47 protein-coding genes and 1 pseudogene (2 of these 48 cut by a window edge) are annotated in these 57671 nt (G+C 62.1%); 31 read left to right on the top strand and 17 right to left on the bottom strand.

The genetic code is table 11. The features are described from left to right. From ACWRN3_RS11940 to ACWRN3_RS11930, 3 genes are all read left to right on the top strand, one after another. Positions 1 to 204 carry the 3' portion of a MetQ/NlpA family ABC transporter substrate-binding protein gene (locus ACWRN3_RS11940; RefSeq protein WP_324644997.1) on the top strand. It extends 681 nt beyond the left edge of the window, so 204 of the gene's 885 nt are visible here — the last part of the coding sequence; the start codon falls outside the window, past its left edge; its stop codon occupies positions 202 to 204. Positions 205 to 277: 73 nt separating this feature from the next. Then, positions 278 to 1639 (top strand): LLM class flavin-dependent oxidoreductase, encoded by a 1362-nt coding sequence (locus ACWRN3_RS11935; protein WP_324644995.1) that lies wholly within the window; start codon positions 278 to 280, stop codon positions 1637 to 1639. Between the two features lie 26 nt (positions 1640 to 1665). Further along, a complete protein-coding gene (locus ACWRN3_RS11930; protein WP_324644993.1) occupies positions 1666 to 2244 on the top strand; it encodes a GNAT family N-acetyltransferase in 579 nt (192 codons plus the stop codon). A gap of 1744 nt (positions 2245 to 3988) precedes the next feature. Here ACWRN3_RS11930 and ACWRN3_RS11925 read toward each other — a convergent pair. The 6 genes from ACWRN3_RS11925 to ACWRN3_RS11900 form a co-directional block, all read right to left on the bottom strand. After that, positions 3989 to 5332, bottom strand: coding sequence for an LLM class flavin-dependent oxidoreductase (locus ACWRN3_RS11925; protein ID WP_324644992.1), 1344 nt, complete (start codon positions 5330 to 5332; stop codon positions 3989 to 3991). Further along, positions 5329 to 6279 carry a TauD/TfdA dioxygenase family protein gene (locus tag ACWRN3_RS11920; RefSeq protein ID WP_324644991.1) on the bottom strand — a complete coding sequence of 317 codons (951 nt, stop codon included), beginning with the start codon at positions 6277 to 6279 and terminating at the stop codon, positions 5329 to 5331. Before ACWRN3_RS11920 ends, ACWRN3_RS11925 begins: the two co-directional genes overlap by 4 nt. Before the next feature lie 89 nt (positions 6280 to 6368). Beyond that, complete coding sequence (locus tag ACWRN3_RS11915; protein ID WP_255175331.1) at positions 6369 to 7277, bottom strand: ABC transporter permease; 909 nt, start codon at positions 7275 to 7277, stop codon at positions 6369 to 6371. Further along, positions 7277 to 8179, bottom strand: a complete 903-nt coding sequence (locus tag ACWRN3_RS11910; RefSeq protein ID WP_476740751.1) for an ABC transporter ATP-binding protein — start codon at positions 8177 to 8179, stop codon at positions 7277 to 7279. Before ACWRN3_RS11910 ends, ACWRN3_RS11915 begins: the two co-directional genes overlap by 1 nt. Further along, positions 8176 to 9216 (bottom strand): ABC transporter substrate-binding protein, encoded by a 1041-nt coding sequence (locus ACWRN3_RS11905; RefSeq protein WP_476740750.1) that lies wholly within the window; start codon positions 9214 to 9216, stop codon positions 8176 to 8178. The genes ACWRN3_RS11910 and ACWRN3_RS11905 overlap by 4 nt, the downstream gene beginning before the upstream one ends. A 1072-nt stretch (positions 9217 to 10288) precedes the next feature. After that, a complete protein-coding gene (locus ACWRN3_RS11900; RefSeq protein WP_255175328.1) occupies positions 10289 to 11230 on the bottom strand; it encodes a LysR family transcriptional regulator in 942 nt (313 codons plus the stop codon). Positions 11231 to 11353: 123 nt separating this feature from the next. Here ACWRN3_RS11900 and ACWRN3_RS11895 point away from each other — a divergent pair, with 123 nt between their 5' ends. The 6 genes and pseudogenes from ACWRN3_RS11895 to ACWRN3_RS11870 all read left to right on the top strand — a co-directional run bounded on the left by ACWRN3_RS11895 (position 11354) and on the right by ACWRN3_RS11870 (position 18079). Continuing rightward, entirely contained in the window at positions 11354 to 12346 is a 993-nt protein-coding gene (locus ACWRN3_RS11895) for a DUF1852 domain-containing protein (protein WP_255175327.1), read from the top strand. Positions 12347 to 12366: 20 nt separating this feature from the next. Further along, positions 12367 to 13413 carry a methionine synthase gene (locus ACWRN3_RS11890; RefSeq protein WP_255175326.1) on the top strand — a complete coding sequence of 349 codons (1047 nt, stop codon included), beginning with the start codon at positions 12367 to 12369 and terminating at the stop codon, positions 13411 to 13413. Between the two features lie 2 nt (positions 13414 to 13415). After that, positions 13416 to 13988, top strand: coding sequence for a flavin reductase family protein (locus ACWRN3_RS11885; protein ID WP_255175325.1), 573 nt, complete (start codon positions 13416 to 13418; stop codon positions 13986 to 13988). A gap of 175 nt (positions 13989 to 14163) precedes the next feature. Continuing rightward, positions 14164 to 14877: a YoaK family protein gene (locus ACWRN3_RS11880; RefSeq protein WP_476740749.1), complete on the top strand. Its 714-nt coding sequence runs from the start codon at positions 14164 to 14166 to the stop codon at positions 14875 to 14877. A gap of 1077 nt (positions 14878 to 15954) precedes the next feature. Continuing rightward, positions 15955 to 16734: an alpha/beta fold hydrolase gene (locus ACWRN3_RS11875; RefSeq protein ID WP_476740748.1), complete on the top strand. Its 780-nt coding sequence runs from the start codon at positions 15955 to 15957 to the stop codon at positions 16732 to 16734. Positions 16735 to 16828: 94 nt separating this feature from the next. Next, positions 16829 to 18079 (top strand): annotated as a pseudogene (locus tag ACWRN3_RS11870) (IS256 family transposase). Between the two features lie 183 nt (positions 18080 to 18262). Here ACWRN3_RS11870 and ACWRN3_RS11865 read toward each other — a convergent pair. Beyond that, positions 18263 to 19996: a DUF4236 domain-containing protein gene (locus ACWRN3_RS11865; protein ID WP_255175322.1), complete on the bottom strand. Its 1734-nt coding sequence runs from the start codon at positions 19994 to 19996 to the stop codon at positions 18263 to 18265. Positions 19997 to 20341: 345 nt separating this feature from the next. Here ACWRN3_RS11865 and ACWRN3_RS11860 point away from each other — a divergent pair, with 345 nt between their 5' ends. Further along, positions 20342 to 21370: a DUF4192 domain-containing protein gene (locus tag ACWRN3_RS11860; protein WP_324644983.1), complete on the top strand. Its 1029-nt coding sequence runs from the start codon at positions 20342 to 20344 to the stop codon at positions 21368 to 21370. A gap of 111 nt (positions 21371 to 21481) precedes the next feature. On the opposite strand, the gene ACWRN3_RS11855 is transcribed toward ACWRN3_RS11860, so the two are convergent. From ACWRN3_RS11855 to ACWRN3_RS11840, 4 genes are all read right to left on the bottom strand, one after another. After that, a complete protein-coding gene (locus ACWRN3_RS11855) occupies positions 21482 to 22114 on the bottom strand; it encodes a TetR/AcrR family transcriptional regulator (protein ID WP_324644982.1) in 633 nt (210 codons plus the stop codon). Positions 22115 to 22364: 250 nt separating this feature from the next. Next, entirely contained in the window at positions 22365 to 23027 is a 663-nt protein-coding gene (locus ACWRN3_RS11850; protein WP_255175319.1) for a 3-keto-alpha-glucoside-1,2-lyase-like domain-containing protein, read from the bottom strand. After that, positions 23020 to 24018, bottom strand: a complete 999-nt coding sequence (locus ACWRN3_RS11845; RefSeq protein ID WP_324644963.1) for a zinc-binding alcohol dehydrogenase family protein — start codon at positions 24016 to 24018, stop codon at positions 23020 to 23022. Before ACWRN3_RS11845 ends, ACWRN3_RS11850 begins: the two co-directional genes overlap by 8 nt. Next, a complete protein-coding gene (locus tag ACWRN3_RS11840; protein ID WP_324644962.1) occupies positions 24011 to 25366 on the bottom strand; it encodes an MFS transporter in 1356 nt (451 codons plus the stop codon). Before ACWRN3_RS11840 ends, ACWRN3_RS11845 begins: the two co-directional genes overlap by 8 nt. A 105-nt stretch (positions 25367 to 25471) precedes the next feature. Here ACWRN3_RS11840 and ACWRN3_RS11835 point away from each other — a divergent pair, with 105 nt between their 5' ends. The 8 genes from ACWRN3_RS11835 (at position 25472) to ACWRN3_RS11800 (ending at position 33736) form a co-directional block, all read left to right on the top strand. Continuing rightward, complete coding sequence (locus tag ACWRN3_RS11835; protein WP_255175315.1) at positions 25472 to 25993, top strand: PadR family transcriptional regulator; 522 nt, start codon at positions 25472 to 25474, stop codon at positions 25991 to 25993. Between the two features lie 289 nt (positions 25994 to 26282). Further along, entirely contained in the window at positions 26283 to 27071 is a 789-nt protein-coding gene (locus tag ACWRN3_RS11830; protein WP_476740747.1) for an SDR family oxidoreductase, read from the top strand. A gap of 188 nt (positions 27072 to 27259) precedes the next feature. Continuing rightward, positions 27260 to 28555 (top strand): CaiB/BaiF CoA transferase family protein, encoded by a 1296-nt coding sequence (locus ACWRN3_RS11825; RefSeq protein WP_255175313.1) that lies wholly within the window; start codon positions 27260 to 27262, stop codon positions 28553 to 28555. Further along, complete coding sequence (locus tag ACWRN3_RS11820) at positions 28552 to 29754, top strand: acyl-CoA dehydrogenase family protein (RefSeq protein ID WP_255175312.1); 1203 nt, start codon at positions 28552 to 28554, stop codon at positions 29752 to 29754. The genes ACWRN3_RS11825 and ACWRN3_RS11820 overlap by 4 nt, the downstream gene beginning before the upstream one ends. Positions 29755 to 29803: 49 nt before the next feature. Beyond that, positions 29804 to 31027, top strand: a complete 1224-nt coding sequence (locus ACWRN3_RS11815; protein ID WP_255175311.1) for a thiolase family protein — start codon at positions 29804 to 29806, stop codon at positions 31025 to 31027. Further along, entirely contained in the window at positions 31027 to 31833 is an 807-nt protein-coding gene (locus tag ACWRN3_RS11810) for an enoyl-CoA hydratase/isomerase family protein (protein ID WP_255175310.1), read from the top strand. Before ACWRN3_RS11815 ends, ACWRN3_RS11810 begins: the two co-directional genes overlap by 1 nt. Positions 31834 to 31835: 2 nt before the next feature. Then, a complete protein-coding gene (locus ACWRN3_RS11805; RefSeq protein WP_324644957.1) occupies positions 31836 to 32702 on the top strand; it encodes a 3-hydroxyacyl-CoA dehydrogenase family protein in 867 nt (288 codons plus the stop codon). Between the two features lie 89 nt (positions 32703 to 32791). Beyond that, the gene (locus tag ACWRN3_RS11800) at positions 32792 to 33736 is read left to right on the top strand and encodes a LysR family transcriptional regulator (protein ID WP_255175308.1); all 945 of its coding nucleotides are present in this window, start codon (positions 32792 to 32794) and stop codon (positions 33734 to 33736) included. Here ACWRN3_RS11800 and ACWRN3_RS11795 read toward each other — a convergent pair. Continuing rightward, on the bottom strand, positions 33716 to 35455 hold the full coding sequence (locus ACWRN3_RS11795; RefSeq protein ID WP_255175307.1) for a helix-turn-helix domain-containing protein: 1740 nt from the start codon (positions 35453 to 35455) through the stop codon (positions 33716 to 33718). The two genes, ACWRN3_RS11800 and ACWRN3_RS11795, sit on opposite strands and share 21 nt — an antisense overlap. Before the next feature lie 197 nt (positions 35456 to 35652). Here ACWRN3_RS11795 and ACWRN3_RS11790 point away from each other — a divergent pair, with 197 nt between their 5' ends. The 6 genes from ACWRN3_RS11790 to ACWRN3_RS11765 all read left to right on the top strand — a co-directional run bounded on the left by ACWRN3_RS11790 (position 35653) and on the right by ACWRN3_RS11765 (position 43096). Next, entirely contained in the window at positions 35653 to 37284 is a 1632-nt protein-coding gene (locus ACWRN3_RS11790) for a flavin-containing monooxygenase (RefSeq protein WP_255175306.1), read from the top strand. Between the two features lie 77 nt (positions 37285 to 37361). Continuing rightward, on the top strand, positions 37362 to 38732 hold the full coding sequence (locus tag ACWRN3_RS11785) for an NAD-dependent succinate-semialdehyde dehydrogenase (protein WP_324644953.1): 1371 nt from the start codon (positions 37362 to 37364) through the stop codon (positions 38730 to 38732). Positions 38733 to 38760: 28 nt separating this feature from the next. Then, positions 38761 to 39810 carry a 2,3-butanediol dehydrogenase gene (locus tag ACWRN3_RS11780; protein WP_255175304.1) on the top strand — a complete coding sequence of 350 codons (1050 nt, stop codon included), beginning with the start codon at positions 38761 to 38763 and terminating at the stop codon, positions 39808 to 39810. A 155-nt stretch (positions 39811 to 39965) separates the two neighbouring features. After that, a complete protein-coding gene (locus tag ACWRN3_RS11775; protein ID WP_255175303.1) occupies positions 39966 to 40574 on the top strand; it encodes a cysteine hydrolase family protein in 609 nt (202 codons plus the stop codon). A gap of 371 nt (positions 40575 to 40945) precedes the next feature. After that, the gene (locus ACWRN3_RS11770; RefSeq protein WP_324644950.1) at positions 40946 to 42256 is read left to right on the top strand and encodes an MFS transporter; all 1311 of its coding nucleotides are present in this window, start codon (positions 40946 to 40948) and stop codon (positions 42254 to 42256) included. Positions 42257 to 42436: 180 nt separating this feature from the next. After that, the gene (locus tag ACWRN3_RS11765) at positions 42437 to 43096 is read left to right on the top strand and encodes a TetR/AcrR family transcriptional regulator (RefSeq protein WP_324644949.1); all 660 of its coding nucleotides are present in this window, start codon (positions 42437 to 42439) and stop codon (positions 43094 to 43096) included. A 69-nt stretch (positions 43097 to 43165) separates the two neighbouring features. Here ACWRN3_RS11765 and ACWRN3_RS11760 read toward each other — a convergent pair whose 3' ends face one another. After that, entirely contained in the window at positions 43166 to 44266 is a 1101-nt protein-coding gene (locus ACWRN3_RS11760) for an NAD(P)-dependent alcohol dehydrogenase (RefSeq protein WP_255175300.1), read from the bottom strand. A 55-nt stretch (positions 44267 to 44321) separates the two neighbouring features. Further along, positions 44322 to 44630 carry a putative antibiotic biosynthesis monooxygenase gene (locus ACWRN3_RS11755; RefSeq protein ID WP_324644946.1) on the bottom strand — a complete coding sequence of 103 codons (309 nt, stop codon included), beginning with the start codon at positions 44628 to 44630 and terminating at the stop codon, positions 44322 to 44324. Positions 44631 to 44713: 83 nt separating this feature from the next. Between ACWRN3_RS11755 and ACWRN3_RS11750 the strand changes: the two genes are divergently transcribed. Continuing rightward, entirely contained in the window at positions 44714 to 45292 is a 579-nt protein-coding gene (locus ACWRN3_RS11750) for a TetR/AcrR family transcriptional regulator (RefSeq protein ID WP_324644945.1), read from the top strand. 117 nt (positions 45293 to 45409) lie between these two features. On the opposite strand, the gene ACWRN3_RS11745 is transcribed toward ACWRN3_RS11750, so the two are convergent. The 3 genes from ACWRN3_RS11745 to ACWRN3_RS11735 are packed head-to-tail and all read right to left on the bottom strand — an operon-like array spanning position 45410 to position 49514. Beyond that, on the bottom strand, positions 45410 to 46516 hold the full coding sequence (locus ACWRN3_RS11745; protein WP_255175298.1) for an NAD(P)-dependent alcohol dehydrogenase: 1107 nt from the start codon (positions 46514 to 46516) through the stop codon (positions 45410 to 45412). A gap of 32 nt (positions 46517 to 46548) precedes the next feature. Beyond that, complete coding sequence (locus ACWRN3_RS11740; RefSeq protein ID WP_255175297.1) at positions 46549 to 48000, bottom strand: aldehyde dehydrogenase; 1452 nt, start codon at positions 47998 to 48000, stop codon at positions 46549 to 46551. 59 nt (positions 48001 to 48059) lie between these two features. Continuing rightward, positions 48060 to 49514 (bottom strand): MFS transporter, encoded by a 1455-nt coding sequence (locus tag ACWRN3_RS11735; protein WP_476740746.1) that lies wholly within the window; start codon positions 49512 to 49514, stop codon positions 48060 to 48062. 144 nt (positions 49515 to 49658) lie between these two features. Between ACWRN3_RS11735 and ACWRN3_RS11730 the strand changes: the two genes are divergently transcribed. The 6 genes from ACWRN3_RS11730 to ACWRN3_RS11705 all read left to right on the top strand — a co-directional run. Next, on the top strand, positions 49659 to 50510 hold the full coding sequence (locus ACWRN3_RS11730) for a PaaX family transcriptional regulator (protein WP_255175295.1): 852 nt from the start codon (positions 49659 to 49661) through the stop codon (positions 50508 to 50510). A gap of 88 nt (positions 50511 to 50598) precedes the next feature. Further along, on the top strand, positions 50599 to 52173 hold the full coding sequence (locus ACWRN3_RS11725; RefSeq protein WP_255175294.1) for an FAD-dependent monooxygenase: 1575 nt from the start codon (positions 50599 to 50601) through the stop codon (positions 52171 to 52173). Beyond that, entirely contained in the window at positions 52166 to 54202 is a 2037-nt protein-coding gene (locus tag ACWRN3_RS11720) for an acetate--CoA ligase family protein (RefSeq protein ID WP_324644936.1), read from the top strand. Before ACWRN3_RS11725 ends, ACWRN3_RS11720 begins: the two co-directional genes overlap by 8 nt. After that, complete coding sequence (locus tag ACWRN3_RS11715; RefSeq protein ID WP_476740745.1) at positions 54199 to 55872, top strand: (2,3-dihydroxybenzoyl)adenylate synthase; 1674 nt, start codon at positions 54199 to 54201, stop codon at positions 55870 to 55872. The genes ACWRN3_RS11720 and ACWRN3_RS11715 overlap by 4 nt, the downstream gene beginning before the upstream one ends. Before the next feature lie 9 nt (positions 55873 to 55881). After that, entirely contained in the window at positions 55882 to 57003 is a 1122-nt protein-coding gene (locus tag ACWRN3_RS11710; RefSeq protein WP_476740744.1) for a cupin domain-containing protein, read from the top strand. Then, positions 57003 to 57671 carry the 5' portion of a fumarylacetoacetate hydrolase family protein gene (locus ACWRN3_RS11705; RefSeq protein ID WP_476740743.1) on the top strand. The gene runs 156 nt beyond the window's last position, so 669 of the gene's 825 nt are visible here — the first part of the coding sequence; the start codon lies at positions 57003 to 57005; its stop codon lies beyond the right edge, outside the window. The genes ACWRN3_RS11710 and ACWRN3_RS11705 overlap by 1 nt, the downstream gene beginning before the upstream one ends.

Here is a 57671-nt window from a genome sequence, read left to right as displayed (position 1 = left end):
TACATCAACGGGTTCGTGGTGAAGGCGGACCGCAAGGATGATCCCCTGTGGAAGAAAATTGTCGACGCCTACCACACCCCCGAAGTTGAAGCCTCCGTCACCAAGCTCAACGACGGAAACCTGCAGTTCAAGGCCGACTGGACCGCTGCAAAGCTGCAGGAAGTCCTGGCCGCCGAAGAAGCAGCCATCAAGAAGACCAAGTAATCGTCTGAGGGGCGGCCCGCTGCGCCACACAGTGGACCGCCCCTCAGCCATTGTCAGGACCCGGGAAAGCAGCATGAACCAGCACCTCGCAAATGAACGCCAGCAGATCCACTTCTTCGCCTACCTCGTAGGGACGGGCATCCACCTGGCTTCGTGGCGTCACGAAACGGCGTGGCCGCAGGCCAGCATCGATTTTGCCCATCAGGTACAACTGGCCAAAACAGCCGAGGATGCGAAGTTCGATGCAATCTTTCTGGGTGACTCCCTGGCCATCGACGAGACTTCCAACCCGGGCATCCTCAACCGCTTCGATCCTGTCGGCCTGGTCACGGCCCTCGGTGCGGTGACGGACAGGATTGGCCTGATCGCTACCTCCTCAACGTCCTACGACCAGCCCTATAACTTTGCCCGCGCGGCCCTCACCGCAGACCACATCAGCGGCGGCAGGGTTGGCTGGAACATTGTCACCACGAGGGACCTGACCAACAGCACGGCGGGAAACTTCGGCGCGGACCAACACTTCGAACACAGTCTGCGCTACCAGCGCGCCGAGGAATTCGTGGAAGTCACGCAGGGCCTGTGGAGCTCCTGGGACGAGGACGCGTTCGTCCATGACCAGGCAAGCGGGCAATTCTTCGACCGCCGCAAGCTCAACCGCCTCCACCACGAGGGCGAATTTTTCAAAGTGGCCGGCCCACTCAATATCGGCCCGTCCCCGCAGCACTCCCCGCTCTTGGCGCAGGCCGGTACGTCCGGCCCCGGCCAGCGCCTGGGGGCCCGTTTCGCCAACGCCTTGTTCGCCAGCCACCCGGATATCCCGCAGGCACGCCGTTATCGGGAGTCGGTCCGGGCCCAGGCAGCGGCATTCGGCCGGAACCCCGACGAGCTATACGTCTACGAGGCCATCTCACCAGTCGTCGCGGACAGCCGCAAGGAAGCGCTGGAACGCATCCGCGAACTGGACAACCTCATCACAGACCGGCAAGTGCTGGACTTCCTGCAGGAGTACTTCGCGGGGCACATCGACTTCACGGGCTTGGGCCCGGACACCACCGTTGAACAGTCCGGCATTCCCGGCATCGCCAACCCGCGCACGGACTTCCGTTCCGCCGGCGAACAGATCCGGGGACGGGAACACGAGGTGAGCCTCAAGGATCTTTACTCCATCCTCACCGGAGACAAGAGGAACTACGACTTCATCGGCAGCCCGGAACACGTCGCTGATTCCCTGGAGCGTTGGCATGCCGAAGGAGCCGCCGACGGCTTCAACCTGATGTTTTCCCTCCTCCCCCAAGACCTGGAAGGCTTCGCCAGCAGGGTCATCCCGATCCTCCAGGAACGCGGCCTGGCCCGTACCGAATACACCGGCACCACCCTGAAATCGCACCTTGGCCTGGCTACCCGGCCGGAACCCGCCGCGGACCGCGCCAGCTGACCGCCGTCGTCGTCGAAAGGACAAAGATGACCACCCAAGCAACCGCCGCAACCGGGACCTATGTGATCCGTGAGGCCCGCAACGAAGAGCACGACGCCGTGGGGCGGCTCACGTACGAAGGCTTCGGCCATCACCTGCCCGGCGCCCATCAGCCTGACGGCGAGCGCCTGCAGTTGCTGCTTGACGCGGCAGCCCGTGCGCGTGAAGGTGTCCTGCTGGTTGCCGAAGACACGGAGACAGGTCGACTGGTGGGTACTGCAAGCCTGTTGCCGTTTGGATCGCATCTAAGCCGGCAGGCGGAGGAAGGCGAAGCCGAGCTCAGGTTGCTCGCCGTGCTGCCCGAAACCCGCCGGACCGGGCTCGGGCAGCGACTTATGGACGAGGCTGCTCGACTCGCCACTACCCAGGGTGCCAAGCGCCTGGTCCTGGACACCGCCGTGGACAATGAACCGTCCCAGAGCCTGTACCGACGGCTCGGCTACATCAGGCGGCCTGAGCGTGAGAAACCACGCCCCGCACCGAAGGTCCAACTCGTGGTTTACACACTTGACCTGACCGGGGACCACCTCGAAGCAACCAACACCAACCCATCCGCCAACCGATAGGCGCCACTGAGACTTTTTAGTCGCTGCCAGGACCAGCAGGCCCCATCTTCCTGAGGTTTCGGGCAAACGCTGTCGGGAGAGGTAAGAGGACCCGCACGTCATGGAGCCCGGGCCACGCCTTCCAAACGCCGAGATCGTTACAGATGGAGACCAGGAACTCTCTCCGCTCCTGGTCACGGTCAGCTGAAGGATAAAGTTTCCAGCTCAGTTCGTACAGTTCGGCCAGCTGACTAATGTGAGCACGCATTCCGGGATGGTCCCAAGCCTCCTGGACCTTTCTGTACATTGACGAGCTGGCAAGATCCCACCACTCCCTCACCGACGCATCGGTCCAAGCCGGGGAGTCAGGGGGCCATCCCCGTGCCAAGGAAAAGTATTGGATCAACGTCCATGCCGCAGACTGTTGAATCTGGGACAGCTCTCCGCGCTGCTGTCTCGCGGCCACAATCACATGCTGCGTGAACTTATGCATGGATACTCCTGGCGGGCTCGCCGCGTGAACTCGCTGACGTAATCTGCAACTATGGATAGCGTGTCCGTGCAGTAGCTGCAACTATGGATGACGTCCCGTGACGTTCACAAGGAAACAGGGAGATCAGTGTGCGCGGATCCTGCCGGTTCGCCCTGTTGCCGCTCCGGTCAACCAACCATGCGTCCAGCGCTGCCGGTTCCTCTCTTCCAGCTGCTTTGAGAAGGTTGCGGGTCATGGCGGGCTTTCATACCCCAGGGCTGAGGTCGCTAAAGCCCTGGAGTGCGGCCGACGGCGCTCCGGCAAAGATTGTTGAGGTAGTCAGCCAAAGTGACAATCCGCGAACTGCCGTCGCAAATCAATAGCTTGCCCTGTCGTGCCATTGGCCATGGCCATGGCCTGATCGTATGGTTCTTCTGAAACCCTTGTTGCAAGAATGAACTGCTCGTAACGGTAGGCAAGGCTTGTGCAACTGGCGGGCACGAGACTTTGCTCGCCACGCATTACGTGGACGGGATGGTTTCGGACAAGGCGCCCGCACGTGTCTAGGACCACTTCGGCGATGGCAATTCCGGACGCGGGAGAACCAAGGCTCACCTGCGGACGAAGGGCGCCCAAGATACACGCACTTGGCCATTGCCTTCCTTGGGGATCTCACCGGCGCCGCGGGGAATCCAGAGGTCCGGAGTAATGCCACCGCGGTGCAGACAAGTTCGGCGAGGCTTGGTTCAACGCGCTCCCTTAAACGGCTGCCCCACAGCGGGGGGTTCTCCCGGCCGTTTGCGGTGTCGATTGGTTCCTGCAGTGACGCACGCGCCAAAAAGCCTGCAATATCGTTCATGCCGTTTCCCCTGTTCCGGGACCCCTCTGCTAGAGCCCCTCGCGTCACCATGCTAGGGGTTGGGTAGCCTCCCCAGCAGGCGCTCGGCTGCGGTGGATTGCTAGAGTTCTCCGTGGCTGGTGCACCTGCGTGGTTTACTGTGCACCCTGGAATTGCAACCATGGACGAGTTCCGCACGGCGTGGAGGGCATCTTGGAGGGCATCTCCTTTCACAGCTGTGACCGCTTCTGCTGTAAGGCCGCTGCCTTGCTTCTGACATGAAACTCCACAGCGGACCGCGCCTCCGGAAACTTAACTCGCATTGTCGAGTCCAGCGTCCGGAGGTGCAGGTCGTCAGTGTCTCCCCTTCCATTTCTTCGGCCTCTCGGGCTGTCAGGAAGGATCTAGCGAGAGGGGTGCTGTTTGGGAAGCGAAGGGTTGTTCTCTTCCTGCTTCTAAACCAGTAGCGGCAGTTTGGTGGACGTACTGGCGGGTTTGGCTAGTCCAAAGTGCTCCCGGAGGGTTCGTCCCGTGTACTCGCGCCGGAAGAGCCCGCGATCCTGCAGGATGGGTACAACTTGGTCCACGAAGATGTCCAGTCCGGAGGGCAGCACGGGCGGCATGATGTTGAACCCGTCCGCGGCGTCGGCCTCGAACCATTCCTGGATCGCGTCAGCCACCTGCTCTGGGGTGCCGGCGAAGGTCCTGTGCCCCCGGCCGCCGCCGAGCCGTCCAATGAGCTGCCGTACCGTGAGGTGTTCGCGACGGGCGAGGTTCACGATCAGGGTATACCGGCTTTTGGCGCCTTCGATCTGGTCTTCGGAGGGCAGCTCGGCCGGCAATTGTTCGTCGAGCTTCAGGGATTCTGCCGGAACGCGCAGTACCCCGGCGAGCTGGCCACGGGCGTATTCGGGCAGGATGAGGTCGTCAAGTTCCTGCTCGAGCCGCCGCGCTTCCTGTTCCGTTGACGCGATGACGGGGACTATACCTGGCAGGATCTTGATCCCTTCCGGATCCCGGCCGACGGCTGCTGTGCGCTGCTTCAGATCTGAATAGAAGGCCTGCGCGTCGCCCAGGGTCTGGTGGGCGGTGAAGACCGCTTCGGCGTAGCGGGCGGCGAAGTCTTTGCCGTTCTCCGAAGAGCCTGCCTGCACGATCACAGGGTGTCCCTGGGCGGACCTTGGAACATCCAGGGCGCCCTCGACCTGGAAGTGCGGCCCGTCGTGGTTGGCCTGGTGCACGCGGGTGTTGTCCGCCCAGACGCCTGCAGCCTTGTCGGCCACGATGGCGTCATCCTCCCAGCTGTTCCAGAGCTTTTTGGCGACGTCGAGGAACTCCGCCGCCCGTTCGTAGCGTTCCGCATGGGCTGGCTGACCGGCCAGGGAGAAGTTCTTCGCCGCTGCGTCCCCGGCGGTGGTGACGACGTTCCATCCCGCCCTGCCGCCGCTGATCTGGTCTACCGAGGCGAAGCGGCGGGCGAGGTTGTAGGGCTCGTTGTAGGTGGTTGATGCGGTGGCAATCAGCCCGATCCGTTCTGTGACGGCTGCAATCGCCGCCAGCAGGACGGTGGGTTCGAGACTTCCGTAGGGCCGCTGGGTGACGTCACCGTGCAGGACCGGGGAATCCGCGAAGAAGATGGAGTCCAGTTTCCCGCGTTCGGCTGTCTGCGCCAGCTTCTGGAAATGGGCCACGTCAGTCCCTGCCCGGGTGTCGCTTTCCGGTAGCCGCCATGATGCCTCATGGTGGCCGGTGCTCATCAGGAAGGCGTTGAGGTGCAACTGCCTCTGCCCGGTCGTCATCGCCGCGCCCCGGCGAACGCGGACTCGTCGAGGACGACGGTTTCGGAGTAGGAGGACGAGTCACCCTTGATCGCGGTGCTGTGGCGGCCGTCCACTCCGACCGGGATGTCACCGGCGACGGTGACCCGGTTCAGTTTGCGAGGCTGTCCGTCGTAGTTGTCGGGGGCGTAGTGCTGGGTGATGCGGTTGTCGAAGAGGACCAGCTGGTTCGGTTCCCAGTTCACCCGGACCACATTTTCAGGGCGGGTGATGTATGCCTGGAGGAGCCGGAGAATGTCCTTGGATTCAGTGTTGGACAGCCCGACGATCCGCAGCCGCTGGGCGAACCCGCCGATGAACAGGCCCCGCTCCCCCGTCAGCGGGTGGACCCGGACCACGGGGTGGGCGGTTTCGAAGTGGATGCGGGTGAATTCCTTGCGTCGTTCCTCGGCGTTGGCGTGTTCGAGGTTCTTGGGTACGGAGTAGTCGTAGTCGTTGGTGTGAATGGCCCAGAGCGTGTCCGCGAAGTTGCGCAGCTCTTCCGGAAGGTCCTGATAGGCGCCGGCGGAGGACGCGATGAGGGTTTCCCCGCCGTAGGCCGGCAGGGTGATGCTGCGCAGGGTGGAGGCCTGGGGCGGGTTGACCACGAACGTGACGTCGGTGTGCCAGTTGTTGGCGCTGCCGTTTTCGCTGTCTACCGGCAGTACCGACGGTTTGCCGTCGACGGACGCGACGGTGGGGTGGGCGTTGGTGAGTGGGCCGAAACGGCTGGCGAAACGGACCTGGGCCTCGTCGTCGAGCACGTTTGCTTCCCGGAAGACGAGGGCTTTGTGTTCGTTCAACGCTTCGCGGATCTGGGCGGTGGTGCCCTCGCTGAGTTCCGCGCTGAGGTCCAGCCCGCGGATTTCGGCGCCGATGCGGGAGCCTAGCTTGGTGAATTCGAGCTTGGTTTCAGTGATGACGGACATGATGGTTTCCTTTGCAGTTCGATTTGTGCAGCTCAGTGCGTTACGGTGCAGTTCTTTTGCGGTGGAGGGCGATGGTGCTTGCGGTTTTGCTAGCCGTTCCCTGAGCCGACGGCGGTGCGCCAGCGGGAAAAGTGGCGTTCGACGCCGACCAACAGGTAGTTCACGGCCAGACCCAGCAGCGACACGGTCAGGATGCCGGCGTACATGTCCGGGATGAGGAAGCTGCTTTGAGAGTTGACGATGAGGTAGCCCAGGCCGGCCTTGGCCCCGACCATTTCGGCGGCGATGAGGACAAGGATGGATGAGGTCCCTGCCATGCGGATGCCGGTGAAAATGGTCGGTACCGCTGACGGAAGGATGACTTTCTGAAACAGCGTGAAGTTCGACAGCCCCAGAGAGCGGGCCGCCCTGATCAACAAGGGGTCCACGGTCCGGACCCCGGCGATCGTGTTCAGGAGCACCGGAAAGAAAGCGGCGTACGCCACGATGCTGATCTTCGAGGTTTCACCGATCCCGAGCAGCAGCGTAAACACGGGAAGCAGGGCCAGCGCGGCGGTATTCCGGAAGACCTCCAGCAGGGGGTTCAGAAACCGGTCAAGAGCTCCGTACCAGGCAACGAGCAGTCCCAGTACGACGGCGGAAACCACGGCGATGCCGAATCCGGACGCGGAGCGGGTGAGGCTGGCGCCGAGGTGGTTTTGCAGTTGGCCTTTGGCGATCAGTGCGCCAAGGGCGGAGAGGACTTCGTGCAAGGGCGGCAGGAACACCCGGGTGGAGTCGGGGGCGAGATAGAGGGGCCCGAGTTCCCATAAAAGCAGGAACAGCAGGACCGCGCCGGCCCTCCAGAGGGCACGGCCGCCGTTCACTGCACCGCGTTTGACCAGGGAAAGACCCGTTGCAGGGACAGCGTGTCTGCGCGGTGCCGCGTCACCGGCCTGGGGAGTTGTTGAGGCCTGGGTGGTGGAGTGTGCGTCTGAGGTCAGAGTTGGTGCGCTCATCAGGCTGCCTTTCCACTGATAGGTTGCGGGGCTTCATCGGGTGCGGTGCCATCGGGGAGAATCTTGGCGTGGCCGGCCTGCTGGGCCTTGAGGACTTCGTCGTGAAGGAGCGCCCAGACTTTGTGCCGGTGCTCGACGAAGACCGCGTCGGATCGGACGTCTCGGTCGCCGGTCCGGTCGCCGAGGTTGATGGGGACGATTTCCTTGAGCCGGCCCGGGCGTGAGCTGAGCACGGCGACGCGCTGGCCCAGGTAGACCGCCTCATCGATGCCGTGGGTGATGAAGATGATGGTCTTGCCGGTGGTCCGCCAGATCCGCAGCAGCTCTTCCTGCAACTGTTCGCGGGTCTGGGCGTCCAGGGCAGCGAAAGGCTCGTCCATCAGCAGGACATCCGGCTCATAGGCGAGGCTTCTGGCGATTGCCACGCGCTGCTTCATTCCTCCGGATAGTTCGTGGGGGTAGCGGTCTTCGAAGCCGGCAAGGCCCACAAGGTCGAGGTAGGTTCGGGCTTTCTTTGCGCGTTCCCTGCGGCTGAGGCGTTTGCCGTCCTGTCCCGGGCCTTCCAGCCCGAAGGAGACGTTGGCTGCTGCCGTGCGCCAGGGAAACAGTGCGTATTGCTGGAAGACGACAGCCCGGTCCTTGCCCGGCCCCGTGACCTTTTTGCCATCCAGCAGGACCTTTCCAGTATCCGGCCGGGTAAGCCCGGCCAGGAGGTCCAGGAGAGTGGTCTTCCCGGACCCGCTGGGACCCACCAAGGTGAGGAACTCACCGGCGGCGACGTCGAGGGTGATCCCGTCCAGGGCCGTCAGTGTGGAACCGAGCGGGGCGTCCTTGGTGGGCCTGACGGTGAAGGACTTTCCGACGTTCTGCAGGCTGATCTTGGGTGCGGCGGTCTGTGTCATGATGAGGCCTTCAGCAATCCGTTGTATTCGTTGGTGTAGTACTTGGACGGTGTGATGTCCCCGGTGACGATGCCGGTGTCCTTCAGCCAGTCTGACCAGCGGCTGAAGTCCTGATCGGTGATAGCTCCCTTGGCCGGCACTCCGACGCTCTTCCAGTACTTCAACGTCGCGGTGCTTTCATTACGCTGGCGCTTTTCGATGATGCTGGTAAAGCGGGCGATGACATCCTCGCGGGGTGTGGTGCGTTCCCATTCGATGGCCTTGGCCACGCCGGTGGTGAAGATCTTCGCGGTCTCGGGGTTCTGCTGGATGAAGTCTTTCCGCAGGACGTACTGGCCGCCGGCGAACGTTCCAAACAGTTCGAAGTCGCTGAAGAGGGAACGGAGGCCGCCCTTGGCGACGGCGTTGTCCTGGAGCACGCCTCCCAGGACTCCGACGTCGACCTGGCCGCGGCGGATTGCTTCCTCGGTGTCGTTTGGCGGAACGACCACGAGCTGGACCTGTTTGATCTCTTCCTGGCTGAGGCCGTTCCTTTTCAGGTAGCTGTTCAAGACTGCATCGGAGTGCGCGCCCAGGGTGTTGACGCCCACCTTTTTGCCGATCAGATCGCGCGGGGACCGGATCGGGCTGTCGTCCTTGACGTAGAAGCCATTGAACGTCTTCTCGTCCTCCCCGTAGTAGTTAATAACCGCCGTGACCGGGGCACCTGCCTCAATGAGCTTGACCACCGCACCAGAGAACGCACCGCCAAAGTCGGTGGCACCCGTGGCAGCCGATTGAATGCTGGCCGGCCCGCTGATGGTGTTTCCCACCCAGTTCAGCTTCACGTTCCCCAGGTAGCCGAGGTCCTCGGCGAGCTCGGGAAGGCTGACGCTGTTGGCCGAGCCCTCATAACGCAATTCCGTGACCTCGGGCGCTCCGGAACCGCCCTGCGCGGTCGCCGGACCCCCACAGCCGGACACCACCAAGGAGACGGACATGGCCGCGGCCAGGCCAAGGACGGAGAAGGTTCTTCGGGATATCTGCGGGTTTCTCATAGACGGACTTTCTGAGCTTCGGGGATGGGTTGGGGGCCTGGCGCTTAGCCCGGCTGGCTTGTGTCCACCATGAGAGCAGAGAAGAAACCGCCGCAGAAGAGCGACGTTCATCCGGGGAAACCGGGAGTAACCGGCAGATCACACGGCGTCGCGCGGAGCAAACCCGACGCACAAGGACATGCTGCGGAAAGTAGCGAAATTCAAGGCAAGCCAGCGAAACCGCGCGACATCTACCCACCGGTACACCGTTGCGCGGCGTCATCATTGGTCCCTCGATAAGCCCGGGTACAAGCCGACGACCCACATTTTCAAGTGAATTATGAAGAGGACACCGGGGAAGGCGAGTTTGATGATGCTTTGGGCGGGACTGCCAACACCAATGGCAGGAAGAAAGTTTCTTTAAAAGTCGAGACGTTGTTACAAACATCTCGCACGGAATCATCATCATCAGCGGGCGCTGGGCGGGCGCGTGTGGTCCCCCATCCGCGGTCATCCAACCGCATCCACGACTCGAATGTGAAACCTGTCAGGATCCGGACCACGATGAGCCAAACGGTGGCTCGAAGCATTCCCCGCCTCCGAACTCGGCCCCGACTGGATGAAGGCGATGCTCGTCCCCTTGCCCGCATCAACTTCGCAGTCATTGGCGGCACGTCACTGGGTAACGCTGAGTAGCTGCTCTCACTGCCGAGGGCCTGCTGGGGCCTCAACCTTTGCATCGTCCAAAAGTTCCCCACGAGTAGCCAGCTACGTAGAATCGCGTGCTTCGACTCGTGACAGCTACTAAGAATTCCTGTGTCGGCAGCTTGTCGTGAAGGAACAGCGCTGGGGATTCTTACTGCAGATTGACCTACACCCCAACCTGACGTCCGGCGGTCTGACAACGGAGAATACGGCCCATGGATGCAGTTTTGGACAGCCGCCACACGCCTAGACTGACCCAGGGGGACTTCAACGTCCCCCTGCCCCAACGAAGCACCGCAAGGTGCGGTTTCTTGGGCGATCTTTCCCTCAGTTGACGGGTGCCTCCACCCCGGTTTCCGCCGTGGGGATGTCAGGGTGTGATCTGCGGTCAGTCGAGTAGCGCTACGCCGAACTCGGCGACGACGGCCCGCAATTCCCTGAGGTAGCCCTGCGCTTGGTCGGTAAGCGGAATCGCGGCGTGACCGATCCAGCCGATCTCGATGCGTTCGTCAACGTCGAGCGGGATGGCCACGATCTCCGGGTCGAGCTGCCCGCTGATGATGCCCGTCGAGATCGTGTAGCCGTGGAGCCCGATCATGAGGTTGAAGATCGTCGCCCGGTCAGAGACCCGGATCTCCTGCTTGCTGGACAAGGTGGAGAGAATCTCCTCGGCGAAGTAGAAAGAGTTGTTCGCACCTTGATCGAAAGTTAGGCGCGGCAAGCCGGCGAGATCGGCGAGAGTCGCACGCTCTTTTGAGGCGAGCGGGTTATTCCGTGCAATGAAAATGTGCGGATCGGCGAGGAAAAGCGGAGTGAACGCGAGCCCGGATTCCCGGAGCAGCTTGTCGATGACCTTCCGGTTGAAATCGTTCCGGTAGAGGATGCCTATCTCGCTGCGGAGCGTCCGGACATCCTCGATGATGTCCCAGGTGCGGGACTCACGGAGCGAGAACTCGTATTCGGCCACCTCAGTGGCCTTGACCATCCGGACGAAGGCGTCCACCGCGAACGAGTAGTGCTGCGTTGACACCCCGAGCAGACGTCGCATCGGTGGCCTGCCGAGGTAGCGCTGCTCGAGGAGAGCGAACTGCTCGACGACCTGCCTCGCATAGCCGAGGAACTCTGCCCCGTCTGCGGTGAGGGTGACCCCGCGGGCGGAGCGAACCAGGAGCGCACGGCCCACCCGGGCCTCAAGGTCCTTCATCGCTGCGGACATCGTTGGCTGCGCTACGTAGAGAAGATCGGCAGCCGCGGAGATCGATCCCTCGGCTGCAACTTCTATGAAGTAGCGGAGCTGCTGCAGGGTCAGTCCGCTCGAAATTTGGGCCATAGGAAGAGTCTATATGAATGCATAGCAGCGCCTAGTTACCCGATACCAGCGGAAAGGTTGCACCATGGACTCAACCCCTTCTGGAAGGCCGTCTCCGGCCCATCGACAACGGATTGGCAGCACATGGCAGACGACTTTACGTTCAGTATCACCACGACCCGCTTCGACGAGGACTACTCCCCGTCCGAAGGCTCCCGGATCACGACGAACTTCGCCAACCTCGCACGGGGCGAGCACCGCCAGGAGAACCTCCGCAACGCCTTGACCATGATCCGGCGCCGTTTCAACGATCTCGCAGACTGGGACAACCCGGACCGGGACCGCTACACGCTCGAGCTTAATATCGTCTCCGTGCAGATACAGCTCACCTCGGACGGCACGGATCAGCAGTTCCCCCTGTTCGAGGTTCTCGACATCCAGATCGTCGACCTGCTGAACGGGGTCCGCCACCAAGGAATCGTCGGGAACAACTTCTCGTCCTACGTCCGCGACTTCGACTTCAGCGTCGTACTGCCGGCGGCAGCAGGGGACTCAGGCAAGCCCACCGTCCCCGAGGACTTCGGCGACCTTCACGGCAAGCTGTTCCAGCACTTCCTCGATTCCCCGGAATGCCAGGAACGCTTCCCGCAGCCGCCAGTGGTCTGCATCAGCGTCTCCACGAGCAAGACATACCGGCAAACCGGGAACCGTCACCCGGTCCTGGGCGTCGAGTACCAGCAGGACGATTACTCCCTGACGGACGCGTACTTCGCGAAAATGGGGCTGCGGGTCCGCTACTTCATGCCGCGCGGCAGCGTGGCTCCGCTCGCCTTCTATTTCCGCGGCGACCTGCTCAACGACTACACCAACCTGCAGCTCATCGGCACGATCAGCACCATGGAGACCTTCCAGAAGATCTACCGCCCGGAGGTCTACAACGCGAACTCGGCCGCCGCCGCCGTCTACCAGCCGAGCCTGGGAGAGCAGGATTACTCGCGGACCCAGATCGCGTACGACCGCGTCGAGCGCAGCCAGCTCGCGGTCACGCAGGCGAAGTACACGGAGGAGCACTTCATCACGCCCCACAAGGACCTGTTGGACCAGTGGACCGCCAACTACCCCGCTCTCGTCAACTGACCAACGGAGAATTCCCAATCATGAACACACTCTTGCCCACCACCCTTGTCGGAAGCCTGCCGAAACCATCGTGGCTCGCACAGCCGGAAACTCTCTGGTCCCCATGGAAGCTGGAGGGAGATGCGCTGCTCGAGGGCAAGCAGGATGCGCTGCGCATCGCCATCCACGAGCAGAGCCGGCGCGGCATCGACATCGTCAGCGACGGCGAGCAAACCCGCCAGCACTTCGTCACGACCTTCATCGAGCATCTCAGCGGCGTCGACTTTGAACAGCGCAAGACCGTGCGCATCCGTGACCGGTACGACGCGAGCGTGCCGACCGTCGTCGGACCGGTGCACCGCGAAAAGCCGGTATTCGTCGACGACGCAAAATTCCTCCGCGCTACCACCGACAAGCCGATCAAATGGACTCTTCCCGGCCCGATGACGATGGTGGACACACTCTACGATGACCACTACAAGAGCCGCGAGAAGCTGGCCTGGGAGTTCGCCACGATCCTGAACCAGGAGGCGAAGGAACTGGAGGCCGCGGGCGTGGACATCATCCAGTTCGATGAGCCCGCGTTCAATGTCTTCCTTGATGAGGTCAAGGACTGGGGCGTGGCTGCACTTGAGAGGGCGGCGGAAGGACTGCGTGCGGAGACCGCCGTGCATATCTGCTACGGCTACGGGATCAAGGCGAATAATGACTGGAAGGCGACGCTCGGCTCACAGTGGCGTCAGTACGAGGAAACGTTCCCGCTGCTGCAGAGCTCCAGCATCGATATCATCTCGCTGGAATCCCAGAACTCCCACGTGCCCATGGACCTCATCGAGCTCCTCCGCGGCAAGAAAGTCATGCTGGGCGCGATCGACGTCGCCAGCGAGGCCATCGAGACGCCGGAGGAGGTCGCCGACACCCTCCGCAAGGCACTGCAGTTCGTTGATGCGGACAAGCTCATCCCCAGCTCCAACTGCGGCATGGCCCCGTTCCCCCGGGATGTCGCCCTCGCCAAGCTGAGTGCCCTCAGTGCAGGGACGGACATCGTCCGCCGGGAACTCCGCCGCTCCGCCCCCACGGCGTCATAGGGATGTTTCACGCCTACCCTACGGACACGTGGCTTGGGGGCCCGGAGCAAAGCTTCCCGTCCTCCCTGTCGGCCGACGACTTCAAAGCACTGTTCCGTGGCCACCCGGGAGGTGTCGCCGTCGTGACGGCGGATGCAGGCGACGGACCGGTGGCGCTGACGGTCTCGTCGGTCGTGTCAGTGAGCGCAGAACCTCCGCTGCTCATTTTCTCGGTCTCGGCACTGTCCTCTGCGTCCGCGGTGCTGTCGCGCGCCGAAACCGTCGTCGTGCACCTCCTGGACGCGCACGACGTCGACCTGGCCAAGTTTGGCGCGACCCCCGGCGCCGACCGCTTTGACCAGACGCACCGCTGGTCGGCCCTGGCGACCGGCGAAGCGGTCTATGAGGATGTGCGCGCCTGGGTGCGCTGCGCCGTCATCAACCGGATGGAGGTGGGAACCTCCACCATCGTCGCCGTTCACGCCCTGGAGTCACACGTGATGCGTGACGTCCAAGCGGGCGAACCCGGCGACGCCCTGGTCTACCACAACCGTTCATGGCACCGCCTGGGCGAGCATTCCAAGCTTGAAGCCTGAGCGCCGCGCCAACAATGATTGCGCGTCGCCGCTACGATGGCGCCCTAGTCGCCGGCGCAGATCCCCGGAGGACTGGCAGCGCCTTAGTTGCCTGCCAGTCCATCAAAACCACCAACAAGCATGTCCGAGGGGTGGTCATAGAGACCACCCCTCATGATGAAGGATCCCTTAAACCATGACATCAGCTGTAGCCGGCTCAGGTATCAAAACCGCCTCTACCCCACAAGAAAATGCGTCGTCTCCGGAAAAGTTCCGACTGATGCTCATGATGGCCCTCACGCTCGTTACAGGTGTGGTTGACGCGGTCGGCTACCTTGGACTCGATCACGTCTTCACCGGAAACATGACCGGCAACGTGGTGATTCTTGCGATGGCGCTGGCCGGGGCCGCGAACCTGCCAACGTTGGGCCCACTGGTAGCACTCGGCGCTTTTCTCCTCGGCGCGGCGGTTGCCGGATTTACGCTCCAGTCAAGCCCGAAAGGCTGGAACCGCAGGGTCACGCTCCTTCTCACAGCGGGTTGTATCGCGTTGACGGGAACCGCCGCCATCTCGCTCATCGTGGAAGACGTCGGCCACCAGTCCATTCGTGTCATTGTTGCCGCCCTTATCGCCATGCACATGGGCTCCCAGGCCCTGATTGCGCGGCATTTGGGCGTACGGGACATGACCACAGTGGTCATTACTTCCACCATGACCTCCCTCGCCGGAGAGTCACTTGTGGGCAAGCAACGGCCCCGGTTACTCAACCGACGGCTGGGCGCTGTCCTCGCTATGTTCGCCGGGGCCGCCATCGGAGTACTCCTGCTCCAGATCCATCTCAGCGTCCCGATCGCCCTCGGCATCGCGATCACCGCCGCTGTGACGTTCCTGGGGAGACGCTGGCATTGATGCGGTACATTCCACCGGCCGTGCCTGCGCAGCGGACAAGCATCCGGGAGGCCAACCTCGGCTCAACCAGAAGCAAATCCGATAAGGGCGCGAATCCGAGTGCACTTCACCCCAACCTGACGTCAGTCTGACCGTCCGACGGCGTCAGGTTAGAGCCGGGTTACGGCCCTTGGACACCGACTCCCAGCAGCGATATATCTCAAGCTGACCCTCCCACCTGCCTCGGGGAAAAGGGGCACACCGCCGAGTCCAACAGTCTTTCATCTGGCGGCCCTGTGCTGAGTCACGGCAAGCGGGAATGCGAGGACTCGAACTCCCGGCCGGCGCCGGGCAGAGCATCAAATTAGACGTAAGTGTAGACAGTGTCCACACCTACTCTGGCTGCGATGAACGCAAGGTGCTTTTGGGTCGTCGAAACCTCGCATCGGAGGCCGCGAATCAACCGCGCTGCGGTCATGTCGTCGTCTCTCCCCCGGCCCATGAATAGGTGTAGGCCACCACGGGGCCTACCCGACAAGACCGGAAGCGAGGAACCGTATAACCCCAGCAAACAGCACGCGGAGCGCCCACCAGCCACGGCACTGACCCCGCCACCCCACACACCTGCATACCCCCCGCGGCGGCCAGGCTACAGCCCGCGACCCAACCCGTCAGGCGACGCGACCGCAAGGTTGTCAACACGTTAAAGCAAAATCGCCCCTGACGAGGCGACCTGTTGTGCCCGAGGTGGGACTCGAACCGCGTTCCGGCCCTTGAGTTTCCGCCACTCCCCCGAAAGCCTCAACAATCCGGCCCGGTCCGGCACCAGTAAGACTCAATCCGAACGCGAGGGTGTGCACATTGTGCACACCCTCGCTTTTGCCCAGTTCGGCGTCCCAAACCAGGCTGCCTCGGCGCCGGTTACGTCCCGGAATTGAGGGCCCTCGACAACGTGGCGGTTGGACTCTTCGCCCTGCCTGAGATGTGTTCGACCTGAGGCGTTTGGATGCGCTGCCTGACCGCGTATCGCTGCACCGTCGGGCCTTTCGACAGGTGACCCCTGGCCAGAGATGTTGAACCGCCCACTACAGTGAAGTCATGTTGCACTCAACCCGGCAAGGCTCCGGTAAGCCACTCCTCCTGATCCATGGGCTCGGTTCCAGTATTGGTAACTGGAACCCGGTAATCCCGGCGCTGGCCGCTGAACGCGATGTCATCGCCGTCGACCTCCCCGGATGCGGCGAATCCGCGCCGCTAACCGGAGAAACCACAATTGCCACGCTGACCGATGCCGTCGAAGCCTTTATCCGCGACGCGGAACTGGGTGACGTTGACCTGGTCGGCAGCTCCATGGGCGCACGGATGGCGATGGAAATGGCACGGCGAGGGCACGCTGGCACCACGATCGCACTGGACCCTGGTGGATTCTGGAATGACCGCCAGGCAGCAATCTTTGGTGCAAGCATCAAGGCCTCCGTCGCACTGGTGCGCCGCATCCAGCCGGCGCTCCCCTTCCTCACGGGCAACCCCGTGGGCCGCACGGCCCTGTTGGCTCAGTTCTCCGCCCACCCCTGGAAGCTGCCGCAGGACCTGGTCCTGCATGAACTTCGCGGGTTCAAGACATCGAGCAGTCTGGACCCGGCCCTCAACGCACTGATTCACGGACCCCGCCAGGAAGGCGCACCGGCCGGTTCACTCAAGGCAAAAGTGGTCATCGGATGGGGGCGAAAGGACAAGGTCACCGCTCCCAGTGAGGCGGCGCGGGCCATGGAGCTGTTCCCGGATGCAACGCTCCACTGGTTCGACAACTGCGGTCATTTCCCGCACTGGGACCAACCCGCGGAAACGCTGCGCCTGATCCTCGACAGCACCGCCTGAACTGCGGGACTGTAAGAAAAACGGTGTGAGAGGGTCCGGCCTGATCCGAAAGGAGACGGCCGTGTCAGAGTCCACGACCGAGATGACAGGGGTGATGATCGATCCTGTGACGGGAGAGATCATCGATCAGAAGGAACTTGCGGAGCGGTTGCTCGCGCAGGCCAAGGAACAGGGCGTAAGCCTGGTCGGTCCCGGCGGGCTGCTCAACCAACTCACCAGGAACGTGCTCGGGACCGCGCTGGAAGCCGAGCTGACCGAACACCACGGGCACGAGCACGGCCAGACACCGGTCGCGGCCAACATGCCCAACGGCACCAGATCAAAAACCGTGCTAACCGAAATCGGTCCGGTCGAGATTGAAGTCCCCCGGGACCGGGACGGCTCGTTCGAACCGGTCATCGTGCCCAAGCGCAAACGACGCCTGGACGGGATCGACCAGATCGTGGTCTCGCTCTCCGCGCGCGGGCTGACGACCGGGGAAATTGCCGCGCACTTCGAGGAGGTCTACAGGGCCAAGGTCTCCAAGGACACCATCAGCCGCATCACGGAGAAGGTCGCTGGGGAGCTGGCCGAATGGTCTGCCCGGTCCTTGGACCCGATCTATCCGGTGCTTTTCGTTGACGCGGTCGTGGTCAAGGTCCGTGACGGGCAGGTGCGCAACACCCCGTTCTACGTCGTCATTGGAGTCACCACTGGTGGGGAGCGGGAGATTCTGGGCAACTGGGCCGGCGACGGCGGCGAGGGTGCACGGTTCTGGCTGCAGGTCTTCTCCGAGCTGAAGAACAGGGGCGTCGACGATATGTTGATCGCCGTCTGCGACGGGCTCAAGGGCCTGCCCGAGGCGATCACGACCACGTGGGAGCGAACGGTCGTGCAACAGTGCGTCGTTCACCTGATCCGTAACAGCTTCCGCTACGCCGGACGCCGGCACCGCGAAGGTATCGTCAAGGCGCTCAAGCCCGTCTAAACTGCCCCGTCCGAGCAAGAGGCAAAGGACCGGTTTGCCGAGTGCACGGCCGAATGGGGCCAGCGCTATCCGGCCATTGTGCGGCTCTCGGAGTCATCGTGGGCTGAGTTCGTGCCGTTCCTGGAGTACGACGCGGAGATCCGGCCGGTTATCTGCACGACGAACGCGATCGAGTCGATCAACGCCCGCTACCGAAGGGCAGTACGGGCCCGCGGGCACTTCCCCAACAAGACCGCTGCCCTGAAATGCCTATATCTCGTCACCAGGGCTCGTGATCCGACCGGCGGCGGTAGGGCACGCTGGGTGATGAGATGGAAGCCTGCTCTAAACGCGTTCGCGATTACCTTCGCCGGCCGGTTCGAAAGAACCACTCAATAATGAAACCGGCCGGACTACACACACCGTTTATCGGACAGTCCCCATTCCAGCCCTTGCAAACACTCGGTACGCGCGAAAACATGCGGAATCCGTGGCCCATTCAGAGACAGTACGGGCTAGTCCGAGGCCAGGAGTGTGGACATTGTCCACACTCCTCTTTCGGGATTTCTTTGCTTGGTTTCCCTACTTCGCGTAGGCGGCCGGGACTTTGTAGTTCGCAGCCAGCGGGAGGAGCTTCGGGGCAGGGTGCGGGCCCTCGGAAAGCCAATCGTTGCTGATCTCGGTGGCTTTAGCGGCGTGGAGGACGAGCTGTGCAGCGAGGGCAGAACCCGTGATCTTGGCGTAGGCTACGGCGGTCTCACCGACTGCCTCGGTGTGTTCGAGGAGCGGGAGCAGGTGTGCTGAGGTGACGTTGCTGAGTTCCCCGACCCGTGTGCCGTCGAGACGTACCTCGACAAACGGGCGCTGCGTGCCGTTCTTCAACGTGTTGATCTCTTTGTGCAGGCTGACCAGCAGGAGGCCTCGACCGTCAGTTGGGACGTGGCTGGACAGTATGTCGAAGTGGTTCTCTTCCTTCAGGACCTGAATTCCTGATCCCCACGGTAAGAGAGTGGTCACGCCCGTGGGGGCCTCGTTGAGCGGAGTGATCAGCTCCGGTTCTGGCAGCGCAACGGTGACGCGTGCACGAAACTTGGCGCCGTCGTAGCCCCACATGCGAGCCGTGGTTGCGGCGACGAGTCCGCTGGCGATGATTCTCCTGATTGGTTGTTTATAGCGAGGAGCGTCCTCACGACTGAGATAACCAAGCACCCGGCCTCTCCACCGAACACTTATGGCATTGGAGTCGTGCGGGTTGTCCGGCTCGGCAACCAACTCCACCTGAACGCCTTCAGCTTCACCGTCGGTCCTTCGAGCGGAGAAGGCCCCATTGGCGCGGAGCGCCGCCTTGATTGCCTTGCCATAGGCGTGCTCACCAACGACTTCCACGTTCGGCCATTCCGCACGACCAAGGGAAACAGGATACGAGCGCTTATGGGAGGAGGCAGCCAGATTTACCGCTGCACTTGGTTCCAGCGGCACCGCGTATGACGGATCCTGATGGGGCGGAGCGTCAGCAGCCAATCTTTCGATACCGTCGGTAGAGGACCTGACAGGTTCTCTGAGGCTGGCTGACCAGGTGGCGTCCTCCCACGCCTGGCGGTCACGACGGCGCTTTCGCAGCACTAAAGTTAGCCCGACAATGCCCGCTGCCAGCACAAACCCTGCAGGCGAAGAGACTGTGACAATAAGCAGCAGCAAGCCGAGCATCGTCCACTGGGCAACTGTCCCGGCCTTCTCAAGCTGTGCCACGCCGCGGCCGCCCGCGTTCAACCTCGCCGGGCTTTCACCGACGAAGGTAAGGACGTTTGCTGCCTGTCCCTGGGTCAGGTGCATGAGGCTGGGGCGCGTTCCGGTTGCGCGGGCGACGACTGCACGCACGAAGTTCCGTTGGAACTTCGTGGCCGCCGGCGTTCCATCCGGCACCAGGAGCTGCCGCCACGCTTCGTCGCTGATGATTCGATGGTCGATGCGGCCACGCGAAGGATTAGATCGCCCAACGCCAGCGTTCTGGGTGGAACGGCGGGTGGAGCTGCTGGTCGAATAGGAGATCCCAGTCTTGGGGACCCTCACCGTAGTTGTTGTGCGACCCGTTGCCGACTTCGTGACCCGCAAGGGGCCCGCTCCAACGCTTGCGCCCAATCCGCGCTTCGATGCGGTGATCCGCACCGGCCCAAAACTCATTGACTTGCGGTAACGAAACCCCAAACCCGTACCCCCAATATATTTGGCATACGAGAAGCCATTTCTCCTCGTAAGAGAGATTGTATGCATCAGTAATTGGTGCAGGAACAAACGGCCACCGAGTGCAATTTTCACGCCGCTGCAAAGCCGCCTCAGCGCCCCTAATAACCGCCGAAGTCATGCGGTCACATTCTTGTAAACCCATGGAAAAGCAAAACTCATCGCTGCTTGTCATTCTGATATGTCCCATGATCGCTGGGCGGGCCCTCCACGCAACCAGGGCGCTACGCGCCGACCCGGGACCAAAAACTTCCCAAGCCAGAGTCGTTTGGTTCTCGACGAAGTTTTCGGCCCCGGCGCCGGTCCCCCAAGTTGCACTCCGGCCCCTCAACCCAGCAGATGGTCCCCTATCAGAACGACGCCCACCACCAACAACCGCAGAAACACGGCACCACAACCGGTCAGGGGAATCACGGGATCATGGAAAAGCTCACCATCAAAACACCATCAGATGTCCTCAGCTTCATCGGACACACCCTCGGCTTCTGGCCCCAGGAAAGCCTGGTCTGCATCACGATGAACGACAACAGCATCGGCGCCACCCTACGTATCGACCTTCCTCACCAACCAGGCCAGGAACTCCCCTACGCCCGCACCGTCGCCCACTACCTCACCAGCGACACCACCGCCACGTCCATCCTCTTCGCCGTCTACACCAGCGAAACCACCCAACCCGGACAGCCCAAACCCCAAGCCGGGGCCATCGCCGCACTCACCGGGGTCCTCGCCGAGCAGGGCATCACCATTCGCGACGGTCTCTTCGTCGGGAACGAAACCTTCTCCCCATACGACGGCGAACCAGGCACCAACCTCGCCATGCCCGTCAGCTCCACCGAAACCAGCGCGATCAACGCCGAATTCATCTACCGCGGCAGCTTCGTCGAACCCACAGACCACATCACCCTTCCACCTAGCGGCCACGATGCAGCGAAAGCGGCCGCCGTCAAAGACCACATACACTCCATCGGGTCTCAAACCTCCGAGACGGCCCTCCTGCACGGGCGGGAACTCTGGGGCAACATGCTCGGCGCCACAGACTTCCCGAGCGACGACGACTGTCACGCCCTCGTCGCAAACCTGCAATTCCCCGCCATCCGCGACCGGCTCATCGCAGACATCCCCGGGGTCGACGAACCCATGCAGCACATCCTGTTCGCCCAAACCACACAGCCCCCAAAATGGTCACGAATCGAGTGGGCACAACAACTCCTCCTCCACGCCTATACCCGCACCTCCCCCGAACACGCGGCACCTGTCCTCACCGCCATCGGCTACATCAACTGGTGGGAAGGCAGAGGCAGCAAAGCACACCAGTTCCTCCAACTCGCCCTCGATACAGACCCGGCCTACCGCCTCGCCCGCCTCAGCGACCAAATGATCGGCGCCGGCGTGGTCGCAGGCTGGAACATGAACAAAGACACCGCCTACAAAAGCCTGCCCTTCGACTAACAGTTCTCCAAAGCGCAGGAGCACCCGCTCCCACGCGCACGCAGGTTCTGGCCAACGAGCAAGACTTCCCCCTGGAGCGCCCTCCTGAAATCGGAGCGGCAGTTCGACTTTTTACGGTATATCCGCTGTAGTCAGCTCTCGGAGTCTCGCCCTGAGACGGCCGGCCATGTCCAGATGGACCGGCATCAACAGCCACTGGACCTGCAGGCCATCGACTAGCGCGATGATGTCCGTTTCCAAGCCTTCCAATTCAATGTGCGGCCTTATAAGCGAGCGGCTTGCCAGGTTTCCGAGGGCAGCTTTGGTGCGTCTTAGAGCTCTCTCATATCGCGCCACGAAATAGTCATGAGCAGGGTGCCCTGCATCGGAAGCCTCAGTGGACAAGACGGCGAACAGACTCACGATGCCAGGGTTTCTTGCGTTGTGCTCTATGACTCTGATGAGTCGGCTGAAGTATTCGATTCCATCAGAGCTCTCCTCCGGCGCGCCTGCGAAGAAGAGTTCGTTATCCTTGCGGTCTCGTTCCTCGAGTACGGCCTCCAGCAAGGCCTCCTTCGTGGGGAAGTAGTGCAGGAGAGCTGTGCGACTCACTCCGCAATCAGCAGCCATCTGCAGCATGCTTGCATTTCGGTAGCCCACGGTCGCGAAGGCATCGAAAGCGGCCTGCAGGATCTGGGCACGCCGCCATTCACTTTTCGCGTAGGGCCCACGGGCTCCGCCCTTCTTGGCAGCTGTCTCCAACATTGCACCAACATCCCATCATTCGGACGGCCCCACAACTTGAGGCCGTTGCCACAGCCACAGTTGCCGTTCCATCCGGCGCCGCGAGCATCAAGCGTACGACTCCCAAGCAACGAAGCGTTTCCAGAAATCTTACTTGAAAATATATACAGCTGTAAGTTTTCGTGTGTATCATCAATCCACGCGGTGATCCACAGGGGTTTCACCCACTAATGAAGGACCATTGATGTGGCCCCAGGATGCGTCCCGAATCTCAGCCGCGCGTGATGCTCAGGTTGGAAAAGAACGCCTCAGTTCCGATGTCAACCCACAAGCCAACCATGCCGGGAAACGGCACGCCCTTGGATTCGGACACAGTCAGGACCTCTCCACCATTAATAATGACGCGTAGCCGCCGGCCAAGCACTTCGATGATCATATGGATCCACTCGTCCGGGCCGATGTCGGCCCGGGCCTCGAAGCGGCCGTCGGGATATTCAACGCGAAGACGTTCAAAGTCCCACTCGGGATAGGCGAAATACTGCAGCCCCCGATTCACCCGCGGCCCTGGTGGATTGAGTTTCACCCCGTTGAGCGGCCGAACATAAACAGACTCAAAGCGGTCAGTGTCTTCGGAAATTCGGTAGGCAATGCCAGCGAATGCACGCGCGTAGTCCGGCGCGTCCGCAGTCAGGCGGCTCAGTATGTCAACCTCGATGACGCCGTTCTGGAACTCAACGGGAAGTAGGACAAAGGTGGGCTGGTCGATGTAATCGACTCCTGGAACCCCAGCTGCGGCCTCGCCGGTCAAAGCCACCCTAAGGGCCTTCCGGCCAGCAACTTCGCTGGGCTGTGCCGTGACGGATCTCAAGGACGCACCAACCGGCAGTTCGTTCAACCGCAGGAGAACTCTCCCCGCAGTGTTAAGGTCAGGCATCAATGCTTCCTTCCACAGTTACCACGAGCTTCCCGGAAATGGATCCGTCCTCCATGTCCTGGTGGGCCTGGACAATCTCGTCGAACGGGTACACTTTGCCGATCGGGACGCTCACCCGCCCAGCTTCAACAGCGTCGACGAATTCCTGCAGAACAGGCGCTGGAAGGTCACTCGCCCCGCCGGAGTAGGCAGTCAGCCGGACACCGTTGGGAATAAAGTCGATCGGATAGAAGTCCTTGACGGTCCACTCGTCGGAGAGCATTCCGGTGAAGCAGACCGTCCCATGGACAGCCGTGGCCCGCAGTGTGTCTTGAAGTGTCGGCGTGCCGACCAGCTCCACTGCGCCGCCGACCCCCTCCGGGAAAATTCCGCGTACCTGTTCGGCAATGGAACCGGAATCAATCACCACATGATCCACGCCAGCGTCCAGGAGTGCCTGCCTTTTGGCTGGATTCCTGGTGGTGGAGACCACCGTGATGCCCTGGCGTTTTGCGAGGACAGCCAGGGCCATCCCAATGGATGAAGTGCCGCCCCGGATCAACAGGGTGCTGCCAGGCGCGGCGTTTACTCCGATTGTCAGGGAGCCGTTTGCGGTTTGCAGCATTTCCGGCACGGCACCCAAAGTAGACCAAGCGAGGCTGCTTCTAAACGGGACCACGCTGGAGGCCGGCACGCTCACGTACTCGGCATAGCCGCCGTCGAAAGTTCTGCCCATGCCGCCCATCAGCGCGGCGACCTGAGTGCCTTCGGCCACCTCACCGCCCGGAGCCTCTACTACAACACCGGTTGCTTCAATCCCGGGGATGCGCGGGAAGGATCCGAATGAGCCCAGTCCCCTGCGGAAATGAAGCTCCGAGCGGTTAAGGCCAAAAGCGTGGACTTTGATCAGCACCCAACCAGGCCTGGCAACAGGCCGGGGCACTACCCGGATCTTGAGAGCTTCGGGCGCTCCCGGGCCGTCAAGGACGATTGCGTGCATGTGCTCAGGCATGGTTGTGTGCTCCCTTTGATTCGGTTTGCAGGTCACCCAGCTCAGGTGAACTGTCCGCCGCCGAAATGTCGGAATGCCCTCCCGCGGTTTCAGGCCCGCGGCGAATTGCGGGTATCGCGGCAACGCCGACGGCTGCAATCAGTACTCCGGGTACCAGTGGCCACGCGGTGGTTTCAGTCAGCGACTGAACCACATAGGGCGCGATGCCGCCGAATATGGTGGTGGCAATCGTCCCGCCGATTGCCAGCGCGGTGAGGCGGCCCCTGACGACAAACTGCTCCGGAATTGCTGATGCGCCCACTGCGCTCAGGCTGCCGGCCAGGCACGAAAGAACCACGACGGCGGCAATGGCCAAGGGTGCGGTGGAGTAACCGGCGGCAGCGAACATGGGAACGGGCAGAAGAACGGCCGCCACCGCCAAAACGAGCAGGGTCCGGCGACGCCCGTATCGGTCGGACAACCAGCCGGCGGCCGGCGAGGCAACAACCACGACGGCGGCGGAAAGCGTTGCCAGGGCAAGCGCGGAAGATTCGGCCCAGCCCTGAACGGAAACCAGGTATGTGGGCAGGTAGACAATGCCTACGTAGTACGTTGCGGAAACAAGCCCGGAGATGACGAATGTGCGGATAATGGCCCGCCATTGCCGCCCCACAACCAGTGGAATCGATTCCCGGGTTTCCTCTGCGCGGCTCTGCGCAAAGAGCGGGGTTTCGTGGAGGCCGGTGCGCAGCAAGAGGATCAAGGCAGCGAGTAGACCGCCGACAATGAATGGTATTCGCCAACCCCACGCATCCATCTGTGCCGCAGGAAGGGCAGCGATGGTGGCCGCTGCGACACCGGCAGCGAGCAGCGCTCCGATTTCGCTCGCCGCGGCGGCCAGTGAGGTGACGAGCCCACGCTTTCCCGGGCTGCTGCTTTCCAGGAGATAGGTCATGACGCCCGTGTATTCACCACCCACCGAAAATGACATCAGGCATCTCAGTGCGAGAAGCCAGGCCGCGGCGGATTCACCAATCTGCGCGTAGGTCGGCAGGACAGCACTGCCCAGTGTGGCCAGCAGCATCAACGCCATGGATGCCAGCAGAACGGGCCGGCGGCCCCAACGGTCCCCCACGTATCCAAAGACGAGGCCGCCTATCGGCCGGAGGAGGTAGGAAACGGCAAACGTTGCAAGTGTCATAAGGACCCCCGTGGGGCTGTCACCGAAGAACACCCGTGAAAGGACGGCGCTGAGGTAAAGGAACAACGTGAAGTCGTACCATTCCACCACGGTGGAGACAACGGCGATAGCGAGCCGGCCCCGGGGAACGGTGGCTTGAGCCGCAAGGGGCATGGGCGAAGACAGCATGGGAGGATCCTTCGACGGCGAAAACGGAGCGATACCTCTAAACGAGGTATGCATTAGGGAACGTTACCTCGTTTCGATGTATTCCCATCCGCTAGCATTGTTGTCGTGCTCGAACTGATGATCCTGGGCTTCCTCGCCGAAGGCCCCCTCCATGGTTACCAACTCCGGCGCAAGATGAATGAACTCTACGGTTTCGCAAAGGAGATCAGTGACGGGAGCCTGTATCCCGCCATTCAAAGGCTCATCAAAGCGGGTGCCATTGTGCAGCGCATCGAGAACGGGCGCGCGGCCCAGCGCCACACACTAGAACTCACGCCTAAGGGCCGGGAAGACCTTGAGCAACGGCTTCGCAGCGCTTCAGGCGGAGATGTCAGCGACCTGGGGCGGTTTATGGTGATCCTTGCCTTCCTGTCCCGACTTCCCGACGTCGAAGACCAGCACGAGGTACTCGAGCGGCGGCTGAAATTCCTCGAGGCACCCGCCAGCTTCTTCTACGAAAACGGCAGACCTTTGCGAAGCGCGGATATCCAGGACATCTACCGCCAAGGAATGCTGACAATTGGCAAAGCGGCGAGCCGGGCAGAAATAGCCTGGCTCCGCCACACCCTTGGCGCCTCCGCGAAGTAGGATCCCTCACGATGGGCGTTTCTACTGCTCACTGACTGTCATGTTTATTGCCCCACATGCATCAATAGGGCCAATTTTGGTATTTCCCCTTGGGTAACCTGGCGCAATACCGTGAAGACTCGCGGGATACGCAATCGGATTCACCCACGGCGACCGACATCGAGGTGGGGATTCCGGTGGGCCTCCCTCCTGGTTCCGAGGCCAGCGGCACGACTGTTGCAGCTACTACGGACAAGCCGGGGAAGGACTCCCGCAAGTCACGGACACCCAAACAAAGGAGTTTTGAGCAATGACTGGACGAGTTGACGGCAAACGGATATTGATCACCGGCGCAGGCAGCGGAATGGGCCGGTCGATTGCCAGGCGCCTGGCGGAAGAGGGTGCCAAGCTGACGATCTTTGACCTCAACGCTGAGGCGGCCAATGACGCAAGGGACGAAATCGTTTCCAAAGGCGGTACAGCAATTTCGACCTCCGGCAACGTAGTCCACCGGACGGACGTTGCAGCCGCAGTAGCAGCGGGCGTGGAGGCTTACGACGGTCTGGATGTCATGTTCGCTATCGCAGGGATCATCAAACCCCTCCATTTCCTGGATGTGACGGAGGAAAACTGGCGGACTACCCTCGACGTCAACGGCCTCGGCTCACTGATCTGCCAGCAGGAAGCGGCTAAACAAATGATCTCGCAGGGGACTTGGGGCAAGCTCGTCCTCACGTCATCGATCGCAGGCCGCCAGGGGTACCCAAACTTCGCCGCTTACTGCGCCAGTAAGTTTGCGGTCAACGCGCTGGTACAGGCAGCAGCCCGCGGACTGGCCGAACACCACATCACGTGCAACGCCTTTGCGCCGGGCGTGGTGGACACGCCCCTGTGGCGCAAGCTCGACCTCGACATCATGGAACTCGGAGACACTTCCGCGCCAGGGCAGGCTTTCAACGAGTTCTCAGGGTCGATACTTGCCGGCCGCGCCGGTACGCCCGAGGACGTCACTGGAACGGCGCTCTACCTGGCATCGGAAGATTCCGATTACATGACAGGCCAGGTCGTCATGATCGACGGCGGCATGGTCCTCGTGTAGTTTCCGGGAGCAAGCCAACGCACTAAAGACAGAGGCATCACCGAGCCACGGTTCGGTGATGCCTCTGTCGTTAAAAGCGGCAATCAATTATTCCTAACAAGACATCAATATAGCCCGGAATAAGTATTGGACCAGAGGTAATGCGTAGTGGGATGGTTGATGCATCGACGAGCATTCAAAGGAGAGCCGTGACGATTCAAACCAGCCCTAACCTCGACTGGCCCGAGATGGCCGGTAGCCATACGTCCCTTGACGAGGTTCCGGCTTCCGACGTCTTCGGCCGTAAGGGAAGCGGCCCCCTTTCCGGTGTACTGGTTGCTGATTTCGGCCGTGTGCTTGCCGGCCCCTACTGCACCATGCTGCTGGCGGACATGGGCGCGACGGTCGTCAAGATCGAAAGCCCTGACGGCGACGAAACCCGGGCGTGGAAGCCTCCCGTCCGGGACGGCGAATCCACGTATTACCTGTCGATCAACCGCAACAAGGGATCCATCGCCCTGGACCTCCGGGACGAGGATGACCGAAGGATTGCCCAGGAAATCGCGCAGCGGGCCGATGTCATGGTCGAAAACTTCAAACCAAACTGCCTGGAACGGTACGGCCTGGACTACGATTCCGTGGCAAAAGCGAATCCAGAAGTGGTGTACGCATCCATCACCGGCTTCGGTACGGCGGGAGGGGCTTCACTTCCGGGATATGACCTGCTTGTCCAGGCGCTGTCCGGCCTGATGAGCCTTACGGGTGCACCCGATACACCGGCATACCGCTCGGGCGTTGCCGTTTTCGACGTCATCACAGGCCTTCACGCTGCGATAGGAATACTCGCGGCCCTTCATGAGCGGACGCAAACGGGCCGGGGGCAGCACATCGAAGTCAACCTCATGTCATCCGCGCTGTCCGGCATGGTCAACCAGACCGCCGGTTATCTGTTGAGCGGCACCGTCCCGGCAAGGCTGGGAAATGAACATCCAAGCATCTACCCCTACGAGCCGCTGCCCACGGGCGAAGGCGACATTGTCATTGCCATCGGTAACGATCCCCAGTTCCGCAAGCTGTGCCAAACCCTTGACCTCCCGCAGTTGAGCCTCGATCCCCGGTTCGCAACGGCTCCGGCCCGCAGCCTGAACCGCGAAGAACTCCGGCCGGTGCTGCAGGCGGCCCTTGGCAAAGCATCTTCTACCGAGTGGTTTGACGTTCTCACCGGGGCTGGAATTCCCTGCGCTCCGATCAACGACGTTCGCCAGGGGCTCGATTTCGCTGAACGCATTGGACTGGAGCCCGTCGTCACCATCGGTGAAGGCAGGGATGCCATCCCCACCGTCCGGAATCCCATCACTTTCTCGAAGACACCCGTCAGCTACGACCTCGTTCCCCCGTCCCATGACGGAAACCGTGACCAGGTTCTTGCCTGGCTTGAGACGGGAAACCAAACCAAGGCACAGCGGCGGCCTGCATCCGCATCACAACGAAAGGTTCAACGATGACCACCACAGCCGACCGGCAGACGGCAACCTCTGATTACTTCCGTTTGGACGACGATCTCACTGCTGACGAGATCGCTATCCGCGACAAGGTCCGCGCGTTCGCCGAGAACCGTGTACTTCCGGTTATCAACGCCTACTGGGAAAAAGCCGAATTTCCCGAGGAACTGCTCGAACCATTGGCTAGGCTGGGTGTCATAGGAACCACAATCAAGGGCTACGGTTGCCCCGGTATGAGCCGCAAAGCCGCCGGAATGGTGGCACGCGAAATGGCCCGCGCCGATGGGAGCCTCAACACGTTCCTCGGCATCCATTCAAACCTCTGCATGGGCGCCCTTAACCTCCTGGGCAGCGCCGAGCAGCGGGAACGCTGGCTCCCGCCCCTGGCCAGGATTGAAAAGACCGGCGCCTTCGCACTAACCGAACCGGAACACGGCTCGGACTCCGTGGCTCTGGAGACCGCGGCCCGGCGCGACGGAGACTCCTGGGTGCTCACGGGCCGCAAACGCTGGATCGGCAACGGCCACGCCGCTGACGTCATCGTCCTGTTCGCTCGAAACACGGCAGATGGAAACGTCAACGCATTCGTTATCGAAAAGGACGCTGCAGGCCGGTACCCCGAGGGCTACTCCCCCACAGTCATCTCTGGCAAGGTTGGCAAGCGTGCCATCCTTCAGGCCGACATCGAAATCACGGAAATGCGGATCCCCGACGCCAACAGGCTGGAATTGTGCCATTCCTTCCGCGATGTCTCCCGGGTGCTCCAGGCAACACGGGGCGGCGCGGCATGGGAGGCGGTGGGCCACGCCATGGCAGCGTTCGAGATTGCAGCGGATTACGCGCTCAGCCGCCACCAGTTCGGAAAACCGATCGCTTCCTACCAACTGGTCCAGCACCGCCTGGCCAACATGCTCAGTGAACTCACCACCATGCAACTGCTCTGTACCCGCATGGCCGAACTCGCCGACCAGGACAAGCTCACCAACGCCATGGCCTCGATGGTGAAGATGGCCACCGCCCAAAAGGGCAAGTGGATCTGCAACGAAGCACGGGACTTGCTGGGCGGTAATGGACTGCTGCTGGAAAACCATGTTGTCCGCCATATGACCGACATGGAAGTCGTCTCAACCTATGAAGGCACCGACTCGATGCAGGCCCTCATCGTAGGCCGCGATATCACCGGAATTTCCGCGTTTAACTAGACCGTCATCCGGCACAAGACAGCACATCACACACATGATTGGAACACCCATGCCTGAGGCCTTCTTGATCGGCGGGGCACGCACCCCCGTCGGCCGCTACGGCGGCACCCTGTCCTCCATCCGCCCGGACGACCTCGCCGCACTCACCCTGCGCGCCGCCGTCGAACGCGCCGGCATTGACCCGGGCGCCGTGGACGAGGTGATTCTCGGCAACGCCAACGGCGCCGGCGAGGAGAACCGCAACGTGGCGCGCATGGCATGGCTCCTCGCGGGGTTCCCGGACACCGTCCCCGGCATCACCGTCAACCGCCTCTGTGCCTCCGGGCTGAGCGCCATCATCATGGCGTCCCACATGGTCAAGGCAGGAGCGGCGGACATCGTGGTGGCCGGCGGCGTCGAATCCATGTCCCGCGCACCGTGGGTGATGGAAAAGCCACACAAGGCGTTCGCCAAGCCAGGCGCCGTCGTCGATACCTCCATCGGCTGGCGCTTCCCCAACCCCGCCTTCGTCTCCGGCGAACTCTCACGCGACGGCAAGGCCACCTACTCCATGCCGGAAACCGCCGAAGAAGTGGCCCGGGTTTACGGCATCTCCCGCGACGATTGCGACGAGTTCGCCGTCCGCTCCCACGAGCGCGCCCTGGACGCCATCACCGCCGGGCACTTCGCCGACGAGATCGTCCCCGTGACGGTCAAGGGCCGCAAGGGCGCCGAAACCATCGTGGACACGGACGAAGGCCCCCGCCCCGGAACCACCCGCGAAGTCCTCGCCGGGCTGCGGCCCGTGGTGAAGGGCGGCAGCGTGGTCACCGCCGGCAACGCCTCCACGCTCAACGACGGCGCCTCCGCGATCATCGTCGCGTCCGAGGCCGCCGTCCAGAAGTACGGCCTCATGCCCCGGGCGCGCATCCTCGACTGCGCATCAGCAGGCGTGGGTCAGGAAATCATGGGCATCGGCCCGGTCCCGGCAACCCGCAAGGTCCTGGACCGGACCGGTCTCGCTGTGGGCGACCTGGCCGCCGTCGAACTCAATGAAGCGTTCGCTTCGCAGGCGCTTGCCTGCCTGCGCGAATTGAAGCTTGAGCCCGGCATCGTGAACAACGACGGGGGCGCCATCGCCCTGGGACATCCCCTCGGCTCGTCCGGGTCGCGGCTGGTCATCACCCTCCTGGGGCGCCTCGAACGCGAAGTCACCGAGGGCCGGAAGCTGGGCCTCGCCACCATGTGCGTGGGTGTCGGGCAGGGCACGGCGCTGCTGCTGGAGGGGCTGTGATGACGGAATTGACGTACGACGTCGGCACGGAGTTGGGTGCCGCGGGTTTCTCAACGCTGCAGATTGAGGAGCGGGAAGACCGATTAGCGGTGCGGCTCCACCGGCCGGACGTCCGCAATGCCATCGACCAGGCCATGGTGGATGAGCTGCACCTGGTGTGCGCGTACCTGGAGCGAACCCCGAAAATCCTGATCCTTTCAGGCACGCCCGGGAACCCGGACACCGGAGCCAAAGGCATCTTCGCCTCCGGCGCCGACATCGCGCAGCTGCGTGAACGCCGCCGGGACAACGCACTGGCCGGAATCAACTCCGGCATCTTCGACCGGATCGCAAGACTGCCCATGCCCGTCATCGCCGCCTTGGACGGGTACGCCCTTGGCGGCGGCGCCGAACTTGCCTACGCGGCCGACTTCCGCATCGGCACGCCAGATTTGAGGATGGGCAATCCCGAGACGAACCTGGGCATCCTTGCAGCCGCGGGCGCCACCTGGCGCCTGAAGGAACTCGTCGGCGAGCCGCTCGCCAAGCACATCCTGCTCGCCGGCAAGGTCCTCACCGGCCAGGAATGCCTTGCCGTTGGACTGGTCACCGAGCTCGTTGATCCGGACACCCTGATGGACGCCGCGCACGCGTTGGCAGACTCCATCGCCGCCCAGGACCCGCTGGCAGTCCGCATCACCAAATCCGTGTTCCACACCCCGCGGGAAGTCCACCCCGTCATCGACACCCTGGCCCAGGGCATGCTCTTCGAATCCCAGGCCAAGTTTGACCGCATGCAGGCATTCCTCGACCGGAAGAAGAAGTAGACATGAGCATCCCTGCAATTCCCGCCGGACTCCCCCCAAAGGTTGGTGTCCTCGGCGGCGGCCGGATGGGCGCCGGAATCGCCCACGCCTTCCTAGTCAAGGGTTCCGACGTCATTGTCGTTGAGCGTGACCAGGAAGCTGCGGACGCGGCCCGCGGGCGCGTCGAGGACGCCGTCGGCAAGTCCCTGGCCCGCGGCCTAGCAGGCAGGGCGGCCGACTACACCTCCCGCTTGTCGGTGACCACGGACTACGCCTCCTTCGGCGACCGGGAACTGGTGGTAGAGGCCGTGCCCGAATTGTGGGACCTCAAAGTCTCATCCCTGCGCGCCGTCGAGGCCGAACTCGGCAACGGTGCCGTGCTGGCCTCCAACACGTCATCCCTGTCCGTGAACGGCCTGGCTGACGAACTCGACCGTCCGCAGGACTTCCTCGGGCTGCACTTCTTCAACCCGGTCCCGGCCTCCACGCTCATCGAGGTGGTCGTGGGGAACAAGACCTCCGAGCCGCTGGCGGCCGCGGCGCGTGACTGGGTGGAGGCACTCGGCAAGACCGCCGTCGTCGTCAATGATGCCCCAGGGTTCGCCTCATCCCGCCTGGGCGTGGCCATCGCCCTGGAAGCGATGCGGATGGTCGAAGAAGGCGTGGCCTCCGCCGAGGACATCGACAACGCTATGGTGCTGGGCTACAAGCACCCCACCGGGCCGCTGAGGACCACGGACATCGTGGGCCTGGACGTCCGGCTCGGCATCGCCGAATACCTGCATGAGACCCTCGGAGAACGGTTCGCACCCCCGCAGATCCTGCGCGAGAAGGTGGCCCGCGGCGAGCTCGGCCGCAAGACCGGAACGGGGTTCTTCAACTGGAGCTAGAGAACCGTTTCACCGCTCGATTCTTACTTCCCGTCTAACTGGGTAAGCTCGAGTGATACTCTAAACTCAATAATGAGGGAAGGGATGCTGTGGAAATCAACCAGCTAGTCGCCTTTCTTGCCGTGGCGGAAGAACTGCATTTCGGCCGGGCCGCGGAGAGGCTCCACGTCGCGCAGCCGCCCCTGAGCCGGACCATAAAGCAACTCGAAAATGAGCTGAATACGAGGCTGTTGGACCGGACAACCCGATCTGTAAAACTGACGTCCAGCGGTCGGGCGCTTGTGGGTCCGGCTACGGAAGTCCTCGATGCCCTGCGCCGCGCCGAAGACGCGGTCCGATCGGCGGATGGCGGGGAATCCGGGCTCGTTCGCATAGCCTTCGCGGGCGCCTCCACGCATCAATTGGTTGCGCGCTTGGCACGTTTGGTGAGGGCACAACGGCCAGGCATACAGCTGGACCTTTCCAGCCAAAACTTCGCCCAACCCGCCATGACAAAGCTGGTGCAGGACGAGACCGATGTCGCTTTCGGACGGTGGGATGTGATTCCGGCCGAAATCGCATCGGAAGTTGTGCTGCGGGACTCCCTGGTGATCGCACTCCCCGACACGCATCCGCTGGCGGGAGCGCGCCGGTTAGCGATCGCAAAGTTGGCCGCGGAAGCGTTCATCTCCTTGCCGTCCTACGAAGGCGCGGTGTTGCCCGACCGGCTTCGTCGGCTCGCACGAGACAACGGCTTTGTTCCCAATGTCATCCAGGTGGCACCCGACACCCAGACAGCGCTGGCTCTTGTCAGCGCGGAAGTAGGGTGCCACCTGACGTTGGCATCGGTGGCAGACAGTGCGACCGATCCACACGTAGTCTTCGTTCCCCTGGCGGACGCCACCGCAGACGTCGACCTCAGAGCCGCCTGGCGCCCGAACGATACGAATCCTGCAGTCAAGGCTGTTCTGCACGAAGTCATGAACCTGAGTAAGGTTTCCAGGAACCAGGTCACCGCAGGTGATGCGGACTACTCACATGGTCGCCTCGCCTGAATCGAGACCGAGCTGACGGAGACGGCGGTAAAGCGTCGTCCTGCCCATTCCCAGCAAATCCGCTGCCTCCGACTTGTTACCACCGGTGGCATCAAGGGCCTTGATAATGGCATCGCGCTCAGCAGTCTTCATCAGCGACAGGGGGCGCCGGGGAGGCGCCTGCTGAAGATGCTTTGGCAGATGCCGTCTTTCGATGACCGAAGCATTGACCGACCGAACCAGATCGGTGACCGTCCTTGCCAACTCGGCCACATTGCCGGGCCAGTTCCACTGAACCAAGGACTGCAGCGCAGCCGGGGACATCGTGTGCCGCGACCCAGCGTCGACTTCATTGAGAATCCTTGTCACCATCCCCGGAATGCGTTCCGGAGTTTGAGCCAGTGGCGCCGTCCGCACACTAATCCCCAAGGCGTCTATGAAGGCCTGGACTCCTTGGGACGCGTCTTCGCTGAACACCGTGACCAAAAGGCTTCCGGAACGATCACCAGCTGTCCATCTCCTCTGCACCGCGTCCACGATCCTGGAGAACACACTGAAGTCGTCGCTGCCGGCGTGTTCAAGCCTGCGTAGGAGGACATCTTTGCCTTGCTTCAAAAGTGACTCGACCCGATCCCAGGGTGTCGGCAATCCGGCTGACATGACGAATACTTCGACTGGGCCCGATTTGCCCCATGTGGCTCGAAGGTCCAGGGCTGCCGTCGCCCGTCCGGTGCCGACTGGCCCCTCGACGACAGCGATCGCTTGCCCTGGGGCGGCCACGAGGGGACCGGACACGGAATGCGCACCGATATTCAACAGGCCGGGCGCAGCTGGTCCGCCGCGCAGTAATGGCTCCATCTCAGAGAAGTGAACAACAAAATGAACCCGCGGCCCGTCACTGACCCTGCGTGCCGTAATTTCGAGCATCGTTCCCTCGAGTTCACGCCTGAGCGTCGGCGAGGAAGACCAGTTATGGGCGTTGAGCACTTCCCAAAGCATGACGTGGGAAGCAACATTCACATACGGCAGGCCCGGGGTATTGGCGAGGATCGATTCGTGGTCCAGCACGACCGTGGGCCGCTGGGAACTGGTAAAGCGCATGAACGACATAGCCAGCGCAAGGTCCTGGGGCCGCGCAGACGTTCGAAGCCTCTCCTCGATCTGCTGGCTGATCTCCCGCGCCAGCGAAAGCATGATCGGATTTGCCGATTGTATTGGCCCACCTAAGGCGATCGAACCCACCACAAGACCAGCCGGCGTATAGATGGGCGCGGCCGCGCAGGCGTTCGTTGCCAACGCGTCGCTGTAGTGCTGGCTTCCCTTGACGAACACTGGCCGCTTTTCCACCATCGACGTGCCCAGTGCATTTGTACCGATGGCGTCCTCGGAGTAGTCGAACCCCTCTGCGGCATGCATGTTATCCAAGCGCCGGCGCTCACTGCTGTCGCTCGTCCGCCTGTCGACGATGCTGCCGCCGCGATCGCTCAGGAACAGGGTAGTTCCGGTGTCTTCCAGTTGATGCTGCCACCGGTCAAGTACCGGCACAGCAGCCCTGCCCAGGAGTGTGTCGGTATCTACGTCGCGGTACCGTTGTGCAGGCCCTGAGGCTTCAACTGCGCTGCCGATCGATCGGCGCCAACTGCGGACGATAAGGTCCGGAACCGATTCGTCTGCCTGGTAGACCCCCGTTAGTCCGGCACGAATTAGTTTTTCACGTGCCTCCCGCACTGGATCAGTCATGTTGCACCTTTGCAGTTTCATCCCTCCCGGGCAAGCGAAAGCAGTGACAATTCTTGCTTTCCGGGTATCAAAGCCGGTATTTCGGGCCCCGTCCCAGTGTTTCAAGTTGAAACACTCAGCCGCTCTTCCGCAGCCGCAGACTGGTTTACACGAAGTGAATTATCTCACACCGTCCTATTAGCCGGAGGAGCACCATCATGGACAAAGTCGTCCCCAACGAGACCCAGCAGCTCGACGCACTCGTCGTGGGAGCAGGTTTTGGCGGCATCTACATGCTGCACAAGCTTCGTAATGAGCTCGGCTTGAATGCTGTAGCCATTGATCGGGCTGGAGGGGTTGGCGGCACCTGGTACTGGAACAAGTACCCGGGAGCCCTTTCCGACTCTGAAAGCTTCGTCTACCAATACTCTTTCGACCGTGAGCTGTACCAGCAGACTCCGTGGGACACCAAGTACGTGCCCCAGGCCCAAATCCTCAAATACCTGAACGGGGTCGTCGACCGGTACGACCTCCGCCGCCATATCCAGCTTGAAACCGGAATGACGGAGGCCGAGTTCGACGAGGCTGCAGGAATCTGGACGGTTCGCACGGACCGCGGGGTTACCTTCCGATCGCGATTCCTTGTCACGGGGCTGGGCCTGCTCTCTGCCACCAACCTGCCGAAGTTTCCGGGCATGGAAACCTTCAAAGGCCGCTTGGTACACACGGGCGCTTGGCCCGAGGACCTGGATCTCACCGGCAAGCGGGTAGGTGTCATCGGCAACGGCTCCACAGGCAACCAGGTCATCACGGCCACGGCTCCGATCGCAGCTCATCTGACGTCATTCCAGCGCACGCCGCAGTACAGCGTTCCCGCAGGCAACCGCAAGCTCACGGAACAGGAGCAGAGGGCCCACCGGGAGAACTTCGAGGCCAACTGGGATCAGGTCCGGAACTCTTCCGTTGCCATGGGCTTCGAAGAAAGCACGGTCCCGACCTTCAGCGTTTCCCCCGAAGAACGGGAGCGGATTTACCAGCGGGTCTGGGAGGAAGGAGGCGGTTTCCGCTTCATGTTCGAGACCTTCTCGGATATTGCCACGGACCCTGAGGCCAACGAAGAAGCCGCGAAATTCATTCGTCGCAAGATTGCCGAGATCGTCAAGGATCCGGAAACACGCCGTAAGCTGACGCCGACCGACCTCTACGCCCGCAGGCCATTGTGCGATTCCGGCTACTACGAAACGTTCAACCGAGCGAACGTATCTCTTGTCAACGTCAAGGAAAACCCTATCGAGCGGGTAACTGAAGAGGGCATCGTCACAGCTGATGGCGTCCTTCACGAGCTGGACGTACTCATCTGCGCGACGGGCTTTGACGCCGTGGACGGCAACTACGTGCGCGTCAATATCCGGGGACGTGCGGGCGAAACACTCAAGGAACATTGGGCTGACGGACCAACCAGCTACCTCGGCATGGCAACCAACGGCTTCCCCAACATGTTCATGATCCTGGGACCGAACGGCCCCTTCACCAACCTGCCGCCGTCAATCGAGGCGCAGGTCGAGTGGATCAGCGAAACCATCAACCACGTCTCGACCTCGGGAACGGGATGGATCGAGGCCAAGGCCCAGACGGAGTCTGACTGGACTGAAACCTGCTCCGATATTGCCCACCAGACCCTCTTCCCCCAGGCAGCATCGTGGATCTTCGGCGCAAACATCCCGGGCAAAAAGCGGACCGTTATGTTCTACCTCGGCGGCATCAAACAGTACCGGTCCATCCTCTCGGAGGAAGCTTCGAACAAGTACCCGAACTTTGCAACCAATGCGGACATCCTGACTCCAGCCTGAAATGGCCGCTCGGCAGTCCGGGAAGGGCAAGGCCAGCCGCCCTTCCCGGACTGCCCCGACATGATGAAAGTCTTTCAATGAAGAAATATGCAACTGTTGATCCCACAAGTGGCAACGTAGTCCAGGAATTCGACACCATGACCGACTCGGAGGTGGCGGCTTCCCTGGGGCGCTCCTACGAGGCATATCGGTCCTGGCACAGGAAGGACCTTGCCGAACGCTGCGCCGTCCTGCAGCGGATAGCAGATCTTCACCGGCAGCATTCCGTTGAGCTTGCCAAGCTCATGACGCTGGAGATGGGCAAACCTATCTCGCAGGCAAGAACCGAAGTCGAACTGTCTGCAGCGATTTTTGAGTACTACGCCACCTCTGGAGAACAGCTCCTCGCAGACGAGGAACTCGATATCGCGGGGGCCGGCCGGGCCCTGGTCCGAACAGCACCCATTGGACCGCTCCTTGGCGTCATGCCGTGGAACTTCCCTTACTACCAGGCCGCACGGTTCATCGCCCCCAATTTGCTGCTGGGCAACACGATTCTGCTCAAGCATGCGAGCAACTGCCCGCAGCAGGCATTGCGCATCGAGGACATCATCCGTGCCGCCGGGGTACCTGAAGGGGTCTACCAGAACCTTTTCGCCACGTCGGGACAGGTGGCGGAACTCATTGCCAGCCCGGAACTGCAAGGCGTATCCCTCACCGGGTCCGAAAAGGCAGGCAGCGCCATCGGCGCACTGGCTGGACAGCACCTGAAGAAATGCGTCCTCGAGCTCGGCGGGTCGGACCCGTTCCTGGTGCTTCCCGCAGCCGACGTGGAAAAGGCTGCCGGCGCGGCGGCCGCGGGCCGGTTCGGGAACGCCGGCCAGGCGTGCACATCCTCGAAGAGGCTGATCGTAGACTCCTGCAATTGGGATTCATTCCTTGACGCGTTCCTGGCAAAGGCAGCGGAATGGCAAATCGGTGACCCCATGAGCGAGGACACCCGCCTCGGTCCGATGTCCTCGCTCCAAGCACGGGCGGAACTGGCCGAACAGGTCGACGATGCGGTAGCCAAGGGGGCCACCGTCCACCTTGGCGGGTTTATCCCCGAGGGCCGCGGTTCCTACTACCCCGCAACAGTACTGTCCGGCGTCACACCGGACATGCGCGCGTACAGGGAAGAACTTTTCGGACCAGTAGCCGTACTCCACCGGGTCGACTCCGTCGACGAAGCAATCACACTCGCCAACGACTCGCCCTATGGCCTCGGCAGCGCCGTGTTCACGGACGACGAGAAGCAGGCCGCCTACGTCACGGACCGCCTGGAAGTGGGCATGGTGGGAATCAACACCACCATCAAGAGTGCCCCAGACCTGCCCTTCGGCGGCGTCAAGAGCTCGGGAATCGGCCGGGAACTGGGCAAGTACGGCCTGAACGAGTTCGCCAACAAAAAGCTCGTCCGCACTATCTAAATACTGAACACACATCCGAGGAGGCGCCATGCGCGCAGCGGTGTACTACGGCAAAAACAAAGTCGAAATCGAAGACGTCCCGGAACCCACACCGGGAGAGGGCCAAGTAAAGATCAAAGTCAGCCGCAACGGCATCTGCGGCACCGACCTCCACGAATATTACGACGGCCCGATCTTCATCCCGCCCAGCGAGCCGCACCCGCTCACAGGGAAATGCCTTCCCCTGACACTGGGCCACGAATTCTCCGGAGTAGTCACGGACATCGGGCGGGGTGTCACCACTATCCGGGAAGGCGACCGGGTTGTCGTGGAGCCCATCTATCGGTGCGGCGAGTGTCGCCCATGCAGGACGGGCCTTTACAACCTTTGCAATGTGATCGGTTTCCACGGGCTGATGGCAGATGGTGGCATGGCCGAATACACCGTCGTCCCGGTCAACCAAGTCCACAAGCTTCCCGACAATGTTTCGCTGGAGATGGGCGCACTCGTCGAGCCGATGTCCGTGGCCTATCATGCAGCCACCCTGGGCGAAGTCAACGATCAAAGCAGGGCACTGATCTACGGAGCCGGCCCTATCGGCATCGGTCTTTGGTTTGCCCTGCGCGGAATGGGACTCACAGAAATCGACGTCGTCGAACCCACCGAGACCCGCCGCAAGTCCATCGAGGCCCTCGGCGCCCGCACCCTGGACCCAACAAAGGAGGACGTCACGTCCCTCATAGCCGACCGGACCAATGGCGACGGTGTAGACGCCGCCTTCGACGCTGCAGGAGTCGCCCCCGCAGTACAGTCAGCCCTCGAATGCCTCGGGGAACGCCGGCCCCTTATCAGCGTGGCCATCTACGAAAAGCCACTGCCAACGCCCCTGATCAACCTCGTCCTCAGGGAACGCCGCATCCAAGGCACCATCTGCTACACCAGCGCCGACTACAGCGCAGTCATCGACCTCATGGCCAAAGACCACTACAACACCACAGGATGGGTCGAGGACATCCCCCTCACCGGACTCATCGAAGACGGCTTCGAACAACTCCGCGCAGGCAAGAAGATGAAACTGCTCATCGACCCCGCCAACTGACCCCAGGGCGACCCGTTGCTGCAGCATGAACAAAGGCTGGGCCCGCAGTGGCGGGCCCAGCCTTTCTTGGTGCGGGAATAGAATACCTCGAACCGAGGGTTACAGCTTAGGGCATTTCCGCTCGATTCCCTTAGCCATATGAAACAGGAGACTCCATGGCCAACACTCCCCTTGCTGCCGGCGATACAGCACTACTGCTGGTAGATCTTCAGAATGACAACGCCCACCCAGAGGGCGCTTTCGCCTCATTCGGGGCAGCCGACCACGCGCGTGAGCAGGGCCTGGTTTCCCACGTGCGGCAATTGCTCGAGTGGGCACGAAGCAATTCAATGCCGGTCATCCACAACCGGATCGTGTTTTACCCCGGTGGCAACTATGGCGGCACCAACGCCCCTATCTTCCGAATGATCGGCCCGGAGTCGCTGAAACTCGGCTCCTGGGGCGCCGATGCCCTGGAAGGCTTGGAGGCGCTTCCGGACGAGCCCGTCCTGATCCGCAACCGCATGAGCAGCTTCAACGGCACCGGCCTGGACGTGCTGCTGCGGAATTCGGGGGTTAGCACGGTTATTGTGGCAGGCGTTTGGACCAATATGGCCGTGGAACATACGGTGCGTGACGCGGCGGACCACGGCTATCGAGCGGTACTCGTGACAGATGCGACGTCGAGCATCAACGGGGACTGGCACGAGGCGGCTCTATCGTATGCCTTGACGAACATCGCCGAGCTCCAAACAACCGCGGAAATCACCGGGTCGACTGCCTGACTCCGCATATGAGCTTTCAACGGCCGCCGCGGGATTTCCGAACGCCCGCCCGAAGCAAGAGCTACTGACGGCAGTAATCCCAAATCGACGGAACGAAAAGCGGGGGCCCCAGGGGCGGGCCCCCCCTGTTTGTTACCCGACACCCGGCACCCAAAATTCCCCTACTAAAAAAAACCGCGCCATCAACACGGGGGGCCCGCGGGGGGGCCCCCCCCGCTTCTTTGTACCCCTAGACGCGTCACAAATATTCCCCCGGGGACAGGGGCTTGTGGCGGGGCGCACAGTCCAGTAATAATGAATAGTCACTATTAGCTATTTAGCTGACGAACCCCGCACTTCGCCCCTTTGGCGCCCAAATCTCGGAGACATAGATGTCCATCGGAAACCACAACGTTCTTGCCCCGCGCACGCGCGGGCAACGTCCCACCGGCCTCGCATGCGGAGAAAGGCCTACAGAACCCAAAGGTCCACTGTTCATTGCAGCCCTAGCCCTTGCCCAACTGACCCTGTTCATTGCCCTCCTGGGACCCGTCATGGTCTCGATGGCTCTTAAAGTTTCAACACTTACTGAAGATCCCACGTCGCGGACAAGCATCGTCGGTTCCGTCCTGGGTATTGGTGCCCTGGCGGCCGTAATCGGCAACGCGGTTTTCGGGCGGCTTTCTGACAGAACTACCTCCCGATTCGGGCGCCGCCGGCCATGGTTGATCGGCGGCACCCTGGTCATGGCCGCAGCACTGCTCGTCATCAGCCAGGCCACCAGCCCCGAAGTCCTCATGATTGGCTGGTTCGTGGCACAACTCGGAGCCAACGCAGCCATCAGCCCCTTTGTCGCCACCCTGGCAGATCAGCTGCCCGAAAAGCAGTACGCCAGTGTTTCGGCCACCATCGGCGTGATGCAGAACGTCGGCATCCTGGCGGCCACGTGGTTTGCATCCTTGTTTGCAACTGACATGCTGCTGCTTTTCATGGCCCCTGCTGCCGTCGGCGTCGTCGGCATGGTGATCTATGCACTCGTCCTGCCAGATCCCGTGCTAGAGACACGGCCGGCCAAGTTCACCGTGAAGGAGCTTGTCCAGTCCTTTTGGGTCAACCCCATAAAGCACCGCGACTACGGGTTTGCCTGGTGGTCAAGGTTCCTGATCTTCCTGTCCAGCTTCATGTTTACCTCGTTCCGCCTTCCCTTCATCGTGGACCGGCTGCACCTTGAGACGGCACAGGCAGCCGGCGCGGTGTTCATGGGAGTGCTCGTGTACACGGTGGCACTCGTGCCGGCGAGCTACCTGGCCGGATGGTTGTCCGACCGCACGGGCCACCGGAAGCTCCCGGTCGCCCTGGCTACCGCTCTTTTCGCCGTCGGCACATATGTTCTCGTCCACGTAGAAAGTGTTGAACAGTTCTACCTGGTCGAGGCATTGCTGGGTGTGGCCTTCGGCATTTACGCAAGCGTGGATATGGCATTGGTGCTGGAAGTCCTCCCTAACGCCAACAGCACCGCCAAGGATTTGGGCGTCTTCAACATGGCCAATGCAGCGCCGCAGTCCCTGGCGCCCTTTGCAGGCGCCTGGCTCCTGACCGTCGGGGCAGCGGCAACGCCCAACTACGGCCTACTGCTGGGTGCTGCTGCAGCTGCGGCGCTCGCTGGAGCACTCGTCATCCTGCCCATCAAGGGAGTTAGGTAGCACCGCCCTGTACGCCTTGGCATCCTCCCGGCCGTAGGCTGATATGGGTCGCACGCGTACGGGATGTTCTTTGAAAGCTTTTCCGGCGCCTCGCGCGCGGCAACCCCAGTCCATTCCAAAGACGGTGACGGTCCGCTGCAGTAGCGGACCGTCGCCGTTGCGGCACATCCAGGAGAGATCATGCAGTCTGCCACCGCTGCTCGTCCGTCACGCCGCCCGAGCGGCCGTCCGAAGGGAGCTGATGGCACCATTCGACGTGAGGAGATTCTCACGGCGGCCACCCAGCTGTTCTCCGTAGAGGGCTACAGGGGGCTAACAATGAGCGCCATTGCCCGGGGCTGCGGAATGAGTCTCTCCGGCTTGGTGCACTACTTCCCTACCAAGGATCTCCTTTTGCAGGCCACCATGGAACGTCGCGATGATGTGGACCAGGCCCGAATTGCACAACCTGGGAAAGCCCGCCCGCGGGGATGGGCCTATCTGGAGTCCCTCGTCGAACTCGTACGGCTCAATCAGCAGCAGGAAGGAATTGTCCGGCTGTTTACCACCGTCGCGGCCGAGGCCGTGGACCCCAATCACCCAGCGAATGCCTGGCTGCGCAGCCACCATCAAAGCTCGGCCCAGCGAATCCGGCAGGCGCTTGTCGAAGCCATGGAGGACGGGACCCTGGGCGGGGACGCCCCCGTCGATTCGATTGCCCGCAGCCTCATAGCTGCAATGGATGGGCTCCAGATTCAGTGGTTGTCTGACCCGGACTACCCGGACATGGCCGAAGACTTTGAGATGTTGGTGTCCACAATTCGCCACCAATGGGGATTGGGGCACGCCCAGGAGGACTAGCTTTGGCACCAAACGGAAGTGGGTGACGACGAAGTCGTTGGCGTCGCCACCCACTTGGCACAATCCGGGTCAGAAGATAATGACCGGCTTGATCGTCTTGCCGCTCTTGGAGTCCTCGAAGCCCTGGTTGATGTCCTCGAGGCTGTAGTCGCCAACGAGCTTCTCGAATGGAAAGCGTCCTGCCCTCCACAACTGGATAAGCCGCGGAATGAACACCTGGGGCACGGAACTACCCTGAACCACGGTCTTGAAGGTCCAGCCTTTCACCAGCGAAGCGCCTACTTCGAAGGCGACTTCAGTACCAGGCTTCGCCGCGCCGACGAGCGCGACCGTTCCGCGGACCCCCAGGGCGTCGGCTGCCTGCCGGAGCAGTGCCGGAATTCCAGTGGTATCCACAACGTAGTCCACGCCGGCTCCTGCAGTGATTTCACGCAACCGTTCTGCCACGTCCTCGGTCTTCGAGTTGATGACGTGTGTTGCACCAAGTTCCCGGGCGAGTTCCAAACGAGAGTCGTGGATGTCGACGGCGACAATGACACCGCAGTCCGCCACCTGCGCTGCCATCACTGCAGCGCAACCTACTGCGCCTGTGCCGAAGACAACGAGCGAGGATCCGCTTTCCGGCTTGAGTTCATTGAGGACGGTGCCTGCACCGGTGTTGATTCCACATCCCAGCGGGCCGAGATGCTCCAGGGGGATGTCCTTGTCCACGCGGACGACAGACTCTTCGACGACGTTTGCATACGTGGCAAAGGACGACTGGCCAAAGAAGTGGGATGAAATAACCTCGTCGTCCTTGCTCAGGGACGTCGCACCGTCGGCACGGCGCCCACCGAAGTCCGCAGCCATCAAATTCTCGCAGTAGGCCATCTGGCCGTTGCGGCACCGCTTACAGTGGCCGCAGTACGCAGCCGCCAGAACCACATGGTCGCCAGGCGCGACAGAAATGACCGAGTCACCGACTGCCTCGACGATCCCCGCACCTTCGTGGCCCAGGACGGCTGGCAGCGGGGTGGGGTAGACGCCGTCTCGGACAAGGGTATCGGTATGGCATATTCCGGTCGCCACCATGCGGACCCGGACTTCATTGTGGCGCAGATCGTCCAGCTCGAGCTGTTCAATCGTGAATGGAGCGCCGTTCTCACGTGCTACAGCAGCAGTTATCTGCACTGCAATCTCCTTGTCATGGTCACGGGGATGGCAAGCATCCCCGGTTGCGGAACCGCTATATGCGTTTCGCACGGCGCTGCACTCTGGTGCGCCTCGCCCTTCCGAGTTGTGTTTGAAGCAGGAGGAGCCGGGGCACCGCGAAGTACACCGCGATGGGGACCACCACCAGGGTTAGAACGAACGCGCGCAGCACAGGGTGCAGTTGCGGAGCCAGCGCCCCCAGGGCGCACATGCCTGCTGCGGCCATCGGAAATATGGCCAGCCACGTTACGACCGCACGGACATGCACGGATGCAATGCCGGTTGCGTGACGGTGATGCATGTCCGTTTCATCGGCGGCAAGAGCCCTGCCCTCGTGTTCCATCCAGTCTCCAAACGTTCGGTTGGACTAACCGTAGGCCTACCCCCGTGAAATTGCAAACGGTCAGTTGGAGTTACGATTGACGTATGGCATGGGACACGGACGCAACAAAGGCGAAGCTCCTCGACGCAGCTGTATCCGAGTTTTCCGAACGCGGCTTTTCGGGTGCACGTGTGGACGACATAGCCAAAAGGGCGGGATGCAACAAAGAGCGGATCTATTTCTACTTTGGGAACAAGGCAAAACTCTTTGAGGCCGCACTTACACGGGAGCTCGGTTCAGCACTGGGCGATCTACCCATACGTGAGTCTGGACCAGCGGCCGTTGCCGAGTTCGCAGGACGGTACTTCGACTTTGTTACGAGCCATCCATGCCTGGCGCGCCTTGCCGCCTGGGAGGGCCTGGAGCGGGACAATCCGGTCGGTGCAGAGAAACGGGCCATACATGCGGCCGGCAAGGTAATGGAGATCCGCACCGCACTTTCCGGCATAAGCGAGGCTCTCGCGGAAGATCTCCTGCTCACCATCATCACCTTGTGCCACGCCTGGATGACGAGCCAGAACGTTCATGTCGTTATCACGGGCACGCCCGATCAGGCCCGGCGCCGCTCCGCGATCATGCGGACCACTGAACTCCTCGCACGCGACACTTCGGGCGTGAGCTAGGGATGGCCTAAGTTTTGCCGGGACCTGCTTGAACACAGAAGAGGTCGACGCCGGGTGGGCACCCGCCGTCGACCTCTCCTGTACGAGGTGACGAAGCTCAGGCAGCAGAACCGCTCATCAGTGCTGGAACACAATGACGGGCTTGATCACCGAGCCCTGGGCGGAGTCCTCGAAGCCCTGATTAATCTCTTCCAGGGCGTAGTTACGCATAAGCTTGTCCATTGGGAAGCGGCCTTCCTTCCACAGTTCGATGAGCTTGGGAATGAACACCTGGGGCACGGAACTGCCTTGGATTATGGTTTTGAATGTCCAGCCCTTGACGAGTGACAGCCCGATCTCGAAAGTAACCTCGGTTCCCGGTTTCGCTGCGCCCACCAGGGCAAGCGTGCCCCGCAGGGCCAAGGCGTCTGCCGCCTTGCGAAGCAACTCCGGCCGCGCCGTGGTGTCAACCACATAATCGGCGCCGCGACCGTCCGTCAGGCGAAGGATCTCGTCCGTAAGGTCGAGTTCCTTGGTGTTGATCGCGTCTGTCGCACCGAGCTCCTTTGCGAGATCAAGACGGGAGGCGTGGATGTCCACGGCGATAATGCGGGCGCAGCCCGCCACCCTCCCGGCCATAATGGCGCCGGACCCGACCGCACCAGTACCAATCACAACGAGCGTGCTGTTCAAAGCTGGCTTCAACTCGTTGAGGACTGCCCCTGCTCCAGTTTGGATACCGCAACCGAGTGGTGCCACGATGTCCAGCGGGACGTCCGCGCCAATCCGGACGACGCTTTCCTCGACGACATTCGCGTAGGTAGCGAAGGACGACTGACCGAAGAAATGGGAGGAAATGACTTCCCCGTCCTTGCTCAACGCGGTAGTTCCGTCCGTCCGCCGGCCTCCAAAGTCGGCGGCGAAGAGATTTTCGCAGTAGGCCATCTGACCGGAACGGCACCGGTCACATTTTCCGCAGTATGCCGCGGCGAGCAGAACGTGGTCACCCGGCTTTACCGTCGTGACGGAACTGCCCACCTGCTCCACAATGCCTGCACCTTCGTGTCCCAACACGGCCGGGAGCGGAGTCGGATATACCTGGTCCCGGACGATGGCATCGGTGTGGCAAACACCTGACGCTGCCATCTTGACCCGAACTTCGTTTGGACGAAGTTCATCCAGTTCGAGATTCTCGATGCTCAGTGGCTGATGTGGCTCTCTGGCCACCGCTGCGGTTACCTGCATTGTTTCGCTTCTTCTCCTTCGATTGGGGATTCCTAGAACGGGTACTGCTGGTCGGACTGCTCAACGGTGATCCACTTGAGCTCGGTGAATTCGTTGATGACTGCCCGGCCGTCGAACCGCCCGTATCCGCTGTTCTTCATGCCGCCGTACGGTGCTTGTGCCTCGTTCTGCACCGTGGCGCCGTTCACGTGGACATGGCCTGCCTGGATCCGCATAGCTACCTGCAGAGCGCGCGTGCTGTCCTTCCCAAAGACCGCAGCTGCCAGGCCGTACTCGGTATCGTTGGCAACCTGGACTGCCTCTTCGACCCCGGAAACGCGAACCACAGTGGTAATGGGACCGAACGTCTCCTGGTCATAAATGTCCATCTCGGGCCGTACCTTATCGACAATCGTGGCAGGCATTGAGGCGCCGTTGGCGCGGTCACCAACCACCAGTTCAGCACCCTTCGCGAGGGCGTCGTCGATGAGACCGTTGATCCTGGTGCCGGATTCTTCGCGGATCATGGGGCCAACAATGCATGCCTCATCCGTAAGTGGGTCACCGGCTGTAACCTGGGCAGCGCGGGCAGCGAACTTTTCAACGAATTCGTCGGCAACGCTCTCGTCAACCACAAAACGCTCAGTGGACATGCAGATCTGGCCTTGGTACAGGAATGAACCAAAGACTGCTGCGTTGACGGCACCATCGATGTCGGCATCATCGAGCACCACGAACGGGGCCTTACCCCCGAGCTCGAGCAGGACAGGCTTCAGATACCGGGCGGCCTTCTCGGCAATGATGCGGCCCACGGCCGTTGACCCCGTGAAATTGATTCGACGAACCGCAGGGTGGGCAATGATTGCCTCAACTACCCGATCGGAGTCTTCAGCGGTGCTGGTCAAGAAGTTCAGGACGCCCGCGGGAAGACCGGCTTCATGCAGGACCTCGGCAATGATCGCATGGGTTTTGGGGCTGGTCTCCGAGGCGCGGAAAACAACCGTGTTACCGCAGACAATGGGATACGCGATGGCACGCGCTGCCAACACTCCGGCACCGTTCCACGGCGCCATGCTGAGGACAACTCCAGCCGGCTGCCGAATAGTCATCGACAGGGTTCCCGGCTTGTCCGTCGGCAAGGTCTCGCCCTGGATCTGGGTTGCAAGTCCTGCGGCTTCGCGGAACAGCTGCGCGGTCAGAAATACGTTAAAACCTGCCCAAAGCCCTGCGGCGCCAACCTCGGACATCATGGTCTCGATAAATTCCGGTCCGCGGCGCTCCATTATCTCAGCAGCCTTCAACATCACTGCGCGGCGCTCGCTCGGTCCCGAGGTGGACCAGGTACTGAAGGCCTTCGACGCCGACTCCACGGCATCCAGTGCATCGTTCACGTCCGCTGCTGCGCTCTCGGTCACGAGAGCACCGGTTACAGGGTGCCGGCGTTCGAATGTCTTGCCCTCACGGCCATCCCGGGGCTGGTTGTCGATGATGAGTTGCGTCTGCAAAATGACTCCTTAGTAGATGTATTTCGGCACGAGCGGCGGGGCCGCCTGAATGACGGCGGTTAGTGATGAATGGTATTCGCGGACGTTGCAGCCGGGGCGCTTGCATTTTCTGCTTGGGTGGCGCCCCGGCGCGGAACCGCCAGGACGGCGACGACGCCGATCGCTGCCGCTACCGCCCAGATGGAAAAATTGATGAAGTTGCCCAGGGAGGCAGCCACCAGGACGCCACCGCCGGAGATGGCCAAGACGGCCCCAATGCGCCCGATTCCCAGTGTGATGCCCAAGGCAGTCGCCCGTGTGGCGCCAGAGAAATACGTGGCTACAAAGCCGTTCACGAGGATCTGGGCGCCAACTGAACCAAAGCCCACCACCGCGACGAGGAAGTACATCGCGACCAACGGCATGATTCCAGTGCCCATGAGAACCAGTGCGACGCCGGAGCATGCAAACGAAATGGCGGTTACATTGCGGGGCCCGAATTTGTCGGCCATCCGGGACGATACGAGCACGCCCACGACGGCGCCGATGTTGACCGTGAGCAGGAAGGTCAGCGACGAAGCCAGCGAGTACTTAGCAATGACCATGAGCTGCGGAAGCCAGGTGTTCAAGCCGTACACGAGGGTCTGCCCGCAGATGCCAGCCAATGAAAAAAGGACTGTTGCGGCGAGGAGCTTACCCGTCAACAGGGTGCGGAACCTGCCCTTCTCAGGCGTGTCTCCCCCAATCCGGACGGGCGGCAGTTGGTCAAGGCCGTAGTCGGCAACGATTCGCTCGGCCTGCGCCCTGTCGCCTTTCGCTGCAAGGTAGGCCGGCGACTCCGGGAGGAATTTGAAGAGCAGCGGAACAACCACAACCAAGGGAATGCCGCCGAGGGCGAGCATGCCCTGGAACCCCAATGACGACAGGAAAGCAAGCGACAGCAGAGCAGCCAGGATGCCGCCCACGGCGTACCCGGAGAACATCAGGGCGTTGTTGAAATTCCGGCGGTGGGACTGGGAGAACTCGACCGTCAACGCAATGGCCGTCGGGATGACACCGCCCAGGCCCAGGCCGGCCAGGAAGCGGAAAAGGCCGAACAGTTCCGGGGTGGGGGCCCAAGCGGTCAGCAACATCAGGAGTGAGAAGGCTGCGATGGAAGCCATCATGACCTTGCGGCGGCCAACGATATCAGTGAGGTAACCGATAAGGATCGCGCCGATGAACATTCCGGCAAGAGCGTAACTGCCGATCGCTCCCGTCTCTACTGGCGAGAGCCCCCAGGGCTTGTATGCCAGAAGCTTGGGAACGATGGCGCCATAGACGACCAAGTCGTAGCCGTCGAAAACAATGGCCAGGAAGCAAAGAAAAATGACAATACCCGCAGACTTGCGGGGGCGAACCGAGGACGGGGCTGGCGATTGAAAAGCCATGAGGACTCCAGGTGAATACACGACGTTGTGGTGGTTCCAGAGAACGTGGGGGCCAGTTGTGACCTGACCCACAAATAAATGTAACATTAAACCGTTGGGCGTCAAGATGAAGTTGCATAAATTTTGACACGCCCACCGCCCGGAAACGTGACGATCCCGCGGGGCTGATGCGCGGCCGCACCTTCCTATACTTGTTTCACATTGGCTCGAGCCGCCCGTTGAGCGCGGCGCAAAGATATGGAGGGTTCCATGCAGTGGAAACCCAGAGCACTGATCCTCGACCTTTTTGGGGATTACCTTCGATACGCAGGCAGCGAGGTCAAGCTCGCTGATATCACGGCACTGCTGGCAGTTTTCGACATTGAGCCTGCGACCGTACGGGTCAACCTTTCCCGCCTGCGGAAGGAAGGCTGGTTCACCACCCGGCGCGTGGGCCGGGAGACGGTCTATGCACTCACGCCGCATATGCTCGACATCCTCGACGAGGGGCGTGAGCGGATCTTCCGTCGCCGGGATGACAGCTGGAATGGCCGGTGGACGATGGCTATCTACCAGGTTCCAGAATCAGAACGTTCAGTCCGGGAGCAACTGCGGAAGCAGCTCGCCTGGCATGGCTTCGGCCAGCTTTCACCCTCCACATGGCTCAGCCCCCATGACCTGATGACCGAAGTCCGGGAGATTGCCGACGAAAACCCATCCGCGAAAGTCGACGCGCTCTGGTGCGGGACCGGAGATCCTGCAAAAGACCGCGAGCTGGCCGCGAGATGCTGGGACTTGGGTCAACTCGGAAGCGACTACGAGCGGTTCATGGCGACCTATGCACCCCTCAACGACGAGGCCGGCAATGCTGCAAAAGATGGGCGCGAGGCCCTTATCGACCGGACGCGCATCATCGGAGACTTTCGCCGCTTCCTCTTCCGGGACCCATACCTGCCGGCAGAACTCCAGCCCGAAAACTGGCCAAGCAGTGATGCGTACCGGCTCTTCGGAGCCGCCCACAGGCAATTGGGTCCCAAGGCCACCGAGTACGTTTCGCGAATCCTGGGGCACTCAGTTGGCCCGGGCCAGGAGGTTCAGGAGATGGCGGCTGCTGACATGTAACAAATACTTGACGGTGCGCATCGATTGGTTACATACTTGTTGCCGAGACCTCTCTCACCGAATTCCCAATCCTTAGAAGGTGGCATCGATGGCACTTCGCGTAGCCTGCATTGGCGGCGGTCCCGGCGGACTGTTCTTCTCAACCCTGTTCAAGCAGACCGTCCCGGACGCCGAGGTCGTACTCTTTGAACGCAACCAGGCCACCGACGCCTTCGGTTTTGGCGTGGTGTTTTCCGACGCCACGCTCAACCGCATAAACGATGCGGACCCCGTGGTTCGGGACGGCCTCCGCGACTACGGCACCCACTGGGAGGACATCGAAGTCTGGCTCAAAGGTGAACAGAAGTCCTTCAGCGGCAACGGCATGGCCGCCATCTACCGCAAGACGTTGCTGAAGCTAATGCAGGAACGCGCCGCCGAAGTTGGTGTGGACATGCGCTTTGGCCAGTACGTCCCCGACCTGCAGCAACTGGCGGACTTCGACCTCATCGTCGGTGCAGACGGCGCCAATTCGTCCACTCGCGAACAATTGGGCGAGTCGTTGGGTCACACCACCGAGACAGCAACCGCCAAGTTCATCTGGTTCGGTACAACGTACATGTTCAACGGACTTACCTTCGTTCATCGGCAAAGCGAATTTGGCAACTTCGCTGTACACGGTTATCCGATCAGCGAGGACCTCAGCACTTTCATTGTTGAAACGGACGAAGACACGTGGCGGAAGGCAGGCCTGGACGAGTTCGATGCGAGCCAGCCTCCAGGCCCCTCGGACCTGAAGACGCAGCGGTTCCTTGAAAAGCTGTTCGCCGAAGACATCGCCGGGGAGCCGCTGGTAGCTAACAACTCCCGGTGGGCCAACTTCCGGACCCGGCGGACGCGGACCTGGCACAAAGACAACGTCGTCCTGCTGGGGGATGCTGTCCACACGGCACACTTTTCCGTGGGCTCGGGCACGAAGATGGCCATGGAGGACGCCATCACCCTGGTCCGTGAAGTGGCTGCCCACCAGGATGACCTTGAGCAGGCCTTCACCAATTACGAGGCAGAACGCCAACCGCAGGTGGCCAAGATCCAAAACCAGGCCCGTGGCGGCCTGAGCTGGTGGGAGCACTTCGCAAGGTACTACAACTCCTTCGAGCCCACCCAGTTCACCTTCCATTTCTTCTCGCGCAGCATCGACATCGATAAGATCCGCCTGCGGGATCCGGAGCTCGTTGCCTCCGCTGAACAGGACTGGCTGGACAGGCACGGGCATGCGCCCCTTGAAACTCCGCTTCGCGCGGGAACGACAGAGCTTGGCGGGCGCTTGCTGACACTCTCCACCGAGGGCACGGACATTGCGTTGTCCGGACCGGGCGGAAGCATCGCAGTGGTTACGGATCCGGCTCAGGCCAACATCAACACTGCCCTGCTGCTCACGGCGCCGGAAACGGAAGCTGGCCTCGCGGCCGCCTTCACGAAATTGCCTGCAGAAGCTGCGGCTGTTGTGATCCAGGGCGGCAATGCATTCACCCGGATCCTCCTGTCGGAAGAGGCACGCCTCGGACGCGGCCTGACCAGTATCATCGTTGATGATCGAGGAACGGCATCCAACCTGACTTTGGTGCTCTCAGGCCGTACTGACGCCGTTGCTGAGGCAAACGTGGGGGCGACCGATGCATAGCCTGTCTGCCCTTTTCGCTCCCCAGGGCATCATCGTTGTCGGGGCGTCGGGCAGCCCCGAGAAGCTCGGCGCTGTGATGGCGCAGTCACTCTCAAGCTACAGCGCCCCCGTTGAGCTGGTGAACAGCAGGGGCGAGAACGGCATGCACACCAGTATCGCCTCTGCCGCTGCTGCGATACCCGGCGGCCCTGACCTCGCAGTGCTTTGTGTGCCGGCCGCAGCTACCGCCCAGTCGCTGCGGGACAGTGCAGCAAGCGGTGCCAAAGCAGCGCTAGTGTGCGCTGGGGGTTTTGCTGAAGCCGGCGGCCCGGGTCTCGAGTACGCGGCCCAGGTCGAGGCCGCGGTGCGGGAAACAGGTATCCGCTTGCTGGGTCCCAACACCTCCGGATTCTTCGTCCCCCACCGCAATCTCCGAGCCAGCTTTGTTCCTGGAGTAGCCGAGCTGGAGCCCGGATCGGTTGCTGTCGTCGCGGCCAGCGGCGGCGTCAACCACGTCCTTGCGTTCCACCTCGAGCACTCCGGCGCCGGAGTCAGCCTTGCGGCCGGAATCGGTGCAGGTACCGACATCACCGCTCCCGATGTGCTGGATTACCTGATAGCTGATGACCAGACCAAGGCAGTTGCGCTGCACTTGGAAACCGTTTCAGATGGTCCTGCCCTGATCGACGCCGTCTCCCGCCTCAGCGCCGTGAAGCCTGTTGTCGCATTGGTGGTGGGCCGCAACGATGTTTCGGAATTCGCCCAGTCCCACACCGGTGCGCTGGCTACATCCTGGCGCACCACGCGTTCGGTCCTCAAGCAGGCAGGCGCGGTAATCGTCGACGACGAGATTCAACTGGTTGCCGCCGTCACCGCATTGGCCGGGCGCCGGTTGAAGCCTTCTGCGGACCCTGGAGTAGGCCTCATCACCGGGCAAGCGGGACCCGGCTTGCTGATCGCGGATGCTTTGCACAGCGCCGGCGTGGCGCTCCCCCGGCTTGCACAAAGCAGCCAGGACACCATCAGCACCCTGCTCCCGCCACTGACGTTCCAGGCAAACCCTGTTGACACTGGCCGCCCCGGACCAGGGTACGAGCAGATAGTTGCCGCCGTGGCACAAGACCCGTCGATCGACGTCGTCGCTCTTTATGGCCTGACCGAACCCGTGACCGACCTGCCGCTCGCCGTGGCCAACTCCGGTGTAGCCGACACGATGCCGTTTCTTGTAGGGGTGGACGGCCCTGAGGGGGACCAGGAGCGGGCCCGCAAATCCGCGCGCCAGCACGATCTTCCACTGATCTCCGGGCCGACGTCGCTGGCCCAAGGCATTTCCGCCCTCGTGCACGATGCCAGGGGTCAGTTCGAGAAGGCCGAACAACCTGCCGGCACCGTCACATGGCCGAACATTGATGGCCCGTGGGATGAGAACCGTTCCAAAGAACTCCTGGGAGCGCTTGGCATTCCGACGCCGGAACGCCGCGTGTGCAGCAGCCGCACCGCAGCGCAGGAGGCGCTGGCGGAACTTGGCGGTCCGGTGGCTGTGAAGCTCTTGGACGCGGCAATTCTGCACAAAACGGAGATCGGCGGCGTGCACCTCGGCGTTAAGTCCCTAGAGGAGATGGACCACGCCTTGGCAGCACTTGAGGCCGCCGGCGCGCGTGAATTCCTCGTTGAGGCGATGGCGCCCTCCGGCGTCGACCTTGTTGTCGGCGTCCGGCGCGACCCCGTCTTTGGACCGATCGTGGTTTTGGGCCTCGGCGGCACCGCTGCGGAAGTATTTGCGGACATCTCCATCCGGACTGCGCCACTGGCACCGAGGGCAGCCGAGGGAATGCCGGCCGAATTGCAGGCACGGGACCTCTTGTACGGCTTCCGTTCCGGTCCAATGCTGGATACAGCAGAACTGGCGGGCCTCCTGGTCCGGCTGGGAGACGCGCTCGTCTCCAATGAGGCCATCGCGGAAATCGAAATTAATCCCCTGCGCCTGACCCACCAAGGGCTGTTGGCGCTGGACGCAGTAGTGATCAATGTCGAGGAGGACATGAAATGACAAGCCATACCAGTGAGGGAACCACCCCCTGGCCCGCAGACCTTGCAGCCGCATTCCGTGCCAAGGGCTACTGGGAAGACCGTGCTCTCGGCAGTTACGTCATCGAGACTGCCGACCGCCTACCCGACAAAGTTGCGCTCGTAGACGGCGATGTTCGTATCACCTACTCTGAGCTCGTCAATCGGATGGACGCGGCCGCCGAGCGGCTGCTGCAGCTCGGGCTTAAAGCGGACGACCGCATCATGATCCAGTTGCCGAACGGGTGGCAGTTCACCATACTCACCCTGGCTTGTTTCCGTGCAGGCATTATGCCGGTCATGGCCTTGCCCGCGCACCGAAAGTACGAGCTGTCGTTCCTCACTGAGCTGTCCGAATCCCGGGCTATCGCCGTGCCCGACGTTATCAAGGATTTCGACCACCAGTCGCTGGCCGAGGAGCTGGCTGAAGCGATACCCTCGCTGGAACTGATCCTCGTATCCGGCGCCGCCAACCCCCTCAACGTACGTCTCGAAGAGATCCTGGCCCCGGGAACAGACCCCGCCGGCGCCAGGGCCCGCCTGGATGCGGCTGCCCCATCCCCAGACTCACCTGCCCTGTTCCTGTTATCAGGGGGCACCACGGGACTGCCCAAGCTCATCACGCGCACCCACAACGATTACGCGTACAACATCAAGGCCACATCCGTACCTACGGCTGTGGCCGAGGACACTGTGTACCTGGGCACTCTGCCGGCGAGCCATAACTTTCCCCTCGCCTGCCCCGGGATCCTGGGCATCCTTTTTGCCGGCGGCCGGGTGGTCATGTTGCCGAGCCCCGAACCGCGCAAGGCGTTTGCCGCCATTGAGCGGGAGGGCGTCACGCTTTCCACGGCAGTCCCCGCCGTAGCGCAGCGCTGGATCGAGCACCAGGAGGAGACGGGTGGGGACCAGCTCACCACCCTGCAGGTGATTCAGGTCGGAGGTTCCCGTCTGCCCGATGAGATCGCCCACAAGGTCAAACCCGTACTTGGGGCTACGCTGCAGCAGGTTTTCGGCATGGCCGAAGGGCTCATCAACATGACCCGTCTGGACGATCCTGAAGAGGTGATCTGTACTACCCAAGGGCGTCCAGTCTCCGAAGCAGACGAGATTCGTATTGTGGATGAGGCGGGCAATGACCTCCCGGATGGAGTCCCGGGCTCAATCCTGACCCGGGGGCCCTACACCCCGAGAGGCTACTACCGTGCGCCCGAAGCCAATGCCAGGGCGTTCACCCCTGACGGCTGGTACGCAAGCGGCGACATCGTGGAGCGCCGCCTGGACGGGAACCTCATTGTCCAGGGCCGCGACAAGGACATGATCAACCGCGGTGGCGAGAAAATCTCTGCAGAGGAAATTGAAAGCCTCGTCTACCGGCTCGAGGACGTCACCATGGCTGCCGCTGTCGCTATGCCGGATGCGGTGCTGGGCGAAAAACTGTGCCTCTACATCACCGTCAAGCCGGGAACGGAAGTGACTCTTGAACAAATCCAGGAGCTCCTCCGAAATACAGGAGTGGCTGCCTTCAAGATCCCTGAGCACCTCGTTGTAGTCGACGAGCTGCCTGCCACCAAGGTCGGCAAGATCAACAAAAAGGAACTCCGAGCCGATATCGCCGAGCGGCTGGCGACTGCCAGCGCCAACTCAAAGTAGAGGATTGCCATGACTGAGAACCTGACGCATGAATCCGTTGCTGCCAGCCACTCCGTGCCTGAGCCCACGCCGGAGGAGGCTGCCCAGCTTGAGCAGTTGTACCGGGACTTTGATAAAGAGAACCTGATTCCGTTGTGGACGGAGATCGGTGATTTGATGCCGATGGTCCCGTCACCGAAGGCGGTTCCGCATGTATGGCGGTGGGATGACCTGTACCCGCTGGCCGCCCGTGCCGGGGACCTGGTGCCGGTGGGTCGCGGCGGGGAACGCCGTGCCATCGCGCTGGCCAACCCGGGCCTGGGCGGCACCCCGTATGCCACCCCCACGCTGTGGGCTGCCATCCAGTACCTGGGCGGCCGCGAAACAGCCCCGGAGCACCGGCACTCGCAGAACGCGTTCCGTTTCGTCGTCGAGGGTGAGGGCGTGTGGACGGTGGTGAACGGTGACCCGGTCCGGATGTCCCGCGGCGACTTCCTGCTCACCCCGGGCTGGAACTTCCACGGCCACCACAACGACACCGATGAGCCCATGGCCTGGATCGATGGGCTGGACATCCCGTTCGTGCACTACGCCGATGCCGGGTTCTTCGAGTTCGGCACCGAGCGCGTCACGGACGAGGCCACCCCGGACATCTCCCGTTCCGAGCGGCTCTGGGCCCACCCCGGGCTGCGCCCGCTCTCCGGCCTGGAAAACACCACCAACTCCCCCATCGCCGCCTACCGGCGGAAGTACACCGACGCCGCCCTGCGCGAACAGCTCCTCCTCGAGGACGAGGGCCACCCCGCCACAGTGTCCCAGGGCCACGCCGCCATCCGGTACACCAACCCCACCACCGGCGGGGATGTCATGCCCACCATCCGGGCCGAGTTCCACCGGCTCCGCACCGGCGCCGGGACCGAGACGGTCCGCGAGGTGGGCTCCAGTGTCTGGCAGGTCTTCGAGGGCACCGGCACCGTGACCCTGAACGGCGAAACCAGGGTGCTGGCCAAGGGTGACCTGTTCGTGGTCCCGTCCTGGGCCGCCTGGTCCCTGCAGGCCGAATCCGAGTTTGATTTGTTCCGGTTCAGCGACGCACCCATCTTTGAGCGCCTGAACTTCAACCGCACCTACATCGAAGGACGCACCAAGTAATGAAACTCCTCACCCTCCGCACTCCTGCCGGCAACAAGGCGGTCCGCCAGGACGGCGACACCCTGACCGAGATCCCGGGGTTCTCCGACGTCGGGGCCCTGCTGCAGGACCCCAATTGGGAAACCACCGCGAAGGCGGCCAACGGCGCCACGCACCCTTTGGACGGTGCCGACATCGCCGCCGTCGTGCCTTCCCCCGGCAAGATCATCTGCGTGGGCCACAACTACCGCAACCACATCAAGGAAATGGGCCGGGAAGTTCCGGAGTACCCCACCCTGTTCGCCAAGTACGCCGAGTCGCTGATCGGTCCCAACGACGACCTGGCCCTGCCGCAGGAATCGGACACCGTGGACTGGGAAGCCGAACTCGCCGTCGTCATTGGCAAGGCCGGCCGCCGCATCCCCGAAGCCGAAGCCGCTGCGCACATCGCCGGTTACTCAGTGCTCAACGATGTCTCCATGCGCGACTACCAGTTCCGCACCATCCAGTGGCTGCAGGGCAAGACCTGGGAGAAGTCCACCCCGTTCGGACCGGCGCTGGTCACCAAGGACGAGTTCACCGCGGGCCCGCTGATGACCTCCGCCGTGGACGGTGAAGTCCAGCAGTCCACCCCCACCTCGGACCTGGTGTTTACCCCGGAATACCTGGTCTCCTACATCTCCACCATC

It is taken from the genome of Pseudarthrobacter sp. rb (genome assembly GCF_056389225.1).
This window is presented reverse-complemented; position numbering and strand designations above follow the sequence as displayed.

What these genes read in the sequence shown, in the direction of transcription:
- ACWRN3_RS11935 (WP_324644995.1), top strand. Translation starts at nt 278, where the DNA reads ATGAACCAGCACCTCGCAAATGAACGCCAGCAGATCCACTTCTTCGCC.
- ACWRN3_RS11930 (WP_324644993.1), top strand. Translation starts at nt 1,666, where the DNA reads ATGACCACCCAAGCAACCGCCGCAACCGGGACCTATGTGATCCGTGAG.
- ACWRN3_RS11925 (WP_324644992.1), bottom strand. Translation starts at nt 5,332, where the DNA reads ATGACGACCGGGCAGAGGCAGTTGCACCTCAACGCCTTCCTGATGAGC.
- ACWRN3_RS11920 (WP_324644991.1), bottom strand. Translation starts at nt 6,279, where the DNA reads ATGTCCGTCATCACTGAAACCAAGCTCGAATTCACCAAGCTAGGCTCC.
- ACWRN3_RS11915 (WP_255175331.1), bottom strand. Translation starts at nt 7,277, where the DNA reads ATGAGCGCACCAACTCTGACCTCAGACGCACACTCCACCACCCAGGCC.
- ACWRN3_RS11910 (WP_476740751.1), bottom strand. Translation starts at nt 8,179, where the DNA reads ATGACACAGACCGCCGCACCCAAGATCAGCCTGCAGAACGTCGGAAAG.
- ACWRN3_RS11905 (WP_476740750.1), bottom strand. Translation starts at nt 9,216, where the DNA reads ATGAGAAACCCGCAGATATCCCGAAGAACCTTCTCCGTCCTTGGCCTG.
- ACWRN3_RS11900 (WP_255175328.1), bottom strand. Translation starts at nt 11,230, where the DNA reads ATGGCCCAAATTTCGAGCGGACTGACCCTGCAGCAGCTCCGCTACTTC.
- ACWRN3_RS11895 (WP_255175327.1), top strand. Translation starts at nt 11,354, where the DNA reads ATGGCAGACGACTTTACGTTCAGTATCACCACGACCCGCTTCGACGAG.
- ACWRN3_RS11890 (WP_255175326.1), top strand. Translation starts at nt 12,367, where the DNA reads ATGAACACACTCTTGCCCACCACCCTTGTCGGAAGCCTGCCGAAACCA.
- ACWRN3_RS11885 (WP_255175325.1), top strand. Translation starts at nt 13,416, where the DNA reads ATGTTTCACGCCTACCCTACGGACACGTGGCTTGGGGGCCCGGAGCAA.
- ACWRN3_RS11880 (WP_476740749.1), top strand. Translation starts at nt 14,164, where the DNA reads ATGACATCAGCTGTAGCCGGCTCAGGTATCAAAACCGCCTCTACCCCA.
- ACWRN3_RS11875 (WP_476740748.1), top strand. Translation starts at nt 15,955, where the DNA reads ATGTTGCACTCAACCCGGCAAGGCTCCGGTAAGCCACTCCTCCTGATC.
- ACWRN3_RS11860 (WP_324644983.1), top strand. Translation starts at nt 20,342, where the DNA reads ATGGAAAAGCTCACCATCAAAACACCATCAGATGTCCTCAGCTTCATC.
- ACWRN3_RS11855 (WP_324644982.1), bottom strand. Translation starts at nt 22,114, where the DNA reads ATGTTGGAGACAGCTGCCAAGAAGGGCGGAGCCCGTGGGCCCTACGCG.
- ACWRN3_RS11850 (WP_255175319.1), bottom strand. Translation starts at nt 23,027, where the DNA reads ATGCCTGACCTTAACACTGCGGGGAGAGTTCTCCTGCGGTTGAACGAA.
- ACWRN3_RS11845 (WP_324644963.1), bottom strand. Translation starts at nt 24,018, where the DNA reads ATGCCTGAGCACATGCACGCAATCGTCCTTGACGGCCCGGGAGCGCCC.
- ACWRN3_RS11840 (WP_324644962.1), bottom strand. Translation starts at nt 25,366, where the DNA reads ATGCTGTCTTCGCCCATGCCCCTTGCGGCTCAAGCCACCGTTCCCCGG.
- ACWRN3_RS11830 (WP_476740747.1), top strand. Translation starts at nt 26,283, where the DNA reads ATGACTGGACGAGTTGACGGCAAACGGATATTGATCACCGGCGCAGGC.
- ACWRN3_RS11820 (WP_255175312.1), top strand. Translation starts at nt 28,552, where the DNA reads ATGACCACCACAGCCGACCGGCAGACGGCAACCTCTGATTACTTCCGT.
- ACWRN3_RS11815 (WP_255175311.1), top strand. Translation starts at nt 29,804, where the DNA reads ATGCCTGAGGCCTTCTTGATCGGCGGGGCACGCACCCCCGTCGGCCGC.
- ACWRN3_RS11810 (WP_255175310.1), top strand. Translation starts at nt 31,027, where the DNA reads ATGACGGAATTGACGTACGACGTCGGCACGGAGTTGGGTGCCGCGGGT.
- ACWRN3_RS11805 (WP_324644957.1), top strand. Translation starts at nt 31,836, where the DNA reads ATGAGCATCCCTGCAATTCCCGCCGGACTCCCCCCAAAGGTTGGTGTC.
- ACWRN3_RS11795 (WP_255175307.1), bottom strand. Translation starts at nt 35,455, where the DNA reads ATGACTGATCCAGTGCGGGAGGCACGTGAAAAACTAATTCGTGCCGGA.
- ACWRN3_RS11790 (WP_255175306.1), top strand. Translation starts at nt 35,653, where the DNA reads ATGGACAAAGTCGTCCCCAACGAGACCCAGCAGCTCGACGCACTCGTC.
- ACWRN3_RS11785 (WP_324644953.1), top strand. Translation starts at nt 37,362, where the DNA reads ATGAAGAAATATGCAACTGTTGATCCCACAAGTGGCAACGTAGTCCAG.
- ACWRN3_RS11780 (WP_255175304.1), top strand. Translation starts at nt 38,761, where the DNA reads ATGCGCGCAGCGGTGTACTACGGCAAAAACAAAGTCGAAATCGAAGAC.
- ACWRN3_RS11775 (WP_255175303.1), top strand. Translation starts at nt 39,966, where the DNA reads ATGGCCAACACTCCCCTTGCTGCCGGCGATACAGCACTACTGCTGGTA.
- ACWRN3_RS11770 (WP_324644950.1), top strand. Translation starts at nt 40,946, where the DNA reads ATGTCCATCGGAAACCACAACGTTCTTGCCCCGCGCACGCGCGGGCAA.
- ACWRN3_RS11765 (WP_324644949.1), top strand. Translation starts at nt 42,437, where the DNA reads ATGCAGTCTGCCACCGCTGCTCGTCCGTCACGCCGCCCGAGCGGCCGT.
- ACWRN3_RS11755 (WP_324644946.1), bottom strand. Translation starts at nt 44,630, where the DNA reads ATGGAACACGAGGGCAGGGCTCTTGCCGCCGATGAAACGGACATGCAT.
- ACWRN3_RS11750 (WP_324644945.1), top strand. Translation starts at nt 44,714, where the DNA reads ATGGCATGGGACACGGACGCAACAAAGGCGAAGCTCCTCGACGCAGCT.
- ACWRN3_RS11745 (WP_255175298.1), bottom strand. Translation starts at nt 46,516, where the DNA reads ATGCAGGTAACCGCAGCGGTGGCCAGAGAGCCACATCAGCCACTGAGC.
- ACWRN3_RS11730 (WP_255175295.1), top strand. Translation starts at nt 49,659, where the DNA reads ATGCAGTGGAAACCCAGAGCACTGATCCTCGACCTTTTTGGGGATTAC.
- ACWRN3_RS11725 (WP_255175294.1), top strand. Translation starts at nt 50,599, where the DNA reads ATGGCACTTCGCGTAGCCTGCATTGGCGGCGGTCCCGGCGGACTGTTC.
- ACWRN3_RS11720 (WP_324644936.1), top strand. Translation starts at nt 52,166, where the DNA reads ATGCATAGCCTGTCTGCCCTTTTCGCTCCCCAGGGCATCATCGTTGTC.
- ACWRN3_RS11715 (WP_476740745.1), top strand. Translation starts at nt 54,199, where the DNA reads ATGACAAGCCATACCAGTGAGGGAACCACCCCCTGGCCCGCAGACCTT.
- ACWRN3_RS11710 (WP_476740744.1), top strand. Translation starts at nt 55,882, where the DNA reads ATGACTGAGAACCTGACGCATGAATCCGTTGCTGCCAGCCACTCCGTG.